Below are 57,671 nucleotides of genomic sequence, written 5' to 3'. Positions count from 1 at the left end.
GCCGAACACCACCGTGAAGCCATTGCGGCCATCGTTACCCGCAAACCGTGTCCCGTCTGCCATGGCACGCGGTTGCGGCCGGAAGTTCTGACGAATCACATCAACGGTCGAAATATTGCTGAGGTGTCCGCGATGGACTTACGCCACGTGCTGGCCTTTTTGCAGGCGATTACTGAGCCGCTGGCGACCGACGTGGTGCGGGAACTGACCACCAAGATTCAATCGTTGGTCGATATCGGCCTGGGCTATTTGACGCTCGACCGGGGCACCAGCACGCTGTCTGGCGGGGAAGCGCAACGGATCAAGATTGCCAAGTACCTGACCAGTGCACTGGTCAACATGGTCTACATTCTGGATGAACCCAGCGTCGGCCTGCATCCGCACGACATTCAGTTGATCAAGCAAGCACTGACGAAATTAAAGGAGAAGGGCAATACCGTGCTGGTCGTCGAACACAATCCGGCGATGATCTCATTTGCCGACTACGTGGTCGAAATGGGCCCACAGGCCGGTCAAGGCGGTGGAACGGTCACGTTTACCGGAACTTATCAGGAACTGCTGGACTCGGACACGCTGACGGGAAACTGGTTGCGGCGGCCGCACGAATGGGGCCCCGAACGACCGGTAAAGCAACATTTGGCTCTGCGCCACATCACTGAGAATAACTTGCAGGACGTGAGCGTGGACGTGCCACTGGGCGTGATGACGGTCATCTCCGGCGTTGCGGGTTCCGGGAAATCATCGCTGGTCACGGCACTCAAACAGCACTTAAAGGAAGACTACATTGACTTGGCCCAGACGCCGGTCGGCATCAATATTCGTTCGACACCGGCAACCTATCTAGGGATTTTAGACGAGATTCGGAAGCTCTTTAGCCAGGCCAACGGTCGTGTCGGCACCAGTATGTTCAGTTATAACGGTAAGGGCGCCTGCCCGCGGTGTAAGGGGAAGGGTGTCACCATCACCAACATGGCGTTCATGGACCCGGTCGTGCAGACCTGTGAGCTCTGCCATGGCAAGCGCTACAGTGAGGAAGCCCTGCAGTATCACTATCAAGATAAAACGATTGCTGAGGTGCTCCAGCTGTCGGTGACGGCGGCTGCGGACTTTTTCCAAGACACACCGAAGTTGGCGCGTCAGCTGGGAAACTTGGACCGTGTGGGTCTGGGTTACTTGACGCTGGCCCAACCCCTGACGACGTTATCGGGTGGTGAACTCCAGCGGCTGAAATTAGCCGTTGAATTGGGCAAGCAAGGGACCGTCTACCTGCTGGATGAACCCACGGCTGGCTTGCACCTGAAGGATACGGCACGACTGATGAAGTTGTTCAACGACTTGGTCGCGGCGGGCAACTCCCTGATTATCATTGAGCACAACTTGGCAGTGATCAGTCAGGCGGACTGGTTGATCGACGTGGGTCCAGACGCCGGGCGTTACGGCGGCCACATCCAGTACAGTGGTACGCCACGGGAAGCCACTACGCACGCGGATTCCCGGACTGGGGTGGCGTTGAAGGCTTGGCTGGGTGAGAATTAGGTGACAGGGACGGAAGAGGCTAGGAGCGATAAAAAATGAGTGTGAATCGTACAGATGACAAAACCGTTTCGTTATGTGTGACAACTGATATTTATGAGTGTGCTAAGAACAACTTAGCAAAGCAAGGACTGACTGTTTCTGAATATATTCGGTTATCATTGATCAAAGCTGCGAATAACGATGTGCACATCATGAGTTTCTTAGACTTGCCGGAAGCCATTGAATCCAAAGGAGAAGCTGAGACTGGCCAAGTGAAGATTGCTGAAACGCTGACCGATTTTTATGAGTGGGTCGATAGAATAGATGATTGAATAGATGTTGTCGCATACTGGCAGTTGTGTCCAATTTTTAAGGTAACTATCATTCAAAAAATTTAGGTAAGTTGGAAGGCAGACCTGTTGTCCGTAAGTTAGACAGCAGATCTGCCTTTTACTATAGAAGAACGATGCATGTGACTGCGCATGTTTGGAGAGTATTTAGTGATTAATGGCACTTAAGATTATGAGAGTTTGGACGATGTCATACGGCAAACAAAAGATTCACTAAAAAACTTATGGAATCATTATTGACAGCGCTTTCATGAATGGCGTACGATTAACCTTATTAAGGTTAGAAATCAGGTGATCGGGATGAACATCGTTATTGGTCTGATGCCCGCGTTATTTTGGGGAATTCTCCCCATTTGGATGCAGGGGAAAACCGGCGGCAATTGGACGGAACAACTGTTGGGAACTAGCGTGGGGGGCGTGATCAGCGCCATTGTTTTACAGCTCATTTTTCACTACGACTATAGCCTCACGGATTTCCTACTGTACTTTGTCTCCGGCATCTGCTGGAGTATTGGGCAAGGCGGTCAGTACTGGGGTTACGGCGCGCTGGGGGTCAATAACGCGGTGCCATTTTCCACGGCACTTCAGATCATCGGGAATTCCCTGATTGGGGGCTGGGTCTTCGGCGAATGGGTCGGCTGGCACGACAGCGTGCTGGGTGTGATTGCTCTCCTGATTATTCTGGCCGGGGTCATGATCAGTAACGGTGTGATTCACGTGTCGCGCAAGGACCTTGGCGCCTATGCCATGCTGGTGATCACCTGTGTTGGCTACTGGGGATATTCTGGGTTTCCACACTATGCGGTAGCTAAGGGGCTTAATGGGTTCCTCCCGCAAACGTTAGGGATGATGGCCGGGGCTTTGACGATCTACGTTGTGGGTCGTAAACGGATTCCGGGGCAAGATCCCTGGGGTCTGCGCAACATCACTTCTGGGTTCATCTTCGCCGTGGCGGCGGGGACTTATCTGATGTCGTTGAGCCTGAATGGACTGGTCAACGGCTTCGTCCTGACCCAACTGAACGTAGTGGTTGCGACACTGCTCGGTGTGGTCGTTCTGAAGGAGGCCAACGTGAAGCAGTTGGTGCCTAAGACGATTGGACTAGCGGTTTTGATTGGTGGCGCCGTGATGATGGTCCACATTTAGATGAAAGTCATTGGAAATCAAGCGAAAGGGTGGGCTGGTGCTCATCCTTTTTTGACGATGATTTTTACCACCTGAGACGCTCTTTTTGATAAAAATATCGTCTCAGGTGGTAAAAAGTGCTCTGCTTTCAAAACGTACGTTCCCCATTTCGGCAAAATATGCTATGATTATGAAACGACTTTTAATGTAGAAGGGATATGTTTTTTCATGGCAACCACGCTCCTCACACCGGCACAGAATCGGTTTCTCCAATTGACCCAGCCCGCGCTGGCCTTACCAGAATTGACGCGTGTTCTTCCATTATTACGTGAGCATCCCACGGTTAAAGATACCAGTGATTTTTTGACGCGGTCGGCGCGCGAAGTCATCGTTGAACAGCGGGTAGATTGGCTGGTGACGGGCAGTCTGGCGTGGAAACTCTTGGCGCGATTACCCTACGCCATCAATCCCAGTGAGAATCGGACTGACTGGCACCACTGCGCGCTGTGCCACAAGCCGGTCCGCTACGAATACCACGTGGTATTGCGAGCGACTGATCATGAAATTTTGGTCGGCTCGGAGTGCGTGAAGAAATTTATGAGTGATGAAATGCAGTATCTGATGGCGATCACCACCGAGGATAACTTCCACGCGGTAGCCCAGTATGATGCGCTCACAGACCATTATCCGGTGGTGCCGGAGATTCTGTGGACCAAGGATGCCTTGCCTAACCTGCCGCAACAACACCGCAGACGGCAACGGTGGGTCCATAACGGGACGAAATCCACGGTTACGGGTTACTTACGTCATCAGTCGCAGACGCTGCCAGACGCGCAACTAGCACCGTATCTGACCGAGTACGATCAGCTGCAAACGGCGAATCGGGATGCCGCAGCGGCTGTGGCAGTACAGGCACAAGCCAGGCGACAGCGGGAACAAGATCTCGCGGCTCAGGAAGAACAGGCGGCCTGGGAGGCGGCCAATGCCGCACAGTCCACGGCGGAGCGCCAACTGCGAGACTCTGCGGACTATCGCCAGTATTTGACGGCGGTTGCGGGACTTCTGACGCAGCACCTGGCTTTGGCCGTCTTCAAGCAGGCGTTAGCGGCGATTAAGATGCCGGTAGCACTGCGCCAACTGGTCAATTCCTACCAGTTGGGCGTGATGGCCACGGAATTTGCTCGAACCGGACAGATCAAGGCGGCCCGGTTACAGATTGTTCCCCGATATCTGGTGGCGGACCTGAACCGGATCGCCCGCCGACTGGCAGCGCAACGCCAACGAGATTGGGACGATGATGTTTTCAACGCAGCGGTGGGCTTCGATCTGACCGTGGCGGAGCGGCAAGAACGATTGGCGCATCTGCAGCAGACGTGGGAAGGCCGACAGCTGCCAGCCACGGTCTATCCGCAACTATTGACCCTCAAAGAGCAATTGACGACTGGACAGTCTTTGCCTGCAGGGTGGCCGACGATGCTGGTCAAGGCGTTCCAACAGCGCCTCGCCCGGCAGCCAGCTACTGGTTGGGTGCCCGCACGGAAGAATCACGTGACGCCGCGGCAATTACGCCAACTCGTACACGGGGGTGATGACTTGAAAACGATTACAACTGCTTATCATCGACTATATGCCTTACCGGTGGCGACTGAGGCGGTGACGCTGTCAGCGCTCCATCAGTATTATCTACGAATGAAAGATCAGCGGGAAGGCCGGTCTAATGCGACCCGACGGCTAGTTGACCAACTTTTAAAATCACAGGATTAAGTGGTAAAGGCCCCAGCGATGGGGCCTTTTTTGTGTGAATTTTTCTAAATTATTAGACAGGTAAATGACGATGGGGCGACATGCCTTATCACCTGACTAACTTTTAGCCACATTGATTAAAATGCTGACAAATTGACGATAAAATAAGTTTCCCTAACTAACTAGTTAGCGGTTACATGCCCCGATATAACGGTTTTTATAGCGAAATTGCGATTTTTTTAAAAAAGTTTCACTTTTTATCAAAAAAACTATTTACAGGCAGACCTTCCCACGCTATAATGAACTTGTTACATATTTAGTAAAGCGTAACTACCGACTAGGAGGCGGTTACGAAATGATTCCCCATTAACTAAGTGAAGCCAGTCTTTGCGGTGACTAGTGGTTAAGGGGCATCGGAACTTATTAAATATCTATTGTTGAGACTTTGAGGGATTTAAACACAAATGAGGGGTGCTTAATTATGAAGAAGACAGTAAGCAGTATTTTATTAGCAAGTGCATTATTATTGGGGGCCATTGCACCAGTTACGGCAAGTGCCAACACTGATGGTGATGGGTTTAGTGGTACGACTAACAGTACGGTAACTTTTGCTAAGCCATCTGATGTAACTACACCAGTTGATCCAACTGACCCAACGAAGCCAGTTAAGCCAACTGATCCAGACGATCCAAACGGTGGGACTAACCCAAGTGGTCCTTTAACCTTCCTGTACGTTTCTGACAGTGTTGCCTTTGGTTCAAAGGATAATCCAATTCAATCACAAACCACTGGTGTTCAAAACGTATTCAATGGTAGTGATAATGGGAAAGATTCTACAGGTACTGCCTTACCAGCAAACACTGTTAGCGTTGTGAACAAGGGTATCAACACCAACAAGACCTTACTTACTGAAGTTTCTGACACTCGTGGGACTAACCATGGTTGGGTAGTCAGCGTTGGAAGTTCTGTATTAACTGGTAAAGCTGCTGATGGTACTGCAATTGGTAACCTTGATGGTGCTGCCTTCAATTTGAAGGGGTCAACGGCAACGATTACTAACTCTGCTTCTAAAGATGGAATCACCGGTGAAGATACGAACACAACGAATGCTAATGGGACAACTGGTATCGCTGCTGATGGGACTACGACGCACACTATCTACACGGCTGCTACTGGTCATGGTGCCGGTTCTACTGCAATGCAATTGGATCCTTCAAATGTTGTATTGAGTGTTCCAGCTAACGTTACAGCTGGTACTTACACGGGTACTTTAAACTGGACCTTAGCTGACACCCCAGCAAAATAATCAAAATGCGATTTAAAGGTGTCCATTCTGTGCGAATGAACACCTTTTTGTTTATGAATGTAGTATTATAAAGATATTACAGGATTTGCATTAACTAGGGTAAGGCAGAGGTGTAAGGATGTTAGGATTTAAGCGGGTTCAATTAGTTTTGTTAACCGTTGTCGGCATTATCTGTGGGGGATTATTCTCATTAGGGGATAAGGCGCAAGCTGCTACAAATAATGTTGGGTACAACGTATCAGCTAAGCTACCAAGTAATCAGATTGATAGACAGAATTCCTTCTTTGATTTAAGGATGAATTCTAATAAGACGCAGAAGCTTCAAGTTAAAGTTTTTAACGTAACGAATGAAGAAATTAAGGTTAAGACGGCAATTCATACAGCCTGGACAAACTCGGCTGGATCAATTGAGTACGTTAACCCAACGAAATCATATGATTCTTCACTACGTTACAAAATGAGTGACATTTCGAAGATTCAGGGAAATAAGACGCTAACAATTCCAGCCAAGAGCTCAAGGGTTGTTAGTGCCACGGTTAAGATTCCTAAGACTAACTTTAATGGTGTCATTCTTGGGAGTTGGTATTTCCAGAGAGCGGACAGTAAAGTTACCGGTACGGTTAAGGGTGCAGGTAATATGCGCAGTCAGTATTCCTATGTCATTGGGATGAAGTATACGTTGGGGCAAGTCCCGAATCCATCAATGAGTTTGGGTAGAGTTGGTGCGGGGTTAAGTAATTATCACAGAGGGGTTATTGCGGATATTCGTAATACAACTGCTGTGATCATTCCTAACCTCAAGACCAATACAACCATTACGAACCGTGATGGAGGTAAGGTTGTTCAGAAGGCCAAACAAGAAAATGTCCAGATGGCACCTAACACAACGTATAGTTACCCAATGCTATATGGTAAGACGGCATTAAAGGCAGGTTACTACCATCTGCACATGGTTGTCAAAAATACAAGCCATGAGTGGGTCTTTGACCGCAACTTTAGAATTACCAAGGCACAGGCCGATAAGTATAATAAGAATTCCGTAGATAATTCTGGAATTAATATTTGGTTGTTAGTCGCATTGGGTGCCTTAGGAATGCTCATCTTGGTACTCCTGATTCTGCTGATTATTTACCTGATTCGGCGTAAGCGACGTAAGGATGAAGAAGAGGAAGAGTAGCAATAGGCAGTCTCGAAGGGAGGCGGCGGTCATGAAGAAGATCATTATGCGACTAGTGGCAGTGGTTGCGGTAGCGCTAGGTCTTGGTTTTGGAACCACGGCGTTTGCCGAGTCTACAGGCAGTGGGAACATGGGCAGTACTGGCATCGGAATTACGATTGTGAATAACAATCCGACCGGTGGTGGTTCTGGCGGTTCTGGTGGAAACACTAGTACTGACACGGATAGTGGTGGCGATGGTGATGCTGTGGATCCAAACAATCCAGGTAAGAAGCCAGCTGTTACTAACGGTGGCGATGGGGATGCAGTTAACGAAGATATCCCTAGCGGTCACAATCCCACGACCAGTGTCACCAGCGGCCATAACTCAGCCAACAAACCGGCTGGGGCCGTTGCAAGTGTCGTTCATTCCGGTACAGCTGATCTCGTTGCGGGACGGTTGCCACAAACTGGTGAATCACAGGTGTTCTTAGCCAGCGTCTTTGGCTTGTTCCTGTTGATTGCAATCACGTTGTTGGCCGTCGTTCGGTGGCAAGCACGGCTGCTCCGTGAGAATAAATAAAATTGATTTTTGACCATAACGGTGTTGCCTTCGGGTGACGCCGTTTTTTTGCAAGATGAATGCAAAAAGCGGAACCGCCCGCAGGTAGTTCCGCTTGCATATCTATATTGCAAATTGAGTAAGACTTAGGTTTTAGACGGCAGAGTCATAATGGCTTCTAATAACATGCCCACCGCCATACCGTACATTGCTAACATATCCTGATGAAAGACGACTAGTAACAATACAATCAGGTAGAAGACGACGGCAAATATGCGCCAATATTTGTGCCACATTATAGGGCGACGATCTTTCCCACGGCGATGGGTAACGTCACGTGGGTGGAGTAGTGGCCGACCGCACCAGCCACCGTATCTGGCAGGTCAACGTCGTCCGTCACGCCGTGGATGTAGATGACCCGCTTGTCGAGGGCCAGCTCGCTGTCGTCAAAGGTTGCCTTGAATTGGGCATCGAGGGCAGCTAGCGGTACGACCTTAGTGTAGGCAAAATAGCCGTTGGCGTCCGAAACGGGGTAGTTGTCGTTGGGGATGTTCATCTCGTGTGGTGCCGCATCGAAGGGCACCATGGTTGTGCCGGAGACAGCACCGGTCTCGGGAAGGTCAACGAAACCATCGTGGTTGACATCCTGAGCACTCGTAGCAATCGCTGCGTCCTTGCCGTCTGGGAAGCCGTGGAAGTGTTCCCAGTGCTGAAGATTAGCGGGCGTATCGAACATTTCAATATTGATGGTCAACTGGTCACCGTTGATGGTGAAGAGGGCCGACCCGTGGGCCGCCGTGCCAATGGCCTGTTCGTTAAGTGGCACGATGTTTGCTTGATAGATTTTCATGATGTAATGACCTCCTCGAAGTGATGGGTTTAGTGTATAATAAAAGGCAAAATAAAAAATTGATAATTATCAAGAAAAGGAGAAAAAGATGCCTCACGATCCGTTTAAATGTGTTCAGAACGCGCCCATCTTCAAAGGACTGGCCGATGCTGACATTGCGGAGCTCGCCAAGATATCCGTTCACCAACAGGTCTTCAAGCGGGGGAGTGTCCTCTACGATCCAACTCAGCCGTTAGAGCGCATGCTGATTATTGATGAGGGCCGTGTTAAGGTCTATCAGCTTAACGAGAATGGCAAGGAGAAGGTCCTCTACATGCTACGCGACGGGGCAATCGACAGCGAGGCCGCGCTCTTTACCCAACGCCCACATTTTAACTACGCCGAGGCCGTTGCGGACACCAAAATCTGTTCGATTGGTCGGGCGGATTTCCAGGCGCTACTTCACCGAGTACCGACCGTGGCCTTCAATCTTCTGAATATTCTGGGGGATCGGCTGACAGCGTTGGAGTCCGTCAGTGCGCTCACTGGTAACTTGAAAGCCAAGAACCGTGTGTTGGCGTACCTCCAACAGGTTGGTCAGGCGCAACACGCCACCCAGTTCACGCTGCCGGAAAAGAAGAAGGAACTCGCCAGCTTCTTGGGTATCACGCCGGAAACTTTGAGCCGGCAACTCAAACAGTTGGTGGCAGACGGTCTATTACAAATCGATGGTCGCCAGATTACTCTAATTCAAGAATAACGTGATGTGCCGTCAGAAATCCCAACCGGATTCTGACGACTTTTTTTGACGAAAAATTGCGGGTCTAAGCGTGCCTTGGCGGCGTTTAGTGGGCATCCTCACACCCACAATGAGTCGCTTACCGCCACCAGGACTTGCCAAGTCCCAGTTTTAATGTTACAGTGTACTAGTAAAATATAACACTAGGGAGGTGGCCGAACGTGAAGTTTGACGATAAGGTCCCCATTTACTATCAGATTAAGAATCACCTGTATCACGAAATGATGACCGGTCAGCTGGCACCAGGGGAGAAATTGCCAGCGGTTCGTCAGTTGGCAGTGGACTTGACGGTCAACGTCAACACCGTTCAGCGCGCACTCGGGGAAATGATCACGGAGGGGATTATCACGTCCCAGCGGGGGAAAGGCAACTTCGTCACGACGGAGACGCCACGCATTACACAGTTAAAGGAGCACTTAATCATGGATCAATTGGAACGGGCCTATGAGCAGTTACACGCCTTGAATTTATCGGATGAAGAAATCATTGCGAGTCTGAAACAATATATTGCGCAAAGGGGGCAACAGGATGACTAATGTTTTAGCAATTAATCAAGTCGGTTATAAACACAACTTTAAGACGATTCTACACGACGTTGACCTGACCCTTGAGACCGGGAAGATCATTGGCCTGCTGGGTGAAAACGGGGCCGGGAAGACAACGTTGATGCGCTTGATCACGGGGAGTGCCAAGGGTTCTGGAACCATCGCCGTTTGTGGCGACACATCCACCGCCCACCACAAGAGCCACGTCAGCTTCACCGAACAACTCAGAGGCTTTGCGGCCAGTACGCGGGTGGATCGCGTGGCGGATTTCTACCGCACGGTCTACCCGGACTTCGACGGCGCCCGTTTTGAAGAGATGGTGACCTTTCTACAGATCGATACCAGTCTGAAGCTGGCGGCCCTGTCCAAGGGGATGAAGGAAAAGGTGATCATCGCCTTGACCCTCGCGCGGCAGGTCAACCTGTACCTGTTGGACGAACCGTTCAGCGGCATCGACAGTATGAGTCGCAAGCGGATCATCAGTAGTATTTTGAAATGGAAACCGGCCGATGCCACGATGGTCATCAGTGACCACTACGTTTCCGAGATCGCGCCGATTTTAGACGAGGTCGTCATCGTGAAGGACCAGACCGTTTACGCGCATAAGGAGAGTGACGCGATTCGTGAGGAACTTGGTCTGAGCATCGAAGGCTACTACGAGAGCTTGTACGCAGAAGGGAGTGCGGACCGTGACTAAATTTACAGCATTGTTGAAGGTGATGAGCCGCGACCGTTTCCGCTTAATTAACTGGCTAATCGTGGCAGACATTGCCGTCGTGGCCGCCACCTTACTTTGGAGTTTTGTGCGGCAGGGGATCCAACCAGGGGAAACCTTCGGCGTGGCTTTGGTCTGGTCCATGGTGGCCTTCGCCATCGCCTTTGTCCTGTTGTCCGTCCGGATTGAACGGGTCTACACGCGCGATACATACCGGCTCTTGCCGCTGGGCGACACCAAGCTCTATCTGACGAACCTGTTCTCATCGTTTGCGATGTTCATCTACTTTGGGATTGTCCAACTGATTATCTACCTGATTACGGAAGCCGTGGATAACACCTATCTGACGGGGATGTTGCGGATTATGAGTGGCCCCAGTTACACCACGATGGAGGCTGCTAAGATCTGTGTGGGGATGTTGATCATGGGCTTGTCGCTAGTGGTCCTGGGATGGACGACGATTTCGCTGGTTCACCTGGTCATCAGCGCGACCAATAACTTCCTGCCAAACGCGAGTCGGCGGTTGATCAACGTGGTTCTCTACATCATTGTGATCTACTTGGTCGTACGGGTCATTGGCTTCCTATTCTACGAATTCAATAACTTTGGCCAACTGATCGACGGCGGCGGGACCACCCACTTCCTGATTAACATTTTAGGCGTCCTGGTTGTGGCCGCAGTTGAAGCCGTCCTGAACATCTTTATTCTGAAAAAATGGGTCGAAACGACACCCAATTAATTTAGCGTTATCAGCGAAATAGAAGACAATAGTCAGGCTCCTCGTTATGGTGAGGGGCCTGACTTTTTTAGTAGACTGACGAGTGATCATCACAGTTTTGAGGGTTCATCCATGAGCAGTTAAAACGAAAATCTTGGGGATTTAGCAAAATAGTGAGACAAAATTCGGTATTTTTACATTAGTAGTAATAGAGGGACTATTTAGCAGTGGGGGTACCAAAAAGCCCAGCCTTAGTCAGACTGGGTTTTCGCTGTGACGGGTGATTTCGACCGCAGATTGCCCACGGAGATGATGAGGGAAACGATGACCAGTGGCCAACTCAGGCTGTAGAAATACAGGGCAAAGTTGCCGGTGTCGTTCGGCTTAAAGAAGTCGAGGAGCGATAGACCGGTCACGGCACTGACGGCCACGAGCAGGCCAAACATGGCCAATTGGCAGAGTAGGCCGCCGTAAGTGGAGAAGCGGTACTTGTGGATGATGGCGCTGTCGGTGTCGATGCTGTCGAGGTCGTAGAGTGTCTCATTGAGCGTGGGGTTGTCGTAGCCCACATAGAGGGTGATCAGGAGTAGACCCAGCAGGTAGCTGCCGACCCATGGAATCAACAGGAGAACTTGGCCGACCATTAGACTGATTAAGCTGTAATGACGGGCGCGGCGAGGGTCGTGGTGACCGAGCAGGTTGAAGAGCGTGAAGCCCGTTTCGAATCCCAGCAGGTACACGGCAAAGACGGCGTACATCCCAGCCTTTCCCAGGTAGAAATAGGCAAAGAAACTGTTGAATAGCAAGACCATGCTGACCAGAAAGCCCCGGTTGAGGAGCCGCATTTTATAGCGCGGCAGGACGTGCCAGTCGGCAATTAGTTCGACGATTAGAATCGCCAGTGCGACCCCAATGATGGTCAGAATCAGCCAGCTGGGAATGTTGACGACCGCTTTACGCAGCGTGGTCAGGACGGCGATGACGCCGAAGAAGACCACGGAGAGCACCCAACGCCAGGACTGTGAGAGGCCGTGAACGTGGCGCGGTGATTCCTGGTAGAAGTCGCTGGTGAAGTTATTTAGCAGGAGTCCGCCGGGCAGCGCCACCAGATAGAGAATCCCCAACAGCGTGAAGGTCAGTGTGTAGTTGAATTTGGCCAGCACATCGGCGCCGATGATCAGGGCCAAGCCGGCGAAAATCAACCAGTAGAGGCGTTTCATTTTAAAGTCGGCAGTGTGCGTCAGGTGTAACTTGACGGTCAAAAAATATGGCCAGATGGTGGCGGCGCTGTAGCCCCACAACAGGCTACCGATAATCAGCCAGCCGAGGTGGGCGGTGACGGCGAAGATCAGGCTACCGGCCGCACCGAGGGTCAGGCTGAGAATCAGGTAGGTGCTCGCCCGCAGGTTCAGGCGTTTGGTGTAGAAGATACTGGCCGCCCGGGAGATGTAGAAGGCCACGAGGGCGATCAGGTACGTCTCGCTCTGGGTCTGTTGCCACTTGGCCAGAATGAGGACGTAGGGCAGGATGATACCGATATTTGCCAGAAAGTTTAGCGTGCCTACGGAGAAGTCGATGCCACTTTGTTTGAGTCGGGTCACGGGAAGGAATCCCTCTTTCGTTTGAATTTTGCTCCAGTATACCAAATTTCTCCACAATGTTAGCGCCACGCGTTTGGTTGGGACTAAATAACGCCATGGTATGCCTCCAGGGCGGGAAAAATAGGCCGTGGCGCTGTGGGCGGACGCCCGGAGCCACAGATCGGTCTCCGGGCTTGAGGGTGAGCCTATTTCCCCCACCCTCACGGCTAACACAGATTTAGCCCGTATCAAGGCGTGACCAACATTTGTAGTCGTTGTTATACGCACGTTTGGTTTATCTGGAGCTTACGCTTAGGTCAAAATAAATAGGGCCAACAGCGAACTGTCGACCCTACGGAAATGGTAAATTTGATTTAGACCGATAAGCACTTCCACACCTTGAAGCGTGTGCGCTAAAGACATTATTCAGAGAAACGTCATTGTGTCCGTGGTTGGAAAATATGCTGTAATTTGGCCCTCAGCGTCACGGTCCAATTTTCACCGGCCCGGAGGCAATTTGAACACGTAACCTAATTTTCAGAGGATGTCTTTGGCGTGAGGCGCTTTTCGATGAAGGAGAGGACCAGATCGGTGATGATCGCCATCAACGCGGTCGGCAATGCCCCGGCGAGGATAATTGCGCCCCCGTTCGTGGCGTTGGTCCCGCGGACAATGATGTCCCCCAGACCACCGGACCCAATGAAGGACCCGATAACGGTAATTCCAATTCCTAGGACTAAGGCGTTTCGAATCCCGGCGATAATCACGGAAAGTGACAGCGGAATCCGAATGGTCTTCATGATTTGGAAACGGGTCATCCCCATTCCCTTACCGGCATCCAAAACGTCGGGGTCGACGCTGAGCATCCCGGTGTAGGTGTTCTTGACGATTGGTAACAGGGAGTAGAGGAAGACGGTCGCAATCACCGTATTCTGCCCGAGTCCCAGGCCCAGCATCAAGATGGACAGCATCGCCAGGGAAGGAATCGTCTGAATCACGTTGGCGATCCCAATGATGACAGGGGAGAGCTTCCGGTTCTGTGAGATCCAGATCCCAATGGGAATCCCCACGATGGCACCGAACAGCACCCCATAGATGGAGACGAGGAACGTTTGGTTAAATTGACTGAGGACGTACATCCCGTTGTGCGAGAAGTAATAGATTAACTGACTGAGTAAGCCCATGTCTTTCATGCCTAGTTCCCCCCTTCAAAGTAGTGGTGTTGTTTCAGAAATTCGTTGGCGACCGTCTGGGGTTCTTCCAGTTGATCGTCGACCTTGTAGTTCAAGTCTTGCATGGTCTTCAGTGAGATCTTGCCGACCAAACGATTCAGGACCGGTTTGAGTTCAGGATGTTTCTTCAAGATAGCATTCGTCGCAACCGGACTCCCGTCGTATGGTGGGAAGAAGTTCTTGTCATCCTTCAACAGGGTCAGGTCGTAACTACCGACCCGGCCATCGGTGGAGTATCCCAGAATGGCATCCATCTTGTTAGCTTCCAAGGCATCGTAAAGTAGCCCAACTTGCATCGGGTAGACCGTGCCAAAGCTGAAGCCGTAATCCTTTTGGAAAGCAGGATAGCCGTCACCCTGCCGGTTCTGCCAGATTTGGTCGATCCCGACACGCATCTTAGGGGCGAGTCGTTTCAGATCACTGACCGTCTTCAAATGGTACTTCTTGGCGTAACTCTTCTTGACCATCCAAGCGTAGGTATCGGCGAACCCGTATGACTCGAAATAAGTCATGTGGTAGCGACTCTGGAATTCGTTGGTGACGGTTGACTTGACCTTGGCGGGATCCCGTTCGAATTTTTCGTTCAGGACGGTCGTCAGGTCGGTCCCGTTGAACCGAATTGAGGAGATGTCAGCGTTGTCGTTCTTTAGGGCGTTAAAACTAACATTCCCGGACCCCAGGTTGTTGACGATGGTTGAATCTAAATTCGTGTAGTGGCCGATCATGCCTTGAATCATGTAGGCCATAATCTGCTGTTCAGTCGTGTTCTGTGAGGCAATCCGAACGGTATTGTCGCCGGAACCACTCAGACCGGGCAAGCTGCACCCGCCGAGTGGTAAGAGGACGATCGCTACCAGAAGTCCGGCTAGCCATTGACGTAAATGTTTTCGCATGACGGACCTCCTATCGTAATTGCCGTGGTGTCACGGTGTTTTCTAACTTACCTAACAAATAGTCCACGAGTAGGGCTAGTAAAATAACGGGAATTGAGCCGCCCAAGATTAAGTCGGAACGGTAGAGGTTCAACCCGTTAAAGATAAAGTCACCCAGACCACCGGCACCAATGTAGGATGCCAGTGTGGCCCACGCGATGACGTAGGTCGCGGACAGCCGAATCCCGGACATGATCACGGGCGCGGCTAGCGGAATCTCGGCGCGAATCATCGATTGCCACCAGGTCATGCCCATTCCCTTAGCGGCGTCACGCACAGCTGGTGAGACGCCTTCCATCCCGAGGTAGGTGTTGCGTAGGATGGGGAGCAGGGAGTAAATGAACAGGGCAACGATGGCTGGGGTAGACCCGATCCCGAAGATGGGAATCATCATGGCTAATAATGCCATGGCAGGGATGGTCTGTAAGACCCCGGCCAGTGTGATGACCGCGTTGGCCCCGTGCTTCATGCGGGTCAATAAGATCCCGAGTGGCACGGCGACAACGATCCCCAAGAGAAGGGCGGCCGCGGAAATGTAGAGATGTTGGCCGGTCTTGTCGATCAGTTGCATGCCATAAACCTGTAAGAAGTGAATCATTGTGATGATTCGCCTCCTTCGTGGGTAGCGGCAGCGTGAATATCAGCGTTGATTGGTGACGCTGGCTGCTCGTTGTTGGCGGGAGCCCCGCGCAAGGCATCGTAAACGATATCGACCAGTGCGGTTCTAGTAACGATACCGACCAGTTGCTTCTTGGCATCGACAACGGGAACGTTTTTAACCCCCTGTTTTAGGATACGATCAACGGTGTCTCCAATGAGGGCGTTGGCCTGAACGTAGAAGACTTCCTTGTTGGTGAAACGGCTAACGGGCGTGGTGGCGTCGGTGATCCGGTTAATGTCGTCCAAGTCAACGTAGCCTTGAAGCACGCCATCCGCATCGGTAACCAGTAGCGTATCAACCCGCCGGTCATGCATCAGGTCGATGGCGTCATCCAGCGTCTTGTCAGGCGTGATGGCGGCCGGGTTCTTTAACATGATTTGACTAACGGAAAGAATGTTTGGTTGCGCTCTGATCAGCCGTTCTTCACCGATTAAGTTGGTGACAAATTCGTCAGCGGGGTGCCGCAGAATATTTTCGGGCGTGTCGACCTGGACTTGTTTCCCGTGGCTCATGATGACCACACGCGTCGACAGGTGGAGGGCTTCATCCATATCATGGGTCACGAAGATGAAGGTCTTCCCGAGGTCTTCTTGTAAATGTTTGACCAAGTCTTGCAGGGATTCCCGCGTGATGGGGTCCAAGGCTCCAAAGGGTTCATCCATCAAGATAATTTCTTGATCGGCGGCCAGGGCCCGAACGACCCCGATCCGTTGTTGCTGCCCACCGGAGAGTTCGCCGGGGTAGCGATTTAACATTTCTGCTGGCAATTGTGCCAGATCAATCATCTTTTTCGCTTGTTCTGCCCGTTTTTCTTTGGACCAGCCGAGCAATTTCGGGACGATTTCAATGTTTTCTTGAATCGTCATGTGCGGCATCAGACCGATGTTTTGAATAACATAGCCGATGGAACGCCGCAGCTTAACTGGATCCATCTTTGAAATATCCTTACCATCAATCTTGATGGTCCCCGAAGTCTGGTGCAACATGCGATTGATCATCCGCATGGTCGTGGTCTTCCCTGAGCCAGACGTTCCGATGAACGAAATAAATTCACCACGATCGACTTCAAGGTTGAAGTCGTCGACGGCAATTTTCCCGTTAGGATATTCCTTACGTAGATGTTCCATTGAAAGTAGCATAGATTAACCTCCTGTGTAATGGTGTAACACTTCCGGTAAAGAGCCGGAAACATAGAAATAACGATCGGTACGTCCAGTGGTGCGCGCAAAGCGAAGCAACCCGGGACCGGTCGTATTTGAAACGATAGGCTCTTGTGAATATAGCCATTGTACACGAAACCTTAACGTTTTCCAAAAGATAACAATTTTTAGTGTTGATAATCGGCGGGTATGAAACAGCTTACGTTAGCGTTATAGCGCATAAATACCGCTATTTCGGCTTTTTTTCAACCACTACCCAATTCAATCATAACATACCTAACGCGCTTTTTTATAAGAGACGCCTTATTGAACCGGTGGAAACGGGTGCAAAGTCCACCTAAAATTTTTGTGAAAAAGACTTGCCTTAGACCTACTCTAACCCCTTATAATCTTACTTATCAGTTAATTGGAAAGGGAGTTACGAACTTGAAACGAATCTTGATTGCTGGGCCCCTAGACGCTACCAGTCAGGCGTTTGTCCGCCAACTCAGCAAAAATACAGTGCTTGACTTAACGGTTTATACCCCTAGTGACGTGGCCCTGCCAGCAGGGATTACCGGCTTCACGGGAGAAAGCCTGGACGAAGGTGGTCTGAGTGCCGTCATGCTCGATCAGGACATGGTCGTGGCATTAGCGCCCACCATTCATTTGACGGAAATCGTCCAAACCGTAATCACGGCAGCCCAAGCGGTGGCGGTGCCCCGCGTGTTGGTCAGCCGGACCGATGACATCGAGGACTTACCGGGTGAACTTCGCGCGGCCCAACGAACGTTAATGACATCCGGTATCGCCGCCGACCTGCTCGAAGGTTTGGGTAGCGTGAGTGCCATGTTGGGCGTGACGCCAGTCCCCGCCGAAGCGGTGCCACTTTTGGATGAACAACGCTTCGCTGGCTAGCCACCGTCTACTCCACCTGCGGCTGCCAGTGATTCCGGCTGCTGTGGGGATTGCCTGAACTTCGCGAGGTTTCAAACCGAGCCGAAAGCCCGTCCTTTGGCTGTAGGCGGTCCCCACAACGGTATTGGCAACCGCAGTCGACATTTCACACGAATGTGATAAACACAAAGAACCCCGTTCACCATGAAGTGGACGGGGTTTTGACTATTCCATAGACGTTTGTGATGACCGCTGCCGAATCTCTGGTGCGAACCACCACAGTAGCGCCAGGTTAACCAGCATCAGCAGGGCGGTCGAGAAGAAGACGGCGTTGTAGTTGAAGATCCCGGCGAGCCAGCCACCGAGGAGTGCACCCAGCATGTTGCCGATCGATTGAAACGACTGATTCCAGCTGAAGACGGTCGAGGTAAGTGTGACGGGTGTATTTTTCGTCAAGAGGACCTGGATTTCAGGGAAGAGCGCGCCGTCGGAAATACCGATCATGAAGCGTAGAATTCCCAGCATCCAGACGCTGGTCACGAAGCCTTGTGGGAAATACATGAGCGTGGCAAAGATGTAGCCGAAAATCAAGACTTTTCCAGACCCGTGGTGGTCGCCGTAACGGCCGAGTCGCGGGGCGGCAATGATGTTGGAGATTCCGGGCAGCGCGGCGATGATGCCGGCGACCACGGTGATGGGCCCCACGTTGTGCATGAGCTCCTTGACGTAGAGACTGATGATTGGCGAGATAGAGGTGTTGCCGAACTGAACGAACATGGTCGAGCAGAGTAATACGATGATTAATTTAAGGTTGGGTACCATGGCTAAGCGGCTGTGACGCTGAGTCTGCTTGGGTTGCCGCGGCACTGGCTTGAAGTCCTCCTTGACCAGTACCCAGCTCAGAACAAAAGTGATCAGGAGTAGGCTGGCCGTCACGAAGAAGGTCATGCGAATGGAGAAAATCTGTGCCAGGACACCCCCGATGATGGGGCCCAGCAGATTGCCGCTGGTTCCTCCGGTCGTGAGGGTGCTGAGCGCGGCACCGGAGTATTTCCGCGGTGTCTGAGCGGCAATCAGTGCTTGAGCGTTAGGAATGTAGCCGGCGAAGATGCCTTGCAGGGAGCGCAGGGCGACCAGTTGCCAGACGTTGGTGGCCAAGCCCATGAGGCCCATGGCCACGGCGATTCCCAGCGAGGTCCGCAGCAACATGAGCTTGCGGCCTTTGCGGTCAGCAACCATCCCCCAGAGAGGGGCAGCGATGGCCCCGACGAAGAAGTCGGCGGCGTAGACGAGTCCACTGTACATGGTGACTTGGGCCTTGGTATAGTTACCCAGGCTGCTAACGTATAACGATAAAAATGGCATAATTTCACTGAAGGCCATGCCAACGATGAACGAACAGAACCACAGAATGTGGAGGTTTCGCCGCCAAAGTTCATGGTCCGCATCAGTTTCACCCACAATGGGTCAGCTCCTTAACGCAAAAAGTTGCGAACATGTCATTAACATACCGCGCAAACCGCGAATGGTCAATGCATGTGGGCAACTTTTTTGCGCACGCACGGAATAGAGCAATTATCGCTAAGGAGCCAATAAAAAACGACCAGAGTTGGATTCTGGTCGTTTTGAGCGTCATTAATTTAAAAATTTTAGTCGTTGGCCACTTGGATCTGTGGTTTCCGGATTTCCGGCACCAGCCACCAGACGAGCGCGAGATTAATCAGCATGAGCGCCGCGGTGGAAATGAAGACGGCGTTGTAGTTGAAGACCCCGGCAATCCAGCCGCCGAGTAATGACCCCATCATGTTCCCAATCGACTGGAAGGATTGGTTCCAACTGAAGACGGTCGAGGTCAGTTCGACCGGTGAGTTCTTGGTCAGTAGCGTCTGAATTTCGGGAAAGAGGGCGCCATCGGAGATCCCGATCATGAACCGTAAGATCCCGAGCATCCACACGCTGGTGACAAAGCCTTGTGGGACGTACATGACCGTCGCGAAGATATAGCCGAACAGCAGGACTTTCCCAGACCCGTGTTGGTCGCCGTAGCGCCCTAACCGAGGAGCAGCGATAATGTTGGAAATCCCCGGTAGCGCGGCGATGATGCCGGCGACCACGGTAATCGGCCCGACATTGTGCATGAGTTCCTTGACGTACAGACTAATAATAGGAGAAATCGAAATGTTCCCGAACTGAACGATCAGCGTCGAGGACAGTAAAACCAAGATCAACTTGGGATTAGGGAAGGCCGCCAGCGGATTGTGCAGCCGCTTTTGGTTGGGATCGCGAACGACCGGCTTGAACTGTTCTTCCACGAAGATCCAACTCATGAAGAAGGTCAGTAGGAGCAGTCCCCCGGTAATAAAGAAGGTCAGCCGAATTGAAAAAATCTGCGCCAAGACCCCACCGATAACGGGTCCCAGCAACATCCCACTAGTGACCCCGGTCATTAAGGTGCTGAGGGAAGCTCCGGAATGTTTCCGCGGCGTCTGTGAAGCCACGAGGGCTTGGGCGTTGGAAATGAACCCGGCGAAGACCCCTTGCAGGGCACGCAGGGCAACTAACTGCCAAACGCTAGTGGCAAAGCCCATCAGGCTCATGGCCACCGCCATCCCGAGGGATGACCGCAGCAGCATTAATTTGCGTCCCTTGCGATCGGCCACCATACCCCAGAGTGGGGAGGCAATTGCGCTGACAAAGAAGTCGGCGGCGTAGACGAGCCCACTATACATGGTGACCTGTGATTTGGTGTAATTACCCAAACTACTAATATATAACGATAAAAACGGCATGATCTCACTAAAAGCCATGCCGGCTACGAACGTACAGAACCAGAGAACACGAAGATTACGGCGCCATGGCCCCTGTTCTCTTTCAGCCTCGTCCAAGATGAGTCAACTCCTCAGTGTCTAGATTGATTGGTGAGATTACCCTAGGTAACGCAAACCAATCGACATTAAATTCTTGATGACAACCCCACTAACATACCCTCTTAGAGCCGAAAGGTCAACGAAGGGCGCTTATTTGTATGCGCTCGCAATGGTTTCGTACCATGCGGTAGCCGGAATTTTAAAATATTTAGCGCCTGTCAGAAAGTTAGTCAAGAATTGGCAGTGACCCGGCGTGGGCGATGCTTTTACTAAAAAATCCCTCGTGCCGAAAGGGGCCGAGGGAGATGCTTTGTGATTATTAGAGGATTGACGAAAATAGAAACGCGGGAGATTTTCTGGCCGCCGTAAGTGTCAGCTGCGCCCTTATTCGACTGGGAACAAGTCCCCTGCCGCAATGCGTTCTAGCAGCGGTCGGGAGGGGATGAAAAAGGCGTTACCGGTGATGGGAGTACTAAAGTCGAGGAGCCGATCACTCTGGGTGAACATATTCTCCAGCATCCGCTGGGTCACCGTGAAGTGGCGGGCGTAACCAATGAAGTAGGTGCCGGCGATGCCTTCACCGGGCTTGGCATAGGGGACGTTCATGCGAACAATCTTGTGTTCGATGCCGTCCGTGTTGTCCTGAGAAGCCAGGTTGTGGGCGTTAGCCAGCTTTTCGTCATCGTCGAGTTCGCGATCGGTAAATTTGTGGCGGCCGATGGCTTTCTCCTGATCTTCGGTGTGCAGGGCATTCCAGGCATCCATGTTGTGCGTGTATTTCTGAGCGAAGGCGTAGGAACCGTTGGCAAATTCTGGGTCTTCGTCGCCAATCAACGCATACTCAGCGGCGTCGTTGCCGGCTGGATTTTCCGTTCCGTCGATAAAGCCAATGATTGCCCGCCCTTCGAAGTAGCGGAAGCCGTGGGTCTCATCGATCACGGTCGTCCAGTCGCGTAAGAATTCCCGGGCTTGGTCCATGACTTCGAAGACCACGGCCATTTCTTTAGCCCGGACGTGCATGAACAAGTCGCCCGCGGTTGCTGGTGCCGTGTAACGGGGGCCTTTGATTGGCGTGAAGTCGACGAGTTCTTTCGGCTGACTCGCTGTGGGAAAGAGGAGTCGCCAGGCCGTGGCGCCGAGACCAAAGGCGACTTTGAGTTGGGCGTCAGGGTAGCGAATAGCCATGCTACGTTCGATAGCCGCGAGTCGATCGGCGAATTCGGCTAAGCCATCGCGGTCTTTAGCGATATCTTCACGGTCGATTAAGTAAGTTGTGAATTGAATGTTTTCACCGGCATCGCGGTAGACATCTTGGGCGGCACTGGGATTAATAGTTGTCATGGGTCATCCTCCTCGCTGTAGTTGGTACGATCATTACAACCAGTATAGCAAGGATAACGAGAAAACCAGTCGGCGGGGTCTTGTGAAGTTTGGTGAAAGTTGACTGGCATAAAAAACGAGTTCGGGGAAAATCCCGGACTCGTTTTGAACGTGTGTAATGTAGGTAAGCTGTGTTTTACGTGATGGTGAGTTGACCGCAACCCGTCACCCGTTTACGTTACGCCTTTTGAAAATCCTTTACCCCAGCGACTAACCGATCCAAACCATCTTGGAGTCGTTCAGCTGGGCAGGCGACGTTGATGCGGACGAAGTCGTGACCATCACCACCGTAGACGGCGCCGGCCGTAATGAAGAGGCCGGTGTTCTTGCGGATGAAGTCACACAGTGCCGTAGAGTCGGTGGTGACTTCGGTACAGTCGATCCACACGAGGTAGGTCGCGTGACCGGTAATGACGTGTAACTGTGGTAATTTCTTTGCAATCAGCTTGGTTAAGGCCAGCTTGTTCGCGGTAATCTGGGCGTTGAGTTCGTGAACCCATTCCGCACCAGTTGTGTAGGCTGCGATGCTCCCGTCAATGGCGAAGGCGTTGGGTTCGGCTAGCTCGTCAGTGTTAATGCCGCGGTCCACGATATTCCGCAGATTTTCGTTGGGGATGATCAGCGTGGCGGCGTGGAGGGCGGCCACGTTGAAGGTCTTGCTAGGGGAAACGGCGGTAATGCTGTTGTTCGCGCAAACGTCGCCAGCGGCAGCAAATGGCGTGTAGCCGTAGCCCGTTTCGGTAATGTCGCCGTGGATTTCATCGGCAAAAACGACCACGTGATTGGCAGCGGCCAATTCCCCGATGCGCTTCAGTTCGGCAGCCGTCCAGATCTTACCGACCGGATTGTGCGGATTGCAGAGGATCATCATCGTGGTGAGTGGTTCGGCCATCTTAGCAGCGAGGTCGTCCCAATCAATGGTGTACTGGCCATCGTGATATTGGAGGTCACTTGAAAGGACGTGGCGGCCGTTGTTAACGATTGAATTGTAAAAGATATTGTAGACTGGTGCCTGGACCAACACATTGTCACCAACGTGACTGACGCGGCGAACGGCGGATGAAATGGCTGGCACTACGCCGGTTACGAAGCGCATCCAATCGGTGTTGGGTGCCCAGTTGTGTTCGGTCGCGTACCAGTGTTGAACCGCTTCAAAGTAAGCGTCAGGCACTTCTTCGTAACCGAAGATCCCAGTGTCAGCCTTACGCTTGATAGCATCGACGATTCCAGGCGCGGTTCGGAAGTCCATATCCGCCACCCACATGGGGAGCTCATTTGCGGCCACGTCCCATTTGACGGAATTCGTGTGCCGACGGTCAATCATTTCTGAAAAATTATAACTCATTATGCGGAAGCCTCCTGAGTAGTTGAAATAATGGTCTGTGTCGGGTCAATGGCGGGGTCGTCAAAGATAACCTGGCCGATTGCCGGTGCTGTAATTTTACCATTAATAGGGTTCTTCACGCTATCGATTGCCGTGTTGATGGTGGCATCGATGTCAGAACAGTACTCAAAGGAGAGGTCCGTATTGATCAGTGAACAGTTACGCAGGGTCAAGTGGTCGACGTAGCAGAGACCTTGATCACTTTCCAACCAACAGTTGACGAAGGTAATATTCTTGGTGTTCCAGGCTAAATATTCGCCAATGATGGTGGAATCATAAATCGTCACGTTGTCGCAGTTCCAGAAGGCATCGTGGGTGATGAAGGTCGAGTTGTGGACCTCCACATTTTTACTGCCATCGAAGGCGTAGTTACCGTTGATCGTTAGGTTATGGGCCACGACATTCTCGCTGTTCATGCCGAAGTAGTCGCCGGTTGCAGTGACGTTATCGAGCGTAATGTCTTGGCACCACCAGAGTGTCTCGCCGGCGTTGGCGAAGGTTACATCATCTAAGTGGATGTCTTGTGCGTGCCGGAAGGTCTTGGTGGCCCGGACGACACTGTGCTTCATGGTCAGGTCCTGGGTGTACCAGATGCCGGCGTGGGCGTCTGGTTGCCAAGTCGTATGGTCTAAGCTAGCGTGATTGGTGTACCACAGCGGGTATTTCCATTTGAAGATGGTGTGGTCGATGGCAACGTTTTTGGCGTGCTTCAACGGCGATTCACCGTCGACAAAGGTACTGTTTGTAATGTGGAGATCATGCCCTTGAAACAGAGCACGTTCGCCAGTTAAAGTTTGTTGGTTGATTTCTTTCAAGTTTTTGGCTCCTTTTAAAAATACGTTTGCTGGAATTTGAGTTCGTAAATTTACCCATGGTTCCATTCTAGTACCTTAGAGCCACTCGAAGGCAAGTCGTTTGGTAATTTTTTTAAATGTGGCGGCGATACCAGTAAAAACGGTCGATGATGATCAGTCCGCCGAGCCAGAGTGTGCCAATAATCAGCCAGAGCTTGCTGGGCGTTAGGATGGGGCTCACGCTGCGTTGATCAATGAAGAAACGCAGGTACTGGTGAGGGTGCGTGGTGAGTGGCTGGGCCAACAGGGGATAGTTGGCGGGGGCCGTGACGATTTTTTGTGGGTCGTACCGGGTAGCCGTAAGGGTCAACGTGTAATGGCCGGCTGGTAGTGGGCGCGGCAGAGTTTGCGTTAAGCTGAGTGGCTTGCCCCGGGACTGCCAGGCCAACTTGCCGCTTGCTGTTCGCAGGGTAACGTTGCCGGTAAAGGATTCGCCGTTGTTGATCAATACGTGATTGAAGGGCAACGGCGCCGTGAAGGGTTGCGTCAGTCGTTGATTTTGCTGAAGCCGTACTTTGTGATTCTGGTAGTAACGGCCCTCATTTTGGCTGACCACGCTGACTGGGTGACTACGAGATCGGGTGACCAAACCGTAGTTTTGCCAGGCGCCGATTCCTAAGGCTGCGGTGAACCCAATAGCTAGACCGAGAGGCAACCAACGTGAGCGTTGCGACCAGCGCAGGAGGTTCAGGGGTTGGCGGTAACCAGCAGCGGTACCAGCGATGAGTAACGGGAGTAGTGGCAGTGCGTAACGTTCTTCGGATTCCCAGAAGATTACGTGGAAGCAGGTCAGACCAATAATGAAGAGGCCGCCCAGCAGATAGCCCGTACTGAATTTGCGACGGCGAATCTGCTGAATACCCCAACCACAGTTGACAATGAGGAGGGCTAGGTAGTTCATCTGACACCAGTTGGCAAGCAGCCAGTCGATGGTGTTGCGATGCTGACGGTACCAGTTGGGTGCGCGATCATAGGCCGGGGAGATCTGAAAGCTATCAAAGGTGCCCGTTGCGAGAAATAGTTTGGCTTTGCGGTAGAGGTGGTGGATGATGCCGCTAGGGCCGAGCTGATGCAGGTAGTCTTTGAAGTTGGTCTTCGCCTGGGTCTGTTTAGCGGCGGCCGTGGGTTGGGCCATAATCCGGCCGACATCGTGGCGGTTGTATTGGCCGTAATATGCCGGATTCCAGCTCATGGCAATCCAACTGGTCGCGGGTAGCGCTTGGTCGGGATTAGACTGAAATCCAGCTGCCTGCTGGGCGGTTCGGTTACCGATTGTACCGCCGGCTAATAGTGCTAACAGAAGAAGGGTAACCCAACTGCGAGTTAGGAAGGGGTGAGTCGTGGCGTTTGGCAGCAGCCAGAGTATCAGAATAGTGGCGATAATGAGGACGATGAAGTTGGCTTTTAATAGGTAGGTCAACGTTAGGATGATTCCGAGTCCCAGCGCACGAGGCACGGCCTGCCGCCAGTTGGTGGACCGTAGAAGACCACGTACAAGGACGACAGCGAAGAGTCCCGTGGGCAGGACATAAGTGTCATTGTAGGTGTTGAGGGCGTAGGCATACAGGGGGACCGTTCCTAAAATAATGCCTAAGAAGAGGTGACCACGAGCCGGATTCTTCTTGGTTAGGACGTACCAGACCGTGACCAGTCCGCAGTCGAGCCAGGCAAATTGAACGAGATTCAGCCAAACACCAGAACTAAAGCCCAGCCAGTGGCCGACTTTCAGGAGACCACTCAGGAGTATGGTGAAGCTCACATTGTTAGGATAGGTGTAGAAGTAGCGGTTCCAGTGAGCACTCCCCTCTAATAGGGAAACGGCTTGTTGGTGGACGAAGTATAAATCGGCCCGCGGAGCAGAAATCCAATTGACAGCGACCCAAAGTTGAATGGCCAGTAAGAGGGCCCAGAGGCCGAGACTGAGATAGCGATGCTGATGTTTGCTGAGTCGATGGAACCAGCGGAAGGCCAGACCCACGCCGCCCAGGTAGATACCGGCACCCAGGATAATGATGAGGGGTGAAAGCCAGTCGTGGTCGATCCGAAAGGTCACGGGTACCAGGCCAGCTAGGACGCCAGTCAATAGGAACATTAAACTGATGAGACCGCTGAGGCCAGTGGTGAGATGCTGCCGGATTGCCATAATAAGACTTCCTTATCTAACGAGATGAGTGGTCACGTGCCAACGGGACCACGGGTTGTGCAGGTGTAAATGCTGAAGAATAGGTGTCGGATTGAATGATGAAACGTGGTCGGTGCTTAACTTCGGTGAAAGTTCGGCCAACGTATTCACCGATAATGCTGGTAGCGACCAGTTGAAAACCGCCGAGAAACCACAGAGAAGCCATAATGGAACTCCACCCGGTGACGACGGCGCCCCGAATGTGCTGAATCAAGATCCAGAGTAAGACCAACAGTGCCCCGCCGCAGATGAGTAATCCAGCGTAGAGCACCGCGCGAATGGGCGCGATGGAAAAAGATAGAATGCCATCGAGGGCGAAGCGAATCATCTTGCGTAAGGGGTATTTGGAAACGCCGGCCTTACGCGGCTGACGTTTGTAATACAGCTTGGTTGCTGGAAAACCAAGTTGTGGGATGATCCCCCGAATAAAGGGATGGGATTCCTGACAGCTCATGAGGGCGGTCACAGCCCGTTGACTCATGAGTCGAAAATCGGAGTGATTGGGGATGAGGTCCACCCCCAACTTGCCCATAAACCAGTAAAAGCCTTGGGCCGTCGTCCGCTTGAACCAGGTATCGGTCGATCGATCGTTGCGGACACCGTACACGATATCGAAGCCCTCGCGTGCCTGTTCAAGCATACCAAAGATGAGTTGTGGGTCGTCCTGTAAGTCGGCATCAATCGTGACGATGAGGTCAGCGTAAGGCTGAGCAATCTGCATGCCAGCCATGAGGGCCGCTTCTTGACCATAGTTACGACTGAACTTCAGGCCCGTGTAACAGGCGTCCTGTTGGCGTAACTCAGTAATTAAGGCCCAAGTGCGATCCTGACTGCCATCGTCAACGAAGAGAATCTTACTGTCAGGTGTCACTTGTTGGTGATCCATTAGCCGTTGCAGAATGCGCCGCAGAATGGGTGCACTGGTCGGTAAGACGGGTTCCTCGTTGTAGCACGGCACAACGATAGTGAGACGTGGAATCACGGAACTTTTCATAAACAATCACTCCCCCAGAGATTGATAGTTATTTCTGAGTTTGATGATAAACCGGATAACTCCATTATGGGGCTATTGGTATTTAAATCAAACGACTTTTTTCGGGTGATTAACTATAACGCAGGTCGCAAAATGGCCGCCGCAGGGAACCAATTGGTGACTGCGACGGCCATTCTAGTGGTGTCGGGTTTTAATTTTAACGTTAGGCTTAGTGTCTGAAGTGACGATTCCCGGTGAAGACGAGGGCCACGCCCAGGGCATCAGCCATGGCGATGGATTCCTTGTCACGGATACTACCACCAGGCTCGGCGATGACCTTGATTCCGTGCTCAGCGGCATATTTGACGCAGTCATCCATCGGGAAGAAGGCATCGGAGACTAAGACAGCCTGGTCGAAGTTCGGCTTATTTTCGGCCTTACCGACCGCGATTTTCACGGCATCAATCCGGTTCATTTGCCCGGGGCCAACGCCCAGCGTTTGATCACTGGTATTGACCAAGATAGCATTACTTTTGACGAACTTAATGGCTTTGAGACCAAAGGCAATTGCTGTGAGTTGTTCGGGCGTCGGTTGTGCGTGACTGACGGTTTGGAAATTAGTCGGGTCATCGCGAACGTCATCGCGTTCCTGACGTAATAAGCCACCGCGGATACTGATGATTTCGTCGGCCTCTGGAGCCTGAGCGGTGGTAAAGTCTACCGTCATTAGGCGAAGATTTTTCTTTTTGGCTAACAGGTCGTACGCGTCGTCGTCAAAGCCGGGAGCGATGATGATTTCCAAGAAGAGTTGGTGCATCTTGGTGGCGGTGGCGAGGTCGACCGGACGATTCAGGACAATGATGCCACCAAAGATCGACATGGAGTCAGCCGCGTAACATTTATCCCAAGCGTGTTCGAGAATGGCGTCAGAACCGATACCACACGGATTCATGTGTTTGAGTGCGACCACGGTCGGTTGGGTGGGAAACTCACGGATTAAGCCCAGCGCGGCGTCAGCGTCCTTGATGTTATTGAAGGAGAGCGGCTTGCCGTGGAGTTGCTTGGCAGCGGCAATTGAAAATGGTGCGGGTTGGTAGTCCGCGTAAAAAGTTGCCGTCTGCTGAGGGTTTTCCCCATAACGAAGGGCTTGCTTGCGTTGATAGGTCAGGGTCAGGGTGTCTGGTTTGGCCTCATCGGTCAGGTAGTTGGCAATGACGGCATCGTAGTGGGCCGTATGGTGGAAGACTTTAGCTGCCAAATGCTTGCGGAACCGCATGTCATCGTCGGGAGTGTCGAGTGCCAAGCTAACTTGGTCGTAGTCGGCCACGTCACAGACAACTAGGACGTCGCGGTAATTCTTGGCTGCTGCCCGAATCAAAGAGGGACCACCAATGTCAATCTGCTCAACGGCGTCCGCCAAGGTAACTTCGGGGTCACTAATGGTCTCGGCGAAGGGATAAAGATTTACGCAAACGAGATCAATCGGTGTAATGTCGTGCTCAGCGAGTGTTTGTAGGTGGTCGGGGTCTTCACGCCGCGCAAGAATACCGCCGAAGACCCGTGGATTCAACGTTTTGACTCGCCCGTTTAGCATTTCAGGGAAATGCGTCACATCTTCGATCGGTGTGACGGCGATGCCAGCCGCGTTCAGCGCAGTCTGGGTGCCACCGGTGGAGACAATTTCAAAGTGGTGAGCAATCAAGTCTTGGGCAAATTCGACAATTCCCGTTTTATCGGAAACACTAAGCAAAGCACGGCGCATAAGCGAGACCTCCTAGAGTAATTTAAGTTAGTCCTATCATACGTGATTTTTCGTGAACAATCAACGGGAACAAAATATAAATATTCGCATATTATGGTTTTAACCGGAAAACTCAATTCATCAGATAATGGTAATTGTTCGATGCTAATTCTACCATTAAGCGTTAATTGGCAACCCTATTTTGCTAAACAATGAATGATAATCTAAATATTAATCTAATTGTAAAAACCGAACTTTAACCAGAAAATGACTGTTGCGAGATGAGCCAAGTAACTTTCCCGCTTTAGACGTTGTCAAATGCATTCACAAACGAGGGGTTTATCGAATGTAGCGGTTGAGAACACCAATGATTTTACAATAAATAAGTGTTGACTATCGTTGATTTACCGGCGTTCCTGTAATAAATATAATTGTAAAATCCAGTAATCAAACTGCAATCCCATTGTTATTGAATGCACATTTTCTTCGGGTACTGTTTAGTAAGACCCCAAAATGAGGTGGTGAGCAGTTAGCGAAGGGGAGCGTCGGTGCGGGGAATCAAACGCCGGATTCTAGTGGGGTAGGGCACACCAAATTTTAAGTAGGGAAGTGCCAAGTATGTCGAACAAGCATCGTTGGGCCAAACGGTTAGCACAATTGGTTGTGGCCGCCAGTGCCATGATTGGGATTGCGTGGGGCGAGCAGGCCGTTGCCAGCGCGAGCACGCTAGCCATTCCGGATATTTCCGAGTGGCAAGGGAAACTAACTGCGAGTCAGGTTTCAAATTTGAAGAGTCAGGTCTCCTTCGTGATTAACCGGCGGCAATACGGGTCCGCCTATCAGGACCTTTACGCCGCCAATAATACGGCATTGTACGTGAAATATGGTATTCCGTTTGGCGAGTACGATTATGCCCGATTTACCAGTGCCGCCAGTGCCAGACAGGAAGCCAAGGATTTCTATAATCGCTCGAATAAGAACGCATCATTCTATGCTTTGGATTTTGAGGAAAATGACGTCACCTCAGGCACCACCAATGCCGCAGTTAAGGCGTGGTACGATGAGATGCGCTCGTTGACGAGTAAGAACTTAGTCTTTTATTCTTATCAAAGCTTCGCCACTTCATATGCCAATACGGCGCGGCAAAACTTTGATGCGCAGTGGATCGCCAACTATTCCTATACGCCAACGATTTCGTTTGCGCTGTGGCAATACACTGATCACAATTACCTCTCGGCGCTGAGTGAATACACCGATAATAGTAAGGCGGTCACCTCGGTTCACCCCATCAGTTGGTGGACGGATAGTGTGGCCACAGCCTTGTCGAGTGTGACCTATGCGTACAGTGGATATAAGGTGGGACAGCATATTTACTTACATAATAATGCATCCAAATATGCGGATGGCACCAAGATTGCTAAGTCTGACCGGCAGAAGTTTTACAGGATCTCTAAGGTTAAGAATCTAACGCAATCAAGGTCCAAGCAGGCTTTATACATCAGTGATCTAGGAAAGTGGGTCCTTTCGCAAGATGGCACGGGTTATTTTGTGGGGCAGCATGGCTCCTATACGCTGAAGCATAAATTGAATCTTTATTCGGATTCTAGCCTCACCAAGAAAACCGGGAGTTATTACGTATCCGGTGATACCGTCGCGGGAAAGCTGGTCAAGGCGCCGAGCGGGAAGTCGTATCGGGTCAAGACGAGTCTGGGATACCTATCCGCTAACGTTAAATTTATGACGCCGGCTTACTATGAATCTTTGAGCAGCACCAAGACGATTAAGACCAAGAAGAAAGTTTACGAATACAAGAAGTCTTCGTTTGCTAAGTCTAGTCGCTCGAAGGCCGTTACCAAGGGGACCAAGCTGAAGGTGACTGCCGTTAAAAAGCGGTCTACTGGGTCACGGTACTTTGTCTTGAGTAATGGCAAATATGTCACGGCGTTGAAGAGCTACGTTACGGAATAAATCACGAAAGAGGCTGAATAAATATGCAACGGAAAACAAAGATCATTACCGCGGTTACGGCAGCGCTGGCAGTCATCACGTTGGGGTCTGGGACGGTCCTCGAGATGCACGCCGCCAATGATGTCAGTAGCGTGAGTCAGACGACGGCACCCAGTACGGTGCACGCCGATAGTGCAAAATTGACCGCCGATAGTGCCAGTGGTACGAAGCAAAACTACACGGTTAAATATACCGATAAGAATACCGGCGACCAATCCGCGACCCTGCAGAAGAAGACGTACGGGTCCAGCAATCGGGCTGGAAGCCAAGTGGATTACGTGGGTACTAATACCGAGGGTGCCAAAGTCAAGCTGAATGGGCGCACGACCGCTGTGGTCCAAGGTGTCATGGGTCACACCTATGTTCACTGGAACAAGGGCGACTGGTCGGTCACGGCGGTTGCCAGCAATGCCGACGAAACGGGAACACCAACGCAATTTGCCAAGCAAGTTAACCAGCAGATTACGTCGTCCAGTTTGCCTAAGTCGGCCGACACCGGCGCCATTACCGTTTACAGCGGCACCGAAAAGCAACAGGCCAATTCGGTCAGCTGGCAGAAGGGTAAGCAACTCTACACGGTCAGCGGCAAGACGGCTGCCAGCACCGTCAAATTAGCCCAAGACACGGACTAGCGAATAAACCGTTCGCCTTACCGGGCAGTGCAAATAAACCGGAGCGCTGTGGGCGGACGCCCGGAGCCAAAAGGCGGTCTCCGAGCTTGCTTTGAACCACAAAGGTCGTGTTTCAAAGTCACCAATTCTTTAAGCGGCAAGCCGCCAAGAGAATTCCCACGGCTGAGTTTATTTGCACTGCCCTCACAGCTAACGTCGGTTTAGTTCGCATATCCAGTTGATTTTTACACGAGTTGGTACAATTAGATTTGAAAAAGGTTGTCTCCCTTTCAGAGTAAGGTGAAGGGGAGGCAATCTTTTGTCTTGTGACCAGTCAGAAGGCAGCTAGGTTTGGTAAAGATTATGGCGAACGCTAGTATGTAGCTGGAGGCAGTCAGAGATGCAGCCGGCCGTGACGATGACCTTAGCTGACGATTCTTGTCAGGTTAGGTCATGGGACGAGCTTGGAGACGCGGGTTCTGGCGGCTTCAAGTCGAGGTCCAAGACCGTTCCTTAGGCTTGGACCGGTCCCCACAGCAGGCGAAATCCCTGATGGCCGCAAGCAAATGGAAAGCGCCGAACCGCGACTTTTACCAAAACCCGAGCGTCCGGACTAGTCAACGGGGCGGTTCCGCCGTACACTAGGAGAGAAGCTACAGCAGGGAGGGGTCAGCTTGAAAAATTTGCGTCAACCGGAATCGGGATTTTCCTGGTTCTACCAGCGTTTCTTGAATAATCACATCACGATTTTGCTATTAAATATTTTTCTTTTATTGTTAGTTGTTAACGAAATTGTTCAAAACGCTGGGCTTTTGGATCCGATTTGGAAGTTTGCCAGCATTACCATGCCAGCCATCGTGGTGGCGGGAATCCTGTTTTATGTGTTGGATCCGTTTGTTCACTTGATGGAGCGCCGACTACATATTCGTCAGGGATTAGCGATTGCGATTGCCATGTTGGTGGCGGTTGGCGCCATTATTCTGGTTTTCCTCAATTTGATTCCATTTCTCGCTAAGCAGGCGGCCGGGGCCGTGAGCACGTTGCCCCAGTTTGCCAATGATATGCTTGCAAAGCTAAATCATCTTAATCAGGTCCATCACTGGATCTCTACGAATAACTTGGATCAGGTCAATCAACGTGTTACCACTTACTTCTCTAAGCGGGGACTGAACCTGTTGACCGGGACACTGACGTCGATTGGCAACGTCGTGACGACCGTTAGCGACTGGGTCATCACGATTATCACGGCGCCGCTGGTCCTATTCTTCATGTTGAAGGATGGCACGCGTTTTCCGCATTACGTGAGTCAGGTCGTGCCCACGGCTTACCGGGAACGGTTTGTAGTGATGTTAGACCAGATGAACGTCAAGGTTAGTTCCTACGTCCGTGGGCAATTGACCGTGGCACTGTGTGTCCTGATTATCTTCACCACGGGTTATTCCATCATTGGCTTGCGCTATGCCCTGTTGATCGGGCTGCTAGCGGGGCCGCTCAACTTGATTCCCTACTTTGGGTCGGCCATCGCGTTGATCCCAGCGCTAATTATCGGGGCCATTACGAGCCCGTCGATGCTGCTAGGGGTCGTCATCGTCTATCTGATTGAATGGGTCTTGGAAACGCAGGTCCTGTCTCCCCTGATCATGGGAAACAGCCTGGCGATGCATCCAATTACCATCGTCTTCGTGTTACTAGCCGCCGGGAAGATGTTTGGCTTAGTCGGTGTGATCTTTGGGGTGCCGGGATTCGCCGTGCTAAAGGTTCTGGTGACGACTGCCTTTCAGTGGTATCAGGAGTACTCCGCGCTTTACCCGGACGTCTTTCCACCGGAAGATAAGCTGGGTGAGCCTTAACGGTTTATTAACATCATGATTAACAAATGAATCAGTTACAAGCGGCGGTGTCCTGCGGGATGCCGCCATTTTTTGTTGGACCGAGCGCTGTCGGTTAATGCTGTAAAGCCCAGCACTTTAGGTTTGCGATAAGCCAGCTTTGCCATAATCAGGACATGTTATGAAATGGAGGCGACTCGAATGAACTTTTTCAAACGGGCCTGGTTAAATGTGTGGGCGAAGAAGGGCCGGTCAGTCTTACTGATCCTGGTCTCGTCCGCCATTCTCATGTTTGTGTTAGCAGGCCTACTGATTAGAAGTGCGGCGGTCAAGGCAACGGAGACGGCCAAGGCGGACGCTGGCGCAACGATGACGCTGTCGGCCAACCGGCAGGCGGCATTTAAGAAGATGCAGCGTAGTCGTTCCAGTAGCTCCCCGACATCCAGTCGGCCCAAGCTGACACTGACGCCGGTTAGGTTGAGTGATGCCAAGAATATTGCAAAACTCAGCAATATCAAGAGCTACAACGTGACCAGCAGTACTACGGTGAATGCGAAATCCTACGATACGGTCTCGACCAGTACGGGGATGGGTGGCAACAGTAGTGGTGGCCCTGGTGGCATGAAGTCCACGAGTAGCTCATCCGGGGACACCCAGATCGATGGGGTCACGTCAACGGCACTGACGACGGCTTTCACCGACAGTCAGAGCAAGATTACCAAAGGGCGCGGTATCAAGGCGTCTGACAAGGGAACTAACAACGTCGTGATCGAAAAGGAACTGGCAAGTCAAAATAACTTGACGGTCGGCGATACCATGACCGTCAAGGAGACGACAGGGTCCAAGAGTACCCGCAAGGTGAAGGTTGTTGGCATTTACAAGGCGAGTTCGACCAGTTCAGCGAGTGCGGGTCCAATGAGTACTGACCCTGTCAATACAATCTACGCCTCATACACCCTGGCCAATACGATTAAGGGGAGTAAGTATGTGGGAACGGCTGATTCCGTGACGTTTAATGTGACGAATCCTGCCAAGGCAAGTGCGACCAAAAGGGCCGGCAACAAGCTGATCAGTAGTAAATACTCTCTGAGTACCGATGATTCCAGCTACCAAGTGATTAAGGCCTCGATGGACAACGTGGAAGGTTTTGCCAACAAGATCGTTTGGTTGGTGGCGATTGCCGGCACGATTATTCTGGCCCTGATCGTTATCCTGATGATTCGCGAACGGCGGTTTGAAATCGGCGTGCTGCTATCTTTGGGTGAAGCCCGCTGGAAGATTGTGGCCCAGTTCTTTACAGAAATGTTGATGGTCATCGTGATTGCTTTGGCAATTGCCGGCGTTGGTGGTCAATTCGTGGGGAATCAGTTGGGCTCACAACTGGTCTCACAGAGTACCACCACGCAGACGACCAGTAGCAGGACGTCCGGCCAGCTTGGTGGCAGTGGTCAACCGGGCGGCGGTAGTGGTATGCACGGTGGTGGGGCCGCCGGTGGCCCTGGCAGCACAACCGGCAACGCTAAGACGAAGAACCCTGATCTGGAAATTACCGTGAGCGCCGTCGACCTAGCGGAACTGGGTGGCTTTGGTTTGGCCATTACTTTCCTGTCGATCATGATTGCCTCCGGTGGCATTCTCAGACTAGAGCCGAAGAAGGTACTGATTTCCTAAGGAGGGACGCAGATGTTAAGAACTGAAGGCCTGGGTTATTGGTACCAGGATAAAGAACAACCGTTGTTTCAAGATATCAATCTCGAATTTGGAGAAGGCCAATCCTACGCGATTCTGGGTCACAGTGGAACCGGGAAGACCACGTTTCTTTCACTGATTGCCGGGCTAGATAAGCCGCGGGAAGGGGATATTTTCCTCAATGACCGGTCACTGAAACAGATTGGGCTGACCAACTACCGGCGACACGACGTTGCTATCGTATTTCAGGCGTACAACCTGTTTAACTACATGTCTCCGTTGAATAATCTCCTGACGGCGATGGCAATCACCAACGCCAGTCATGCTGGGGATCGAGGCTATGCGCAACGGGTGCTCAACGACCTAGGGATTGGGGATGAGCTCCTCACTAGAAACGTTCAGCGGCTCTCCGGTGGGCAGCAGCAACGGGTCGCCATTGCCCGAACCATGTGCTGTGATGCCAAGCTTGTCGTGGCCGATGAGCCGACTGGGAACTTGGACGAGGATAATACGAGAGAGGTCATCGACCAGTTTCAGCGGATTGCCCACGATCAGCAAAAATGCGTGATTATCGTGACCCATGAACCCGACGTGGCGGCACGGTGTGATCACCAGTATCGCTTGGAAAATAAGCAGTTTGTGCAGTTGGATTAACGCGACTTGGCTGGTTCTACCAGGACGACTGAAAAGCTTGAAAATGTGAAAAAAGACCTGGAATTTTTTTCAGGTCTTTTCGTCTGCGCTAGAGTGAAACAAGCTTACAGGTCCTTTTCCATCAGGTAGTCGGTCTGAGGATCATCCCCCAGCTTGAAGGTGTGGGCGCCGTAGCGGTGGTAGCCCATGAATTTGTAGAAAGCCAAGGCGTTGTCGTTATGTTCCCAGACACCCAGAATAACCTTAGGAAGGCCAGCCTCACGAGCCACCTGCTCGGTAAACTTAAGGAATTGGCGACCGAGGCCGTGGTGCTGAAAGCCTTCGCGCACGTAAACTCGTTGGATTTCTATGTCAGCCGCGTGGCGGAGGAGTTTGCCGTAGCCGGCGAGTTGGCTGTCGACTTGAAGAAAGTAGAAGGTAGCGGTTGAGTCGACGAGCTCCTGGCCGAGTTGCTCGCGGCTGAGGTCGTGTTCCAGGTAAGCCTTTAGGTTCTCCGGGGTATTCACGGCCCCAAAGGTTGCGGTAAAGGTTTCAACACTGACATTCCGGAGTTGTTCCAGATCAGTGGGAGTGACGGGGGTAATGGTGACATTTTTCATTGATTACGTGTCCTTTCATTGATTACGTGTCCTTTCAGTAGTTACGGTGTTCGCCGTGTTTCACTTTAACCCAGTCGGAATTGATATTGGCTTCCACGCGTTTCAGATAGTCGGCGAGTTGGTCGCGTTCGGCCGGAGTAAATCCCTTGAGTGCGGTGGCATTGGAATAGGCGTTTTCTCGTTTGATGATGGGGTAGAGGGCCTGGCCCTTTGCCGTGAGAAAGATCTGTTTCTGTTTCTTATCAGTGGGGCTGGGGCGGCGTTCCAGAATGCCGTTCTTCTCCAGTTTCTGAATGGCCCGGGCCGCGGTAGTCTTGTCGACCCGGACAATCACGGCGAGCCGTTCCAGAATAATTCCAGGCGTTTCAGCCACGCGAACCAAGTAGAGATACTGGCCACGATTCAGGTCGAGCGCCTTGAATTCGATATTGCTAATGCTGTCGAGTGCCCGGGCAACGGTGCCTATCGGACGTAAAATTTCTGCCAAGCTGATTCACCTCATTTCGTGGTAAAAAGTAGTATACGACGATTTGGTTGTAATTGCAACAAAATCTAAGCTATTTGTGAAGTAATCGCCTTGATTTCCTGTTAAAATGACCAATGAGCAATTCAAAAAATAAAAGAGGTCTTTGTGATGACAGTGTTTAGTGCCTATTCCGACGAGGAGATTCTGGACTATTTGAAGTCTCAGGTAAAGACGGGAACAGTTGTTACGGATGAAGCCACGTTGCGCAAGCAATCCTTCAATCCCAATGCAACTGGTGGTGAAACGGGCTTAGCGCGGGCGTTTGTCGAGGTTGCCGATGTTGAAGATATCCAAGGCGTCTTGCGGACAGCGCGGAAGTTCCACATCGCCGTGATCCCCCAAACCACCTTTAGCAGCACGGTGATCGGGTCCGACGGCTTGACGGGGGCAATTATCTTGTCTACGCGCAAGATGAATCAGATCCTGGAGATTAGTAAGGAAGATTCCGTGGCAGTCGTGGAACCCGGGGTCGTCAACGGCGATTTGGATAAAGAAGCTCGCAAGCAGGGGCTATTCTACGCCCCAGATCCTGGCTCTAAGCCGTTCTCATCGATTGGTGGGAATGTCTCTACCAATGCTGGTGGGATGAGCACTGTGCGCTACGGGGCGACCAAGGACAACGTGCTGGGCTTGAAGGCGGTGCTGGCCGATGGTCGGGTGGTCAAGCTCGGTGGCCGGACACTGAAACAGGCCTTTGGGTATGATTTGACCCAGCTCTTCGTTGGTTCCGAGGGAACTCTGGGGATCATCTACGAAGTCACTGTCAAGTTAATGCCGATTCCGCTGGGACAATCCGTCATGGGCGTGGCCTTCTTCAGCGATATGACGGCGCTGGCACAAGGCGTCACGGCTATTCGGATGTCTGGGGTCTACCCCACGATGCTGGAAGCCCTGGATGGCAATACCGTGGTGGCACTGGATAAATACGAAAAGACCCACTATGCCGATAATAGCGGTGCTATGCTGATCTTCCGGCTGGAAGGCGGCAGTCCCGAGAACGTCCAGGTCGTGCGTGACTTACTGGATAAATATCACGGGCAGAATGTGACGGTTACCACGGATGAAAAGGAAGAAGCCGATTTGGAACAGCTACGGCGGGACATCTTACCGGCCGTCTTTGCTGGCCGAAATCACCTGATGGAAGATATGGCGATGCCGTTGTCCAAGCTGGCGCCAATGATGGATTATCTGCAGGAGCTTGGGCAGAAGCTGGGCATTACCATCTACACGGCGGGTCATGCTGGGGATGGTAACGTCCACCCGACCTTCGTGTGGGACAAGGATGTCGATGAGGTGCCAGAGGTCATCATTGAGGCGCTACGGCAGACCTTCTGGAAGACGCTGGAACTCGGAGGAACAATCTCCGGGGAACACGCCGTGGGGATGCTGAAAAATCAATGGAACAACCCTGAATTGGGTGAAACGGTCGATCAGCTGCAACACCAGATCAAGACACTCTTTGATCCGATGAACCTGTTGAATCCCAAACGTAAGATTGATTAAGGTCGTCTGATCACCCATAATTAAACTAGAAAATTGTGTCCGGCCACCGAGCAAAATGTTCGGGGGCCGGACTTTTTTAAAGATAGGCATAAAACTTGCAAAAGAGGCCGACAAACCGGATAATTATTGTTACAATGAAAGCGAATGCAGGATTGGTATTTCCCGATAACAATCGGTTGCACAGCTTCAGGGATGGAAGGAAGAAAGTCATGGGCGACACACAGTGGTGGCAACACGCAGTCGGATATCAGATTTATCCGCAGAGTTTCTTAGATACGAATAACGATGGTATCGGAGATCTTGCTGGTATTCAACAGCAGATCGACTACCTGAAAACCTTGCGGGTCGACTTTGTCTGGGTCTCTTCATTCTACCCGTCAGGTGACGTGGATAACGGCTATGATGTCGTGAAATACCGTGGTGTGGCACCACAGTTCGGGACGCTGGCTGATTTCGACCGGCTCGTTGCGGCGCTCCATGCGGCCGATATTAAAATTGTGATTGACCTGGCACTCAACCATACGTCGAGTGAACACCCGTGGTTTCAGGCGGCATTAGCCGACCCCACCAGTGCCTATCACGATTATTATATCTGGCAACCGACCCCACCGGACGTGGCCCCGAATAATTGGGAGTCCGTCTTCGGTGGCTCGGCGTGGACCTACCATGCCGCAAGTCAAGCGGCGTACCTCCATACCTTTGCTCGGAAACAGCCGGATCTGAACTGGGAGAATCCAGCTGTTCGCCATGAGATGAGTGACATCATTCAGTGGTGGGCGGATCGCGGCGTTGATGGTTTCCGTTTGGATGGGGTCACCCATCTAAAGAAGCAAGCTGATTTTGCCGATGTAGCCGCGCCCCGGACGGATTATTACCGAGACTTTGCGGGGGTCACCACCTACTTGGCTGACCTGAAACCAGTCCTGCAACGCAATCATTTATTTACTATTGGTGAGGCGGGCGGCATCGATATGCCGACGGCGCAACGCTGGCTGGATCCTGATACGGGGTACTTTGATCTGTTGTTGGAATTTGACCACGTGCATTACTGGGAGAATGCGGAACCTAAGCTACCGATTGCTGCCTTGCGTCAGAACCTGACGCGCTGGCAGTTGGCACTGGCCGACAAGGGCTGGAACGCGTTATTCATTGAAAATCATGATTTACCCCGCGCCGTTTCCTACTATGGGAACCCGGTGGACTATCGCCGTCGTTCCGCGAAGGCCTTGGGATTGTGGTACTTGTTGATGAAGGGCACACCGTTTATCTATCAGGGCCAGGAGCTGGGGTTACCCAACGCTCGGTTTGATAGTATTGATGATTACCGTGACTTAGATAGTCGCCTGTATTACCGGAGTCAGCGGGCCAAGGGTGTTCCAGAGGCAAAGATTTTGGCACAGCTGGCCGCCGAGAGTCGGGACAATGCGCGGACGCCATTCCCGTGGAACGGTGAAGTGAATGGTGGTTTTTCCGAGCATCAGCCGTGGATTCAACCCACACAAGTTGTGGAACGCATCAACGTGGAACGTGAAAGTCATGATCCATACTCGGTTTTCACGTTCTATCGCCAGCTGATTCAGTTGAAAAAGACGGTACCGACGCTACAAAAGGGCCGTTATGAATTGATTGATACTAAAGATGACCAATTATATGTTTATCGTCGAACTTATAATGGCGATAATTGGTTGATCGTCGTGAATATGAGCAATGCTGCTGCAACCACTCAGGAGTTTGATTTAAATCCGAGCGAGCTGATTGTCACCAATATGCGGGTAGATGCAGCTTCGGATGAAACGCAGATTCAGCCGTGGGAAGCCCGGTTGTACCATTTACGAAAACTAGAGTGAGATTGAAAGCGGGGCGGTCCGGGTGAAAACGCGGCCGCCTTTTGTATACATTTGATTGTGAAAGAGTATTTTAGCTGTTAATAATTAGCCAGAATTATAGTCGGAGTAGTTTAAACCATAAACTTTTCGACAAATTAGTGAAAGCCACTTGCATTTCACGAGATTGTTCTTTATTATTAAATGTATAGATATTTCTATGGGGTCAACCATTTTGCGTATTGCTAATCGTGTTAATTATCTTAGCGGTTAGTAAGTAAAAGATAAGGATATGATGAATACTATGGCAAAAAGTAAGGTCGTACATGCGGAGAGTTTCTTCGAATCTTACATGGAGTTGAAGCGAGAATTAGAGAAATCAGCAACGCGATTCCAACGAGCAATGGGGATTTCGGTGGATCAGTATGCTATTCTGCATCATATTTTGGAGAATCCCGGTAAGTTGACGTCGGCCACGGTTGCTGACAGTCGGGGAATCTCCCGAGCAGCTGTTTCACGCGGGATTTCACAGCTGATTCGGCGCGGTTACGTGCTGCAGAGCTATCAGTCTTCCGATCGCCGGGTACGGCCGCTGTCGTTAACCACGAGTGGGGAAGAGCTAGAAATGACGTGTCATGATCTGCTGGTCAAGTCAGCGAAGATCATGAGTGAGACCCCCCTTTCTGCAGAGGGGAGTCAGTTAACGGTGGGTGAAGCTAACACAGATGCTTGCGTCGGCTACGGCACAATTAACGCCGGAAGCACCAGAAGAGTAAGGGACTTTTAAATTTTTCTTTAGACGGATCAGTCGTTCACGACTGATCCTTTTTATTTGGCCATTTCCCCTCAAACTATAAAAAGTGTGCAATGCCGATATGTTATAGAATCCTGTTTCACAGGACACCTGACGGGAGAGTAACCGTTTTCTGATAGCCTTGGCGTCATGAAACAAATTTGAAATTTTTCCAGTTTCAGAGAAAATTGCGTGCTATAATCATACCTGTTGCTCAAAACGAGCGACACAATATATTGTGTAGTGTAGCCACTTTGCCGGCGAGATTAATACTATATGTGGTTAATAAAACATGAGGGAGCGCATTAACATGAAGCATTATATTCAATTTTTATCTCACCAACTGAAGGGCTGGCCACAACAGAATTATTATCTGTTCTTCTTTAGCCTCGGGTGCCAGGTCATGACCTTGGTTGGCCAGCAGATAACGCTACTGACGGTGCTGACGTTTATTGGGACCACGTTAGGTGTGCTGTGTGTTCTGGCAATTAACGCGGCCAAGTCAGTCAACGGCTGGCTGGGTGTGTTGTCTGCGATTTGCTTCATCGTTACGGGTTTCGCTGCTAAAAATTATTTAAGTATTTTTGAACAGTTATCTTACGTGGTCACGCTGGATATTCCGGTTCTGCTGAGTGCAAGCTGGAACGTTAACATGGCTTCTAAGATTCGGAAGTTTGACGGTAAGAGCTGGGCCATTGCGTTGGTTTCCACGGTTGCCGTTTACCTAATCTCCGGGTGGGCCATTGGCGCCTTTACGGACGATCCTCGGCCTTGGGTCGATGCGATCAGCTTTGCCATCAGTTTAACGGCTGGCATCATTTGCTTCTTACGTTTCAACAACCAGTACGTCTGGTGGATTGCTTCAGGTCTCGCTCAAATGGTTCTGTGGTTCATTTCGTTCCGGCAGGGTTCTGCAACGCTGGCGATGTTTATCAACAGTTCCGTCTACCTGATCAACGACGTGTTGGCCTTCACCGTTTCACCTTGGTACAACAAGAAGGAACGCGCGCGGATCATCAAGCAAGAGACGGCGTACGCTGCCAGTCTAGAGAGTTCCAACTAAGTTAAGGTTTAGTGATTGGGCCGTTGTTTCAGGCGTGGGGCTTGAAACAACGGCTTTTATGGTGATTTTGTGCTTGTCGAATGCGTGACCGTCTTTTCAAAACTGACTTTTTTCAGCGCGGGTACGGGGGACGTGGTACACTAGGGGCATTGCTTGTATGAGGGAGCGGAGACCATGATAGTTGAGAAGAAGATCGGGGCGAAAGATCAGGACCTGGTATGGGTCATGACTATGGTTGAGGAAGAAGCTGACCGAGAGACCCTGAAGGTTAAATATGGCCTAACCGATGAGATTTTAACGTATGTGACCGATGAAAACGAGCGGTCCCACTATGACCGGGACGATTTCTTAAATTCACAATTATTTGTGTTGCACGTGCCGGTGGTCGTAGATCAGGTATCCCAGCGCTACATCACGCGACCAGTGACGTTTCTATTGAAGGGAAATAATATTTTTTCCATCACCACGAAGAATACACACTGGGCGAATACGCTGTTGGATGAGCGATTGAAGCTGGATCAAATCTACGACACAAATGAATTGTTGCTGGTTGGGATGTTCATTCTATTCGACCAATTTCTGGCGCCGATTCGCAAGATCAATGCGGAACAGAATCGTTTGGATAAGCAACTCAATAAGTCGCCGGATAACAAGGACTTAATTGCGCTGTCCAACCTGCAACAGAGCCTGGCTTACTTTGTCAGTGCCACGCGTAACAACGCCATGATGGCGGTCAATCTCAGCAATACGCCGTTTGGTCGGCAACTTTCTGACACCAATCAGGAACGGCTAGATGATGCGGTGATCGAAGCACGTCAGGCCTCTGAAATGACGTCAATTGAAGCCGATGTTGTTGACCGAATCTCAAGTACGTTCAATAATGTTCTGAATAATAACCTGAACGACACGATGAAGTTCTTAACGATTTGGTCATTGGTCTTAACGATTCCAACCATTGTGACTGGTTTTTACGGTATGAATGTCAAACTACCGTTGGCTAATCAAGGCAGTGTCTCATGGTTGATCACGGTGGCAATCATGCTGGGAGTCATGGTATGGGTCGCACTGATGCTGAAACACCGACATTTCTGGTAAAAATAATGATGAAACGTGGAGCAGGGACTAGCTGGCTTTCGGCACCCGCTTCAGCGATATAAGAGTGAATAGCAACAGGGCCTGGGATTTTGTTCCGGGCCTTTTCTTTGCCTAAAATTGGCATTCGTGACTGTCGGAGCGGAATAAGCTATCGCGAATTGGCTTGTTAGTTTTCGTGGCATCTCATGGTTTTGTAATCTTTTGAAGGCGCTTTATTTGTTGTCGTAGCGGGAAATATCGGCATTTGTTTGGGCAACGATTCAAGTGATTATTTTCACTAACAAAAAGTAAGCAGAATTACTGGCATTTCATCCTGAAACGGACTATGATGTTACCAATCAATGATTTCGGGGTGCTTTTATTTGGCGACACCCCATCAAAGGAGCGCGATTCAAATGACAAAGATGATTGCGGGTCAAGCATTGGTAAAGGTTTTAGAAGCATGGGGGGTTGACCACCTGTATGGGATTCCTGGGGGATCAATTAATCATACCGTTGAAGGCTTGTACCTGGAAAAGGATAAGGTTCAATACATTCAGGTGCGGCACGAAGAAGTCGGTGCGCTAGCTGCGGCGGCTGATGCCAAGTACACTGGGAAGATCGGTGTTGCCTTTGGTTCCGCTGGGCCCGGCGCGACTCACCTGTTCAATGGTCTTTACGATGCTAAAATGGATCACGTGCCAATGTTGGCGTTGGTTGGTCAAGTGCCGACAGCGACGATGAACACGAATTACTTCCAAGAAATGGATGAAACACCGATGTTCGCTGACGTTGCTGTTTACAATCGGACGGCGACGACCGCGGAACAGCTGCCTTACGTCGTCAATCAGGCGATCCGGGAAGCATACCGGCAAAAGGGACCAGCTGTAGTCATCATTCCGGAAGACTTGTCATCGACCGAAATCGACTATGAACCCGTGAAGACGCCAAACACGGTCTCCAATACGTTTACCCAAACAATCGATCCCAAGGCTGTAACGGCGACCTTAGAACTGTTGAAAGCCGCCAAGCATCCCTTGATCTATGCTGGCCGGGGCTTGTTAGGTGCTCGCGATGAGCTGGTCAAATTTAGCGAACAGTTCAATGTTCCCGTGATCAATACCGTGCCGGCCACCGGGGTGATTCCAACCGACCATCCAAACGCTATTGGGACGTTTGGGCGCCTGGGGTCTAAGTCTGGATTCGAAGCACTCCAACACACCGACTTGATCCTGTTTTTGGGGTCCGAGTTCCCATTTGCCCAGTTCTGGCCAAAGAACATCAAGATTATCCAAGTTAACGATAATTCCTTTGATATTGGGAAGATGGTACCCGTTGACTACGCTGTTATCAGCGATGCTAAGAGTTACCTGCAAGCCATGATCGCCACGGGTGAAACGTTGCCTGAAACGGACTGGCTCAAGGCCAATCGCCTCAACAAGCAAAACTGGAACAAGTGGTTGTCCCAGCTTGCCGATGATGACAGCAATGGCTTAGCGCCCGAAGCCGTGATGAAGAAGGTCGCTTCCATGGTGGGCCCTAAGGATACTTACGGGGTCGATACCGGAAACGTTTCGGAATGGTCCGTTCGGGGCTTACCAATGGACAAGCAACAGCGGTTCGTCTTGTCTGGTCTATTTGCGACGATGGGCTACGGATTACCAGCCGGAATGGCCGGAGCTTTGAGCGTTCCAGAGGGCCAAGCGTGGTCGTTCTCCGGCGATGGTGGCTTTGCGATGGTCGCTCCCGATATTATTACGGAAGCGCGTTACGAATTGCCCGTCATCAACGTGGTCTTCAGCAACCGGCGTTTCGGATTCATTTACCGTGAACAGGTCGATACGAAGCAGCACTTGTACGGGGTCGATCTGACCGATGCCGACTGGGCAAAGGTCGCCGAAGGCTTGGGTGGTATCGGCTTTACCGTAACCAACAATGCCGAAGTCGAAAAAGTCTTCGATCAGATTAAGGATCTGCAGGCAAAGGGCAACAAGAAGCCTATTGTGGTCAACGCCGTTATCAAGGACGATGACCCGATTGGGACGGCCTTCATGCCACTTGACGCCAAGCTTTACGGTCAAGAGACGGTCGATGCTTACGCCAAGGAGAACCACATTGACGTTCAGCAACAACCTGCTTTAGGTGAACTGCTGCGTGCCAAGGGCGATAACCTTTAATTTAAAACTTTAAAAAAAGAGTCGTTCCAAGTCAGTTGTTGATTTGGAACGACTTTTTTGTCATGCAAGATTTTTTCTGAAATGACACTTGCAATTGGTGGATAATCAGTCTAGAATTGTTAGCTGACTAACAAAGGGAGGATGACTTAAATTGCCTGAAAGAAGATTGGGCGCTTGGCTCCGGGATGCCGAGCACCAGATGAACCTTGAAATAAACGAATTCGCTCGACCATACGGGTTGACGGGGATGCAGATGTCGGTGATCGACTTCTTCGGTCGTCGTGGGGACGTTGATACTTTTCAGGTTGATGTGGAACGGGAATTTCACGTCAAGCGTTCCACGGCTTCCGTCCTAATCAAGCGGATGGTGGAACACGGAATGATGACGCGTGTCGTGGCCCCCGGCGACAGTCGTAAGCGACAGCTCAAGCTAACCGCACAGGGACAACAACTGGTGCCCATCGTAACGGCGTATTTGGAACAACAGGATGCCCTCATGGTGGCTGGATTAACGGCGCAAGAGGCCGTGGCTTTTCGTCGCGCGCTAGAGAATGTCACACGGTGGGGCAAGGCCCCGAAGAAAGGACGTAAGTAAATGGTAACTGAAAAAATTGAACCACGGGTAATCGGGGCCGTCCTGGCGACGGGATTGATGTCTCTGAGTGGGGTCATCATTGAAACGGCGATGAACATCACTTTTCCAACGTTAATGAAACAATTCGGCGTGACCACTGGAACTGTCCAGTGGATGACGACGTTGTATCTGCTGATTGTCGCCTGCATCGTACCTGTTTCATCATTTCTGAAACGACGCTTTAAAATGAAACAGCTCTTCGTGACGGCGAACTTACTCTTTATTGCCGGATTGCTAGTGGATGCGTTGGCACCCGCGTTTGTCTGGTTGTTGGTTGGGCGAGCCATTCAAGCGGTGGGTACGGGAATCGCCTTACCACTGATGTTTAATATTATTCTAGAGCAGGTACCGCTGAGTCGAATCGGCATGATGACCGGGGTGGGAACGCTGATCACCGCCATTGGCCCGGCAATCGGACCGACGTACGGGGGAATCCTCGTGACCAGTCTGAACTGGCGGTATATTTTCTGGATCTTGCTACCATTCCTGATTGTGTCATTCTTCGTGGGACTCAAAACCATTCAACAAGTCTCACCCATCGTTCATGAAAAATTTGATGGGTTGAGTATGTTGACGGTCATCGCAACCTTTGGCGGTCTGATCTACGGGTTCAGTTCACTGGGCAGTCAGCCGCTGTTGAGTTGGTCTGTTCTGGGGGCTTGGATCGTTGGAATCTTGGGCTTGCTGGGATTTGTGTTCCGCTCTAATCACGTGGAACACCCGCTGATCAAGTTGGATACGGTGAAAAATTCCGCGTTTGCTTGGCATTTAGCTGCGTTCTTCCTCTTGCAAACGACGGCATTGGGCCTGTCCTTTATCTTGCCCAATTATCTACAATTAGTTGATCAGCAAACCGCTTTCATCGCCGGTTTAGTTGTCTTGCCTGGTGCTGTGATTGGGGCTGCGTTTTCACCGATTGGGGGTCAAATTCTCGATCGGTTCGGCGCCAAGAAACCAATTGTTTTGGGACTGAGCATTGTGACGGTCACGTTACTTGCAATGACTGTTTTTGCCCGTCAGTTACCGGTCTGGGCGGTCTTGGGTCTCTACATTGCCTACATGGTTGGGATTGGTACGGCGTTTGGGAATATCATGACGGCTGGCCTGAAACAACTGCGGGGTGACCTGAAGGCCGATGGCAATGCGCTCATGAACGCCATGCAGCAATTTGCAGGTGCCCTGGGAACCGCCGTTGTTTCCATGATTATCTCCGCCAGTCAGGCGAGTGGTCAGGGAAGTACCGCTGTGAAGACGGCGGTGGGGTCGCAGTGGGCCCTGTTCGTGCTGGTTGTCACGGGGGCCTTAGCACTGTTGAGTATGCTAATGGCTTTCAAGCTGTCCCGTCCAACCCGCACGCGTTAGTATTGCTATTGGCTTTACCATAGCGACCGCGAGCTAACCTAATTTCATTAACCCCATGCTACACTTCACTTAATGAAGATGCGATTGTGTAGGTTGAAAGTGAGGCGACCGGAATGCGGTATGACTGGCGGTATGGTTTTCATTCATTTTGGTTTCTAATGATGTTGATGCTGATGATGAGTCCCGTGATTTTTATCGATCAAGTGTCTGTCAAACACATTGCGATGGGCACGATGGTTGCGGTTCTACTTGTTGACTATCTCTTTACGCGGCAATATCCATATTTTAATCGGTTTGGGCGCCAAGGATTTGGCGGCCTGATCAGCATCGGTTTCTTCGTCATGATGGCAGCGGTGGCGCCCTACTTTGGGTACTGGTCACCGTCAGCTTGGGGATTTGTGAGTTTCTGTGTGGCAAGCTTTGGGGGTTCTCTGGACGGTCGCATCGCCCACCCAACCGATATTTTAGTCAGCCAGACGCGTGCCCAGTTGCGGAAGAAAGCTGAGATTCTCCGTAAGCCAATGCCACGGTAAGCTTACGGTTATTTCTCTGAAAAATTTAGTGTCCTATTTGAATCGGAAGCGGTCTTCCGATTCTGACAGAAGAACACCCCCAGGTCAACGAATGGACGTTCGACCTGGGGGTGTTTTGTGTCGGCATTTAAGCTTAGAAGTCAGTCATATCAGGCGTATGGGCATGAGCGAAATCTTCTGAAATAAAAACGACTGGTTCCGTTCTCGCTGTAACGGTTAAACGCAGTCGCATCATTTGATAGTAGTTTTAGGGTTTTTAGTAGGCTGGCGAGTACGTCCAGTCGTAGGCTAGTAATTGGTGGAACTTCTCGCCAATTGGGACCCACAGTTTGGCTTTCGCAATGTTGGCAATTGACTCCCAAAAGAGGGGGTCCTTGCGTTCCTGGTCGCTTAACTTAATGTTGACGTAACTCCCGGCTTCCGTCTTGGCGATGACGTAAGGGTAGAACACTTTCGTAATCTGGGCGGGAGTAATCGTTTTAATCTTTGGGTTGTCATCTATCAGCATAATTGTCCGCTTCCTTTCATTTGATGAACCCAGTATACCTGGAAAAGGTAGCGAAAGTCTTTGATGTAAGTTAAGTTTTGTCTGAGAATTTCTTAGTTTTCCGATGGTGGGCGATGGTTGCCTATGACTGCCAGGGATTCTGACAGCTACAGATGATGGTTTAAGCCAGTTTATCGGTGGCCTGAAGAATGACGGTGAACTTGGTACCGCGGGGATCGTTATCACTCACCGTAATAGTTCCATGATTCAGTTGGACCAACTGCGACACGATGGCTAGACCGAGCCCGCTCCCTTCAATCTTGCTGGAGCGAGAGGCGTCGACTCGGTAGAAGCGCTCAAAGATGTGGGCACGGTCGGCCATAGGAATTCCGGTTCCTTGGTCAGCAACGGTTACGGTAATCTGGCCAGCGCCTTGTGCGACGGTCACGGCTATGGGCTGGTCTGCCGGCGAATACTTGTGAGCATTATCCAAGAGTGCCGTTAAGATCTGATGAAGCATGTCAGTATCGCCCAAAGCCATTACCGGGTCGCCGGGACCAATGAAGCTCAGTGGTTGGGTGACCAGTGGTTGGTAGTGGGTCACAACACTCTGGGTCAGTTGCGCGATATCGAGTGGCTGTAGCGTTACCTCGGCCCGGTCGGCTCGCGACAGGTGCAGAAGATTTTCGATTAAATGCTGCATGCGTAGCGATTCCTGATCAATGAAGCCCAGTGATTCGGGGATGACCTCAGGATGCTTGTCACCGCGGCGTTCAATCAACTTAATATTCCCTCGGATCGTCGCAATCGGAGTCCGTAATTCGTGAGAGGCATCGGAAATAAACTGTCGTTCACGCTGTAGTCGACCGTTCTGAGAAGCTAACAACTGATTGAAGTCCTTAGCCAGCTGGGAAATCTCGACGGGTTCCTGTGGTTGGGGAAGTTCCGTCTGAGTCGTCTCGGGGTTGGCCGCAGCTTGTTGGGCCGCTTGAGCGAGTTGAATCGTGGGCGCGCTGATACGTTCGGCCAGTCGCCGCACAAAGAAGAGCCCAATTAGGAGACTGAGGCCGATGGCAATGATCAACACAGCAATCAATACGTGGAGGTTACCGATCAGCACGTGCATCCCGATGTAGAGGTGATACGTGCGACCGCCAGTCTTCAACGTTTCCGCGAAGAAGAGGCCCAAGCCCTTGAAGTAGGTCAGGTGGGTAAATGGGACCGACCAAGTGCTAGCGTTGGCCAACGCGTTGCCGTGGGGCAGCAGCGAAGTGGTCGAGCCGTTGGCGTTCTTAATGAAAACAAATGTGTTGTGGGAATTGAGGCCGCTCGAGCGGTTGATGGCCAGCCAATCTTGAAAGTTCGTGACTTGTGAAGTTTGGAGGCTGGCACTCAGTTGTTCGGCCTGATTCTGTGCGCGCAGTAACTGATCCACGACCAGGGTCACACTGACGGTCAGTACGATGACAATGCCAATCGTAGTGAGTAGGCTGGTAAAGGAATGGCGGATAATATCCGCGTAGGTTCGAGGCTGTTTAGCCGGCATCGTCATCATCCTCTTTAAGACTGTAGCCGACGCCCCGGATCGTGTGGAACAGGTGGGGAGCGTCGCCAACGTCAATTTTATTGCGTAAATAACCGATGTAAACGTCGACCACGTTCTGTTGGCCGAGAAAGTCGACGCCCCAGACATTGTCGAGGAGTTCATCGCGGGTAAAGACTTGGCCCGGGTGTTGTAATAGGAAAAGGAGCAGATCGTATTCGCGCTGGGTCAATTGAATAGCTTGGCCACCGCGGTCGACTTGCCGGGTCTTGGTGACCAACGTCAGGTCTTGCAGGTGATAGGTCTGGTCGCGACCGCTCTGATGAGCAGTCCGTCGCTGAATCACCCGGATACGTGCCAATAACTCTTCGATCTCAAATGGTTTCGTGATGTAATCGTCAGCGCCAGTGTCGAGGCCCGTAATTTTATCGCCGAGGTAGTCGCGGGCCGTCATCATGATCACGGGTAGGTCGTCGTGCTTTCGAATCCGGCGGAGCACCTGCATGCCATCCATCTTTGGTAACATCCAGTCCAGGAGAACTAAGAGCAGATCGTCTTTCTTTTCCTGATAAGTCTCCCAGGCGGCTTCCCCATCGGCGGCGGTCAGGACGTCAAAATCTTCAAAGGTTAATTCCTTAGCAACGTAACTGGCGAGGCCCTCTTCGTCCTCAACTAGTAGAATTGTATTTTTCATGTTTAAGCGATACTCCTTGCTGTGACGTGGTTTACAGGCATGATACCACACAACGCCGTGGCAAAAATAAGAAATTCATATTTTAACCTTAACGAAGCTTAAAGATTAATGGCCTGTCCGGATGGTATAACTAATACATCGAAAGCGATAAGCCAAACAACGAACTGAGGAGTGGTTAAAATGACTAAAATTAAAGCAATGATGACTAAAGTAATTCTGGGTGCCATGACCGTAACAACTTTATTGGCAACGTCCGCGGGGGCCTCCGCCGCCACGGTGACGACGACCAACACAGCGGCCCCGGCTGTCCGAACGACGGTGCAATTGGATTCACGGCCTGCAGCGCCGATTCATCCCATGAAGATCCACTTGAAGCGGGTCACCACGAAAAGAATTGCTAGCCAAGTCCAAACGGTGGTTGATGCCAGTGCCCTGAACCTGGACCAGAAGCACAGTGACGACCAATTAAAGTAAAGAGTGACAATCTAAATTTCGCCAAATGAAATTGACGCCATCCCTTGGGTGTAATGCCCGCATATGAATCAGCAAAATAGAAGCTAAATTGTCAGTGGTGCCAGAGAGCGCCGCTGGCTTTTTAGGTAAAACTAAAGGCCGCCCCCTGAACGTTCACAACGGTGTGAACATCTAGGGGCGACCTGATTTGGTTAACGCAAGGAAATGTTACTTTACAGCTGCCACGGCGTCAGCAATCGCCGTATCGCCATTAACTAATTCAAACGTCTGCTTAGGCAGGGGATGCTTAACCACAGCAACAACCGCTGCGGCCACGTCTTCACGGCTGATGGATTTGATATCGCTGTTAGCCGTGTCCAGAGTGATCTTGCCCGTTGGTGCGTCGTTGGTTAAGATTCCTGGCCGGACGATCGTGTAGTCTAAGTTGGTCCGATGGCGTAACCACTGGTCAGCATAGTACTTAGCAACGTAGTAGGGCCGAATCCCGGATTTGTCCCAGAAGGTCCGGTCGTCGGTGCCCATAGCACTGACGATGATGAATCGCTTGATGCCGGCCTTTTCGGTGGCAATCATGGACTTGATTGCCCCATCGAGGTCGATATTCAGCGTCATATCGTCCCCGGTACTGCCACCGGAACCGGCAGAGAAGACTACCGTGTCAACGCCAGCCATTGCGGGGACCATAGCATCGGCAGTGCCCATCAGATCAACGATTCGGGGCTGGCCGCCTAAAGCGGTGATGCTGTCGGCCTGGGTGGCGGAACGGATGCCGGCGTATACCGTTTCACCTGTTGCTGCGAGTTGCTTCACGATGTGTTGGCCCACGTGGCCGTGAGCGCCAATAATCAATGTTGTCATGCAAAAACCTCCTAAATTTCGTTCACTTAACTAACCTCTACAATAAAGGTTTTGTGGAAAAGTTTCAGCTAAAGCGACTCATCAAATGAATTTGGGGCAGCCTGGGTGCTGGGAAGATTGTGAAGAAAATTGCTAACCGTTATCAATAGCTTTTCACTTGATAACTCGTATAATAGAGGTAAATCATCCCTAATTGGTTAGTTCACCCACCGATTCCTCCGGGGGGAGTGATGGCTGGCTGAAAATGTAACCGGTTTAACCAGTAGAAGTGTTAACGAGCTAATCGTGAATTGGGAAACTACAGTAGAAAAGGGGTCGTTTACAATGGCAACGGTTTTAGTTCTAGGCGGTGGCTATGCAGGCATGCGGGCTATTAAATTTTTACAACGCGAGGTTCCAAGTGACGATGAGATTATCTTGGTCGATAAGACGGGAACCCATGCAGAAAAAACCAATCTTCATGAGGTGGCGGCTGGGACGATTGCGCCCGAGCGGATTACCTATGAAATCAACGATGTGATCGGCAGTCGGGTTAACTTTATTCAAGACAGTGTGACCAACGTTGATGTTGACCAGAAGCAAGTAACGCTGAAAGACCATGAGCCCATCACGTATGATTATTTAATCTTGGCATTGGGCTTTCAGACCGAAACATTTGGCCTCAAGGGTGCCGAAGAAAATGCCTTACCAATGGATGACCTGAAGACGTCCGAAGCCGTTTACCGGCACATCGAGGATACAGTAAAAGGCTATGCCCAGACGCAAGACCCTAACGACCTGACAGTGGCCGTCTGTGGGGCTGGTTTCACCGGAATCGAGTTGTTAGGGGAATTGACCCAATCCTTACCAAAGCTCCAGACACGCTACAATACGCCGGAGATTAAGCTGGTCTGCTTGGAACGGTCGCCAGCCATTCTGCCAATGTTTGACAAGTCACTGGCAGAGTATGCGATGCGCTTCATGGCTAAGCACAATGTGGAAATGAAGTTAGGGTCAAACATCAAAGAGATCAAGCCGGGGGTCGTCGTTTACACTGACAGTAACGATGAAGAACACGAGCAGCCAGCCAACACCATCGTTTGGACGGTCGGGGTCAGCGGCTCACACGTCATTGCCGATTCTGGCTTTGAACAACGGCGGAACCGGATCGTGGTTAAGGACGACCTGTCAATCGAGGGTCATCCCGAAGTTTACGTTGTCGGGGATGTCGCGGCCGTGATGGATGCTGAGAGCAACCGGCCTTATCCAACGACTGCCCAGATTGCATTGGCCGCTGGGGCGCAGGCTGCTAAGAATATTGGCTTGCAACTACGTGGCCACGAGACACGACCGTTCGTGTACAAGTCAGTCGGCACGGTTGCTTCATTGAGTGACCGGGATGGAATCGGTGAAATCTTTAGCAATAAGCGGAAGGTCAAGGGATATCCGGCGTCTGCTTTGAAGAAGGTCATTACCGATCGTTCCATCTTGGAGAGTGCCCATTTGAGCACGGTCTTCAGCAAGGGTCGGTTCGACCTATACCACTAAAAACGGGACAACTTTCAAAAAGCGAGTAGGCAATATTAGCCTACCCGCTTTTTTAATGCTAAAATAAACAAAAAGGGTGATAAATGATGCGACAGAAGCAACTCATGACGCCATTGGGAACGATTACAGCTGCTAGTGATGGCGATGCGCTTACGGGTCTGTGGTTTACCGACCAGCAACACTATGGGAGCACGCTATCAGCTGAGGCATCACTGGGGGATGCACCGGTTTTTGACCAGTTGGCAGAGTGGCTGACGGCCTACTTTGCCGGGCAACAGCCGCCGGTGGATTTCCCTGTTCGACCAGCCGGAACGGCGCTTCGTCAGGTTGTCTGGTCAGTGTTACGAACAATTCCATATGGCGAAGTTCGAACTTACGGTGAACTGGCAACATTGGTGACCCCAATGATTGGTCATAACCCGGGAGCCCGTGCCATGGGCAATGCTGTCGGTCACAATCCGATTAGTCTGGTGATTCCGTGCCATCGAGTTGTTGGGCAAATGGGAGATTTAGTTGGTTACGCCGGTGGACTGACTCGGAAGAAATCGCTGTTGCGGCTCGAAGGAAGCCTGGCGATGACGACTGAGCGCGTAGTTCTCGAAAAAAATTAGGCATTTTCCAGAAAATTTACGGATTTCTTACCTATTGTGCACAAAAGTATCGTACAATGTACCGGTAGATATGCTATAATCAATTTTGTCCAAAAACTAAATTGATAGCATTGTTGATAGGTGTAACTACTCAACAATGAACTGACATTTTTTCGCGAAAAGGGTTTCTTCTCACTAGAAGACGCGTATAATTTTAGTCAGCTTGGGACGTTAGTTAAGGTTACTAGCTTCCAGGGGGGGATGCTAGTAACGCACAAAACATAAATAAAATGTTGTGTGAATGATTGGAGGTATCACGATGGCTGCATCGGAAACTAAGGAGCGAATTGCGGAGGCCTTGGCTTCGTTGTTGAACCACAATACGTTTGATAAGATTACGGTCCGTGAGATTGCGGACGAAGCGGAAGTTCACCGAAAGACGTTCTATTACTACTTTGCCGATAAATACGAGTTGTTGACCTTTGTCTATCAACACTTTATCGTTGAAGCACCGCGTCATGAACAACCCGTAGCCCTGACCTTAGAGAACTGGCGACCGGCAACGATTCAATTGTTGGAACGGATCGCTGATAATTCTAAGATTTTCCTGAACGCTTATCCCTATGATGATGGCGTTTGGCGTCAATCAATGAATGAGTTTGTGGCTTCACGATTGTCAATTTTGCTCCACGCAATGCCCGAGTATCGTTACTTAAAGGAAGACGTGATCGACACGTCGGCGGAATTTATTGCTGCTGGCGCGTTGGGAATTATTAATAAGTGGGCGAACGATAACTTTACCGCAAGTCCCCGGACGGTCCTCGATCAGATGACGACGGCTAACCGTCTGTTCAACGGGATTCTAGACCGTTGGAAGTTAAGTTAAAGTGTAAGGTCAAAACGGATGATGCAGACTGGATTCGGTCAGTCTGGGTCAACCGTTTTTTTTTCGGCCAATTTGGTGATTAGCCGTCATGGTGTGCCTAGACCAATTTAAAAACTGTCAATTGTGAAGTGACAAAATAAATGCGATAATTCACAAACCTTCATGTCGAAAACATCACAATCTAAATGCTGGTATTTAACGATTTATGCGGGTATAGTGTGCTTTGTAAAGGGTTACATTGTGAATGTGAACGATCCCGTTAGGAGGACAATGATTATGGCTTATCAGACGACGAATCCCTATACCAATGAAGTTGTAAAGACCTATGCTGATGCAACACCAGAGTACGTTGAAGAGAGTCTCGCCAAGGCCCAAACGCTCTATAAAAAGTGGCGGAATGATCCCGTAGCTACCCGGATTCCTGTTTTGCGTAAACTCGCGCAGCTCTTTAGAGATGAGACGGACAGTCTGGCCAAAGTTTTGACGATCGATATGGGTAAACTCTTTGTGGAAGCCCAGGGTGAAGTGTTGTTGTGTGCTCAGATTGCGGAATACTATGCGGACCACGCCGAAGAATTCCTACAGCCACGGACCATCAATACGATTGCCGGTGACGCACAAATCGAGGATCATCCGCTGGGCGTCCTGATGGCGGTGGAACCGTGGAACTTTCCATACTACCAAATGATGCGGATCTTCGCGCCTAACTTTGCGGTCGGTGATCCCATTGTCTTCAAACACGCAGCAATCACGCCAGCGTCGGCGTTGGCCTTTGAAGATGCTGTGCGGCGGGCTGGGGCTCCTGATGGTGCGCTGACTAACCTCTTCCTGTCTTACGATCAAGTGTCCCAGGTGGTCGCCGACAAACGGGTTCAAGGGGTGGCCCTGACCGGTTCGGAACGTGGCGGGGTGGCAGTTGCCGAAGTTGCTGGTAAATATTTGAAGAAGAACACGATGGAGCTCGGGGGAACCGATGCCTTCATCGTGGCGCACGATGCCAACATGGCTGATGTGACGGCGATTGCACCGCGAGCACGGCTCTACAATGCCGGGCAAGTCTGCACGTCTTCCAAGCGATTCATTGTCACGGAAAACAATTACGATGAGCTTTTGGCAGCGCTGAAGGATGCCTTCTCTAGTGTGAAGATGGGTGATCCCATGGATCCAGCAACTACGCTGGCACCTATGAACTCCAAGAAGGCCAAAGAACACCTCCAAGCGCAGGTCGACATGGCTTTGGATGGTGGTGCAACGGCGTACTACGTCCATGAACCAATCGACGACGAGGGTCAGTTCTTTATGCCGACTATTCTGACGGGTATCACCAAAGATAATCCGGCCTATGGGAAGGAAATGTTTGGCCCCGTGGCCCAGGTCTACAAGGTGAAGGATGACGCCGAAGCTGTGGCGTTGGCCAACGACTCCGATTACGGCTTGGGTGGGATCGTCTTTGCCGGTAGCGCCGAATACGGTGCGGAATTAGCTTCGCAGATTGAGACTGGGATGGTCTTCGTCAACACCTTCTTCAGCTCTCTACCAGAGTTAGAATTCGGTGGGGTGAAGAAGTCTGGCTTCGGTCGGGAACTTGGACAGACCGGGATTTCAAGCTTCGTTAACCAAGAGTTAGTGGTTAAGCGTGAACGGCCAAACGAAAACGAGTTTGGTGGGCTAGTCTTACCGCATAAATTTTAATTAAAACTGGAGCGGGTCCCAACGACCCGCTCTTTTTTGTTAATAGATGAAGGACCGCAATTATTCAGGCAAATTATTTTCTTCCGTTTACGTAATGTGATATTCTGAACAATAGTAAATGGTGAAAGGATGATTTAAGATGTCAGATCGTTTAAAGGGTAAAGTTGCGATTATTACCGGCGGGGTCGCTGGTATTGGATTAGGTATCGCTGAATGCTACGTTCGGGAGGGTGCCAAGGTCGTGGTTACCGCTAACCATAACGTCGATGGTGGTCACGCCGCCGTTGAAAAGTTTGGGGACGACGTGAGTCTCTTCGTCCAACAAGATGTTGCCAAGGAAGCGGATTGGCAGAAGGTTATCGATGCCACAATTGCTAAATTTGGCAAGTTGGATATCTTAGTCAATAACGCCGGAATTGGTGGCGTCAACAGTGCCATTGAAGACCTGTCACTGGAAGACTGGCAGAAGGTTATCGACATTAACCTGACGGCGAACTTCTTGGGTGAAAAGGCGGGCATCAAGGCCATGCAAAAGACTAACGACGCTAAGGGGTCCATCATCAACGTGTCCTCCGTTGCCGGTCTGGTTGGGTTGCCACTGGCCCCAGCCTACTCCGCAAGTAAGGGTGGGAGTCGGTTGTTAAGTCATGCCACGGCCCTGAACCTGGCCCAACGTGGCATCGACATCCGGGTCAACTCCGTTCATCCTGGCTGGATTGACACGGCGATCATTCCTGAAGCTGCCCGCGATGCTATCGTGAAGACGGTGCCGGTTGGCCATTTAGGTAAGCCACAAGACATTGGTGAAGTCTGTGTCTACCTGGGTAGCGACGAATCTAGCTTCGCTAACGGGGCAGA

52 protein-coding genes (2 of these 52 running past the window's edge) are annotated in these 57,671 nt (G+C 51.1%); 32 read left to right on the top strand and 20 right to left on the bottom strand.

Annotated features, from left to right (window positions below):
* The 7 genes from ACEPSU_RS11315 to ACEPSU_RS11285 all read left to right on the top strand — a co-directional run.
* A protein-coding gene (locus ACEPSU_RS11315; protein WP_395345475.1) for an ATP-binding cassette domain-containing protein crosses the window boundary here: on the top strand, positions 1 to 1,536 show its 3' portion. 735 nt of this gene lie to the left of the window's left edge; 1,536 of the gene's 2,271 nt are visible here — the last part of the coding sequence; the start codon falls outside the window, past its left edge; it ends in the stop codon at positions 1,534 to 1,536.
* A gap of 35 nt (positions 1,537 to 1,571) precedes the next feature.
* A complete protein-coding gene (locus ACEPSU_RS11310) occupies positions 1,572 to 1,847 on the top strand; it encodes a RelB (protein ID WP_395321716.1) in 276 nt (91 codons plus the stop codon).
* A gap of 318 nt (positions 1,848 to 2,165) precedes the next feature.
* The gene (locus ACEPSU_RS11305; protein ID WP_395321714.1) at positions 2,166 to 3,011 is read left to right on the top strand and encodes a GRP family sugar transporter; all 846 of its coding nucleotides are present in this window, start codon (positions 2,166 to 2,168) and stop codon (positions 3,009 to 3,011) included.
* A 207-nt stretch (positions 3,012 to 3,218) separates the two neighbouring features.
* Complete coding sequence (locus ACEPSU_RS11300) at positions 3,219 to 4,754, top strand: hypothetical protein (protein ID WP_395321712.1); 1,536 nt, start codon at positions 3,219 to 3,221, stop codon at positions 4,752 to 4,754.
* Between the two features lie 460 nt (positions 4,755 to 5,214).
* Positions 5,215 to 6,039 (top strand): WxL domain-containing protein, encoded by an 825-nt coding sequence (locus tag ACEPSU_RS11295; RefSeq protein WP_395321710.1) that lies wholly within the window; start codon positions 5,215 to 5,217, stop codon positions 6,037 to 6,039.
* A 118-nt stretch (positions 6,040 to 6,157) separates the two neighbouring features.
* Complete coding sequence (locus ACEPSU_RS11290; RefSeq protein WP_395321708.1) at positions 6,158 to 7,216, top strand: DUF916 and DUF3324 domain-containing protein; 1,059 nt, start codon at positions 6,158 to 6,160, stop codon at positions 7,214 to 7,216.
* A 31-nt stretch (positions 7,217 to 7,247) separates the two neighbouring features.
* Complete coding sequence (locus tag ACEPSU_RS11285; protein WP_395321706.1) at positions 7,248 to 7,778, top strand: LPXTG cell wall anchor domain-containing protein; 531 nt, start codon at positions 7,248 to 7,250, stop codon at positions 7,776 to 7,778.
* A 274-nt stretch (positions 7,779 to 8,052) separates the two neighbouring features.
* Here the strand turns inward: ACEPSU_RS11285 and ACEPSU_RS11280 are convergent, their stop codons facing one another.
* Positions 8,053 to 8,607 (bottom strand): hypothetical protein, encoded by a 555-nt coding sequence (locus ACEPSU_RS11280; protein ID WP_395321704.1) that lies wholly within the window; start codon positions 8,605 to 8,607, stop codon positions 8,053 to 8,055.
* Between the two features lie 88 nt (positions 8,608 to 8,695).
* Between ACEPSU_RS11280 and ACEPSU_RS11275 the strand changes: the two genes are divergently transcribed.
* The 4 genes from ACEPSU_RS11275 (at position 8,696) to ACEPSU_RS11260 (ending at position 11,384) form a co-directional block, all read left to right on the top strand.
* Positions 8,696 to 9,346 carry a Crp/Fnr family transcriptional regulator gene (locus ACEPSU_RS11275; protein WP_395323405.1) on the top strand — a complete coding sequence of 217 codons (651 nt, stop codon included), beginning with the start codon at positions 8,696 to 8,698 and terminating at the stop codon, positions 9,344 to 9,346.
* Between the two features lie 200 nt (positions 9,347 to 9,546).
* Complete coding sequence (locus tag ACEPSU_RS11270; protein WP_020090313.1) at positions 9,547 to 9,921, top strand: GntR family transcriptional regulator; 375 nt, start codon at positions 9,547 to 9,549, stop codon at positions 9,919 to 9,921.
* Positions 9,914 to 10,627 (top strand): ATP-binding cassette domain-containing protein, encoded by a 714-nt coding sequence (locus ACEPSU_RS11265; protein WP_395321699.1) that lies wholly within the window; start codon positions 9,914 to 9,916, stop codon positions 10,625 to 10,627. The genes ACEPSU_RS11270 and ACEPSU_RS11265 overlap by 8 nt, the downstream gene beginning before the upstream one ends.
* Positions 10,620 to 11,384 (top strand): ABC transporter permease, encoded by a 765-nt coding sequence (locus tag ACEPSU_RS11260; protein ID WP_395321697.1) that lies wholly within the window; start codon positions 10,620 to 10,622, stop codon positions 11,382 to 11,384. The genes ACEPSU_RS11265 and ACEPSU_RS11260 overlap by 8 nt, the downstream gene beginning before the upstream one ends.
* Positions 11,385 to 11,614: 230 nt before the next feature.
* Here ACEPSU_RS11260 and ACEPSU_RS11255 read toward each other — a convergent pair whose 3' ends face one another.
* The 5 genes from ACEPSU_RS11255 to ACEPSU_RS11235 all read right to left on the bottom strand — a co-directional run bounded on the left by ACEPSU_RS11255 (position 11,615) and on the right by ACEPSU_RS11235 (position 16,907).
* The gene (locus tag ACEPSU_RS11255) at positions 11,615 to 12,964 is read right to left on the bottom strand and encodes a hypothetical protein (protein ID WP_395321695.1); all 1,350 of its coding nucleotides are present in this window, start codon (positions 12,962 to 12,964) and stop codon (positions 11,615 to 11,617) included.
* Between the two features lie 509 nt (positions 12,965 to 13,473).
* Entirely contained in the window at positions 13,474 to 14,136 is a 663-nt protein-coding gene (locus ACEPSU_RS11250; protein ID WP_395321693.1) for an ABC transporter permease, read from the bottom strand.
* Between the two features lie 2 nt (positions 14,137 to 14,138).
* Positions 14,139 to 15,068: an osmoprotectant ABC transporter substrate-binding protein gene (locus ACEPSU_RS11245; RefSeq protein WP_395321691.1), complete on the bottom strand. Its 930-nt coding sequence runs from the start codon at positions 15,066 to 15,068 to the stop codon at positions 14,139 to 14,141.
* Positions 15,069 to 15,078: 10 nt separating this feature from the next.
* Positions 15,079 to 15,705, bottom strand: coding sequence for an ABC transporter permease (locus ACEPSU_RS11240; protein WP_020088955.1), 627 nt, complete (start codon positions 15,703 to 15,705; stop codon positions 15,079 to 15,081).
* A complete protein-coding gene (locus ACEPSU_RS11235; protein ID WP_395321689.1) occupies positions 15,702 to 16,907 on the bottom strand; it encodes a betaine/proline/choline family ABC transporter ATP-binding protein in 1,206 nt (401 codons plus the stop codon). The genes ACEPSU_RS11240 and ACEPSU_RS11235 overlap by 4 nt, the downstream gene beginning before the upstream one ends.
* Positions 16,908 to 17,354: 447 nt before the next feature.
* Here ACEPSU_RS11235 and ACEPSU_RS11230 point away from each other — a divergent pair, with 447 nt between their 5' ends.
* Entirely contained in the window at positions 17,355 to 17,825 is a 471-nt protein-coding gene (locus ACEPSU_RS11230; protein WP_395321687.1) for a hypothetical protein, read from the top strand.
* A 204-nt stretch (positions 17,826 to 18,029) separates the two neighbouring features.
* Here the strand turns inward: ACEPSU_RS11230 and ACEPSU_RS11225 are convergent, their stop codons facing one another.
* The 8 genes from ACEPSU_RS11225 to purH form a co-directional block, all read right to left on the bottom strand.
* The gene (locus tag ACEPSU_RS11225; protein WP_395321685.1) at positions 18,030 to 19,265 is read right to left on the bottom strand and encodes an MFS transporter; all 1,236 of its coding nucleotides are present in this window, start codon (positions 19,263 to 19,265) and stop codon (positions 18,030 to 18,032) included.
* Positions 19,266 to 19,453: 188 nt separating this feature from the next.
* Positions 19,454 to 20,689 (bottom strand): MFS transporter, encoded by a 1,236-nt coding sequence (locus ACEPSU_RS11220; protein ID WP_020088951.1) that lies wholly within the window; start codon positions 20,687 to 20,689, stop codon positions 19,454 to 19,456.
* A gap of 366 nt (positions 20,690 to 21,055) precedes the next feature.
* Positions 21,056 to 22,012, bottom strand: a complete 957-nt coding sequence (locus tag ACEPSU_RS11215; protein WP_395321683.1) for a Dyp-type peroxidase — start codon at positions 22,010 to 22,012, stop codon at positions 21,056 to 21,058.
* Between the two features lie 217 nt (positions 22,013 to 22,229).
* Entirely contained in the window at positions 22,230 to 23,396 is a 1,167-nt protein-coding gene (locus ACEPSU_RS11210) for a MalY/PatB family protein (RefSeq protein WP_395321681.1), read from the bottom strand.
* Positions 23,396 to 24,250 carry a DUF3737 family protein gene (locus ACEPSU_RS11205; RefSeq protein ID WP_020088948.1) on the bottom strand — a complete coding sequence of 285 codons (855 nt, stop codon included), beginning with the start codon at positions 24,248 to 24,250 and terminating at the stop codon, positions 23,396 to 23,398. Before ACEPSU_RS11205 ends, ACEPSU_RS11210 begins: the two co-directional genes overlap by 1 nt.
* 112 nt (positions 24,251 to 24,362) lie before the next feature.
* Positions 24,363 to 26,432: a hypothetical protein gene (locus ACEPSU_RS11200; RefSeq protein ID WP_395321679.1), complete on the bottom strand. Its 2,070-nt coding sequence runs from the start codon at positions 26,430 to 26,432 to the stop codon at positions 24,363 to 24,365.
* Between the two features lie 16 nt (positions 26,433 to 26,448).
* A complete protein-coding gene (locus tag ACEPSU_RS11195; RefSeq protein WP_395321677.1) occupies positions 26,449 to 27,465 on the bottom strand; it encodes a glycosyltransferase family 2 protein in 1,017 nt (338 codons plus the stop codon).
* 208 nt (positions 27,466 to 27,673) lie between these two features.
* On the bottom strand, positions 27,674 to 29,206 hold the full coding sequence (gene purH / locus ACEPSU_RS11190; RefSeq protein WP_395350848.1) for a bifunctional phosphoribosylaminoimidazolecarboxamide formyltransferase/IMP cyclohydrolase: 1,533 nt from the start codon (positions 29,204 to 29,206) through the stop codon (positions 27,674 to 27,676).
* 597 nt (positions 29,207 to 29,803) lie between these two features.
* Here purH and ACEPSU_RS11185 point away from each other — a divergent pair.
* From ACEPSU_RS11185 to ACEPSU_RS11165, 5 genes are all read left to right on the top strand, one after another.
* Entirely contained in the window at positions 29,804 to 31,153 is a 1,350-nt protein-coding gene (locus ACEPSU_RS11185; protein ID WP_395321674.1) for a GH25 family lysozyme, read from the top strand.
* A gap of 23 nt (positions 31,154 to 31,176) precedes the next feature.
* Positions 31,177 to 31,824 (top strand): hypothetical protein, encoded by a 648-nt coding sequence (locus ACEPSU_RS11180; RefSeq protein WP_395321672.1) that lies wholly within the window; start codon positions 31,177 to 31,179, stop codon positions 31,822 to 31,824.
* A 653-nt stretch (positions 31,825 to 32,477) separates the two neighbouring features.
* Positions 32,478 to 33,653, top strand: a complete 1,176-nt coding sequence (locus ACEPSU_RS11175; protein WP_020088942.1) for an AI-2E family transporter — start codon at positions 32,478 to 32,480, stop codon at positions 33,651 to 33,653.
* 180 nt (positions 33,654 to 33,833) lie between these two features.
* Complete coding sequence (locus ACEPSU_RS11170) at positions 33,834 to 35,303, top strand: ABC transporter permease (protein WP_395321670.1); 1,470 nt, start codon at positions 33,834 to 33,836, stop codon at positions 35,301 to 35,303.
* Between the two features lie 12 nt (positions 35,304 to 35,315).
* The gene (locus ACEPSU_RS11165; protein WP_395321668.1) at positions 35,316 to 35,975 is read left to right on the top strand and encodes an ABC transporter ATP-binding protein; all 660 of its coding nucleotides are present in this window, start codon (positions 35,316 to 35,318) and stop codon (positions 35,973 to 35,975) included.
* Between the two features lie 104 nt (positions 35,976 to 36,079).
* Here ACEPSU_RS11165 and ACEPSU_RS11160 read toward each other — a convergent pair whose 3' ends face one another.
* Both ACEPSU_RS11160 and ACEPSU_RS11155 read right to left on the bottom strand, forming a co-directional pair.
* The gene (locus tag ACEPSU_RS11160) at positions 36,080 to 36,574 is read right to left on the bottom strand and encodes a GNAT family N-acetyltransferase (RefSeq protein ID WP_395321667.1); all 495 of its coding nucleotides are present in this window, start codon (positions 36,572 to 36,574) and stop codon (positions 36,080 to 36,082) included.
* Positions 36,575 to 36,608: 34 nt separating this feature from the next.
* Complete coding sequence (locus ACEPSU_RS11155; RefSeq protein WP_395321666.1) at positions 36,609 to 37,061, bottom strand: MarR family winged helix-turn-helix transcriptional regulator; 453 nt, start codon at positions 37,059 to 37,061, stop codon at positions 36,609 to 36,611.
* 147 nt (positions 37,062 to 37,208) lie between these two features.
* Here ACEPSU_RS11155 and ACEPSU_RS11150 point away from each other — a divergent pair, with 147 nt between their 5' ends.
* The 9 genes from ACEPSU_RS11150 (at position 37,209) to ACEPSU_RS11110 (ending at position 48,062) form a co-directional block, all read left to right on the top strand.
* Positions 37,209 to 38,603 carry an FAD-binding oxidoreductase gene (locus ACEPSU_RS11150; protein ID WP_395321664.1) on the top strand — a complete coding sequence of 465 codons (1,395 nt, stop codon included), beginning with the start codon at positions 37,209 to 37,211 and terminating at the stop codon, positions 38,601 to 38,603.
* 209 nt (positions 38,604 to 38,812) lie between these two features.
* Complete coding sequence (locus tag ACEPSU_RS11145) at positions 38,813 to 40,450, top strand: alpha-glucosidase (RefSeq protein ID WP_395321662.1); 1,638 nt, start codon at positions 38,813 to 38,815, stop codon at positions 40,448 to 40,450.
* A 280-nt stretch (positions 40,451 to 40,730) separates the two neighbouring features.
* Positions 40,731 to 41,213 (top strand): MarR family winged helix-turn-helix transcriptional regulator, encoded by a 483-nt coding sequence (locus tag ACEPSU_RS11140; protein WP_395321660.1) that lies wholly within the window; start codon positions 40,731 to 40,733, stop codon positions 41,211 to 41,213.
* Positions 41,214 to 41,529: 316 nt separating this feature from the next.
* Positions 41,530 to 42,282: a nicotinamide riboside transporter PnuC gene (gene pnuC, locus ACEPSU_RS11135; protein WP_395321658.1), complete on the top strand. Its 753-nt coding sequence runs from the start codon at positions 41,530 to 41,532 to the stop codon at positions 42,280 to 42,282.
* A gap of 174 nt (positions 42,283 to 42,456) precedes the next feature.
* A complete protein-coding gene (locus tag ACEPSU_RS11130; protein ID WP_020088933.1) occupies positions 42,457 to 43,377 on the top strand; it encodes a magnesium transporter CorA family protein in 921 nt (306 codons plus the stop codon).
* A 395-nt stretch (positions 43,378 to 43,772) separates the two neighbouring features.
* Positions 43,773 to 45,533 carry a pyruvate oxidase gene (spxB, locus tag ACEPSU_RS11125; protein ID WP_395321656.1) on the top strand — a complete coding sequence of 587 codons (1,761 nt, stop codon included), beginning with the start codon at positions 43,773 to 43,775 and terminating at the stop codon, positions 45,531 to 45,533.
* A 151-nt stretch (positions 45,534 to 45,684) separates the two neighbouring features.
* Positions 45,685 to 46,128, top strand: coding sequence for a MarR family winged helix-turn-helix transcriptional regulator (locus ACEPSU_RS11120; RefSeq protein ID WP_395321654.1), 444 nt, complete (start codon positions 45,685 to 45,687; stop codon positions 46,126 to 46,128).
* Positions 46,129 to 47,529 carry a DHA2 family efflux MFS transporter permease subunit gene (locus ACEPSU_RS11115; protein ID WP_395321652.1) on the top strand — a complete coding sequence of 467 codons (1,401 nt, stop codon included), beginning with the start codon at positions 46,129 to 46,131 and terminating at the stop codon, positions 47,527 to 47,529.
* A gap of 113 nt (positions 47,530 to 47,642) precedes the next feature.
* Positions 47,643 to 48,062, top strand: a complete 420-nt coding sequence (locus tag ACEPSU_RS11110) for a hypothetical protein (RefSeq protein ID WP_020088929.1) — start codon at positions 47,643 to 47,645, stop codon at positions 48,060 to 48,062.
* 256 nt (positions 48,063 to 48,318) lie between these two features.
* On the opposite strand, the gene ACEPSU_RS11105 is transcribed toward ACEPSU_RS11110, so the two are convergent.
* The 3 genes from ACEPSU_RS11105 to ACEPSU_RS11095 all read right to left on the bottom strand — a co-directional run bounded on the left by ACEPSU_RS11105 (position 48,319) and on the right by ACEPSU_RS11095 (position 50,786).
* Positions 48,319 to 48,570, bottom strand: a complete 252-nt coding sequence (locus ACEPSU_RS11105) for a hypothetical protein (protein ID WP_020088928.1) — start codon at positions 48,568 to 48,570, stop codon at positions 48,319 to 48,321.
* Between the two features lie 160 nt (positions 48,571 to 48,730).
* The gene (locus ACEPSU_RS11100) at positions 48,731 to 50,095 is read right to left on the bottom strand and encodes a sensor histidine kinase (RefSeq protein ID WP_395321650.1); all 1,365 of its coding nucleotides are present in this window, start codon (positions 50,093 to 50,095) and stop codon (positions 48,731 to 48,733) included.
* Positions 50,085 to 50,786 carry a response regulator transcription factor gene (locus tag ACEPSU_RS11095; RefSeq protein WP_020088926.1) on the bottom strand — a complete coding sequence of 234 codons (702 nt, stop codon included), beginning with the start codon at positions 50,784 to 50,786 and terminating at the stop codon, positions 50,085 to 50,087. The genes ACEPSU_RS11100 and ACEPSU_RS11095 overlap by 11 nt, the downstream gene beginning before the upstream one ends.
* 180 nt (positions 50,787 to 50,966) lie before the next feature.
* On the opposite strand from ACEPSU_RS11095, the gene ACEPSU_RS11090 reads away from it, so the two are divergent.
* On the top strand, positions 50,967 to 51,260 hold the full coding sequence (locus ACEPSU_RS11090) for a hypothetical protein (protein ID WP_020088925.1): 294 nt from the start codon (positions 50,967 to 50,969) through the stop codon (positions 51,258 to 51,260).
* Between the two features lie 207 nt (positions 51,261 to 51,467).
* Here the strand turns inward: ACEPSU_RS11090 and ACEPSU_RS11085 are convergent, their stop codons facing one another.
* Positions 51,468 to 52,118: an SDR family oxidoreductase gene (locus tag ACEPSU_RS11085; protein ID WP_395321648.1), complete on the bottom strand. Its 651-nt coding sequence runs from the start codon at positions 52,116 to 52,118 to the stop codon at positions 51,468 to 51,470.
* Positions 52,119 to 52,442: 324 nt separating this feature from the next.
* Between ACEPSU_RS11085 and ACEPSU_RS11080 the strand changes: the two genes are divergently transcribed.
* The 5 genes from ACEPSU_RS11080 to ACEPSU_RS11060 all read left to right on the top strand — a co-directional run.
* Positions 52,443 to 53,645 (top strand): NAD(P)/FAD-dependent oxidoreductase, encoded by a 1,203-nt coding sequence (locus ACEPSU_RS11080; protein ID WP_395321647.1) that lies wholly within the window; start codon positions 52,443 to 52,445, stop codon positions 53,643 to 53,645.
* Positions 53,646 to 53,731: 86 nt separating this feature from the next.
* A complete protein-coding gene (locus ACEPSU_RS11075; RefSeq protein ID WP_395361549.1) occupies positions 53,732 to 54,256 on the top strand; it encodes a methylated-DNA--[protein]-cysteine S-methyltransferase in 525 nt (174 codons plus the stop codon).
* Positions 54,257 to 54,554: 298 nt separating this feature from the next.
* Positions 54,555 to 55,121, top strand: a complete 567-nt coding sequence (locus ACEPSU_RS11070) for a TetR/AcrR family transcriptional regulator C-terminal domain-containing protein (RefSeq protein WP_020088921.1) — start codon at positions 54,555 to 54,557, stop codon at positions 55,119 to 55,121.
* A 276-nt stretch (positions 55,122 to 55,397) separates the two neighbouring features.
* A complete protein-coding gene (locus ACEPSU_RS11065; RefSeq protein ID WP_395321643.1) occupies positions 55,398 to 56,813 on the top strand; it encodes an NAD-dependent succinate-semialdehyde dehydrogenase in 1,416 nt (471 codons plus the stop codon).
* A 139-nt stretch (positions 56,814 to 56,952) separates the two neighbouring features.
* A protein-coding gene (locus tag ACEPSU_RS11060) for a glucose 1-dehydrogenase (RefSeq protein ID WP_395321641.1) crosses the window boundary here: on the top strand, positions 56,953 to 57,671 show its 5' portion. 31 nt of this gene lie beyond the right edge of the window; only the first 719 of its 750 coding nucleotides appear in the window; it begins with the start codon at positions 56,953 to 56,955; the stop codon falls past the right edge of the window.

It is taken from the genome of Levilactobacillus parabrevis (genome assembly GCF_044051715.1).
GTDB classification, from domain to species: domain Bacteria; phylum Bacillota; class Bacilli; order Lactobacillales; family Lactobacillaceae; genus Levilactobacillus; species Levilactobacillus parabrevis.
The sequence above is the reverse complement of the archived record's forward strand: the minus strand, read 5'-3'. Positions and strand labels throughout refer to the sequence as shown.

Bases quoted from the DNA above. Each gene is read 5' to 3' on its own strand.
- ACEPSU_RS11295 (WP_395321710.1), top strand. From the start codon at position 5,215: ATGAAGAAGACAGTAAGCAGTATTTTATTAGCAAGTGCATTATTATTG.
- ACEPSU_RS11240 (WP_020088955.1), bottom strand. From the start codon at position 15,705: ATGATTCACTTCTTACAGGTTTATGGCATGCAACTGATCGACAAGACC.
- pnuC (WP_395321658.1), top strand. From the start codon at position 41,530: ATGAAGCATTATATTCAATTTTTATCTCACCAACTGAAGGGCTGGCCA.
- ACEPSU_RS11145 (WP_395321662.1), top strand. From the start codon at position 38,813: ATGGGCGACACACAGTGGTGGCAACACGCAGTCGGATATCAGATTTAT.
- ACEPSU_RS11200 (WP_395321679.1), bottom strand. From the start codon at position 26,432: ATGGCAATCCGGCAGCATCTCACCACTGGCCTCAGCGGTCTCATCAGT.
- ACEPSU_RS11265 (WP_395321699.1), top strand. From the start codon at position 9,914: ATGACTAATGTTTTAGCAATTAATCAAGTCGGTTATAAACACAACTTT.
- ACEPSU_RS11285 (WP_395321706.1), top strand. From the start codon at position 7,248: ATGAAGAAGATCATTATGCGACTAGTGGCAGTGGTTGCGGTAGCGCTA.
- purH (WP_395350848.1), bottom strand. From the start codon at position 29,206: ATGCGCCGTGCTTTGCTTAGTGTTTCCGATAAAACGGGAATTGTCGAA.
- ACEPSU_RS11170 (WP_395321670.1), top strand. From the start codon at position 33,834: ATGAACTTTTTCAAACGGGCCTGGTTAAATGTGTGGGCGAAGAAGGGC.
- ACEPSU_RS11300 (WP_395321712.1), top strand. From the start codon at position 3,219: ATGGCAACCACGCTCCTCACACCGGCACAGAATCGGTTTCTCCAATTG.
- ACEPSU_RS11195 (WP_395321677.1), bottom strand. From the start codon at position 27,465: ATGAAAAGTTCCGTGATTCCACGTCTCACTATCGTTGTGCCGTGCTAC.
- ACEPSU_RS11235 (WP_395321689.1), bottom strand. From the start codon at position 16,907: ATGCTACTTTCAATGGAACATCTACGTAAGGAATATCCTAACGGGAAA.
- ACEPSU_RS11070 (WP_020088921.1), top strand. From the start codon at position 54,555: ATGGCTGCATCGGAAACTAAGGAGCGAATTGCGGAGGCCTTGGCTTCG.
- ACEPSU_RS11290 (WP_395321708.1), top strand. From the start codon at position 6,158: ATGTTAGGATTTAAGCGGGTTCAATTAGTTTTGTTAACCGTTGTCGGC.
- ACEPSU_RS11215 (WP_395321683.1), bottom strand. From the start codon at position 22,012: ATGACAACTATTAATCCCAGTGCCGCCCAAGATGTCTACCGCGATGCC.
- ACEPSU_RS11280 (WP_395321704.1), bottom strand. From the start codon at position 8,607: ATGAAAATCTATCAAGCAAACATCGTGCCACTTAACGAACAGGCCATT.
- ACEPSU_RS11140 (WP_395321660.1), top strand. From the start codon at position 40,731: ATGGCAAAAAGTAAGGTCGTACATGCGGAGAGTTTCTTCGAATCTTAC.
- ACEPSU_RS11210 (WP_395321681.1), bottom strand. From the start codon at position 23,396: ATGAGTTATAATTTTTCAGAAATGATTGACCGTCGGCACACGAATTCC.
- ACEPSU_RS11165 (WP_395321668.1), top strand. From the start codon at position 35,316: ATGTTAAGAACTGAAGGCCTGGGTTATTGGTACCAGGATAAAGAACAA.
- ACEPSU_RS11310 (WP_395321716.1), top strand. From the start codon at position 1,572: ATGAGTGTGAATCGTACAGATGACAAAACCGTTTCGTTATGTGTGACA.
- ACEPSU_RS11180 (WP_395321672.1), top strand. From the start codon at position 31,177: ATGCAACGGAAAACAAAGATCATTACCGCGGTTACGGCAGCGCTGGCA.
- ACEPSU_RS11110 (WP_020088929.1), top strand. From the start codon at position 47,643: ATGCGGTATGACTGGCGGTATGGTTTTCATTCATTTTGGTTTCTAATG.
- ACEPSU_RS11150 (WP_395321664.1), top strand. From the start codon at position 37,209: ATGACAGTGTTTAGTGCCTATTCCGACGAGGAGATTCTGGACTATTTG.
- ACEPSU_RS11090 (WP_020088925.1), top strand. From the start codon at position 50,967: ATGACTAAAATTAAAGCAATGATGACTAAAGTAATTCTGGGTGCCATG.
- spxB (WP_395321656.1), top strand. From the start codon at position 43,773: ATGACAAAGATGATTGCGGGTCAAGCATTGGTAAAGGTTTTAGAAGCA.
- ACEPSU_RS11130 (WP_020088933.1), top strand. From the start codon at position 42,457: ATGATAGTTGAGAAGAAGATCGGGGCGAAAGATCAGGACCTGGTATGG.
- ACEPSU_RS11085 (WP_395321648.1), bottom strand. From the start codon at position 52,118: ATGACAACATTGATTATTGGCGCTCACGGCCACGTGGGCCAACACATC.
- ACEPSU_RS11065 (WP_395321643.1), top strand. From the start codon at position 55,398: ATGGCTTATCAGACGACGAATCCCTATACCAATGAAGTTGTAAAGACC.
- ACEPSU_RS11105 (WP_020088928.1), bottom strand. From the start codon at position 48,570: ATGCTGATAGATGACAACCCAAAGATTAAAACGATTACTCCCGCCCAG.
- ACEPSU_RS11100 (WP_395321650.1), bottom strand. From the start codon at position 50,095: ATGCCGGCTAAACAGCCTCGAACCTACGCGGATATTATCCGCCATTCC.
- ACEPSU_RS11075 (WP_395361549.1), top strand. From the start codon at position 53,732: ATGCGACAGAAGCAACTCATGACGCCATTGGGAACGATTACAGCTGCT.
- ACEPSU_RS11080 (WP_395321647.1), top strand. From the start codon at position 52,443: ATGGCAACGGTTTTAGTTCTAGGCGGTGGCTATGCAGGCATGCGGGCT.
- ACEPSU_RS11275 (WP_395323405.1), top strand. From the start codon at position 8,696: ATGCCTCACGATCCGTTTAAATGTGTTCAGAACGCGCCCATCTTCAAA.
- ACEPSU_RS11250 (WP_395321693.1), bottom strand. From the start codon at position 14,136: ATGAAAGACATGGGCTTACTCAGTCAGTTAATCTATTACTTCTCGCAC.
- ACEPSU_RS11245 (WP_395321691.1), bottom strand. From the start codon at position 15,068: ATGCGAAAACATTTACGTCAATGGCTAGCCGGACTTCTGGTAGCGATC.
- ACEPSU_RS11115 (WP_395321652.1), top strand. From the start codon at position 46,129: ATGGTAACTGAAAAAATTGAACCACGGGTAATCGGGGCCGTCCTGGCG.
- ACEPSU_RS11185 (WP_395321674.1), top strand. From the start codon at position 29,804: ATGTCGAACAAGCATCGTTGGGCCAAACGGTTAGCACAATTGGTTGTG.
- ACEPSU_RS11305 (WP_395321714.1), top strand. From the start codon at position 2,166: ATGAACATCGTTATTGGTCTGATGCCCGCGTTATTTTGGGGAATTCTC.
- ACEPSU_RS11095 (WP_020088926.1), bottom strand. From the start codon at position 50,786: ATGAAAAATACAATTCTACTAGTTGAGGACGAAGAGGGCCTCGCCAGT.
- ACEPSU_RS11160 (WP_395321667.1), bottom strand. From the start codon at position 36,574: ATGAAAAATGTCACCATTACCCCCGTCACTCCCACTGATCTGGAACAA.